Source organism: Gluconobacter albidus (genome assembly GCF_002723915.1).
GTDB lineage: Bacteria > Pseudomonadota > Alphaproteobacteria > Acetobacterales > Acetobacteraceae > Gluconobacter > Gluconobacter albidus.
The window spans coordinates 1-55,687 of the sequence record NZ_BEWL01000014.1 but is presented as its reverse complement, the minus strand read 5'-3'; the positions used below and the strand labels follow the sequence as shown (position 1 = coordinate 55,687).

Here is a 55,687-nt window from a genome sequence, read left to right as displayed (position 1 = left end):
CGGCAGCGCCCAGCAGTTTCATGGCCTGCCAGCCTGCAAAATTGGAAATCCCGGCATAACGGATCTTGCCCTGATCGCGCAGGGTCTGAAGCGCCTCAAGCGTTTCCTCAACCGGCGTAAGGCCGTCCCATTCATGCAGATAATAAAGATCAATGTGATCCCGCCCCAACCGGCGCAGGCTGTCTTCGCAGGCATTGAGAATGTGATGGCGTGACAGGCCCTGTTCGTTCGGCCCCTTCCCCGTCGGGAAACGGACCTTTGTGGTGACGAGCAGTTCGCGGCTGCGTCCCTGAAGAACGCGGCCAAGGATTTCTTCTGCTTCACCGCCGGAATAGGCATCGGCCGTATCAAACATGTTCACGCCATGCTCGACGCAGAGATCCACCATCCGCGTGGCTTCGGCGACATCCACCTTGCCCGTGGCGGCAAAATTGCCTTGCCCCCCGAACGTGACCGATCCGAAATTGAGTGCTGAAATCTTGAGGCCCGAGCGACCAAGCTGACGATACTGCATATCCGTCAGGCTCCTTCTTGCTGAGACATACCGTGATGCAGAACACCTGAGCCCCGGATCGGTCCCGCTAAAAACGCCCCCGCTCCCGAAAACGTGAGACGGCTGCGTCATCCTTCGCGGAAACCCTGTTCACAAACGGCGCCCCGGTCCATGATCGACGTCAAAATCCTGCCCGTTGTTATCCTTGCGGAGATGCCATGCTGTCCCCTTCCCTGCCGCTTTCCCTGCGCCGAACCCTTCTGGCCTGTGCCGTCCTGTTTCCGATGGTGTCAGCCAGTGCCCTTCAGGCCGCCGATCCCGCGGCCTGCATGCTCGATCTCGCCAAGACCCGGAACGGAACGCTTGGCCTGCCGAACCATGCGGAAGTCACGCCGGACGGTCACTCCGTCCTGTTCCTGCGCTCGGGACCGTTCGACACACATCTGCATCTCTACCGCTACGACCTGCCGGACCACGCGATTCATGAACTGGCCGCACCGGCATCGGGGCCGGAACATCTGTCGGTCGAGGAGAAGGCCCGGCGCGAACGGGCGCGCCAGAGCATGTCCGGCATCACCGACTACCAGATGAGCGAGGACGGCGGCACGGTTCTCGCCTCACAGGGTGGGCAGCTCGAACGCATTGCCACGGATGACGGTCGCGTCACGCCGGTCGAGGGTCAGTGGATCGCCCCGCGCCTCTCGCCAGATGGGCTCAGCCTCGCCGCCGTGCGGGATAATGACCTTTATAGTGTCGATCTGGTCAGCGGACGTGAAACACGCCTGACGACCGGGGGCAGCGACACTCTGAGCCATGGCCTCGCCGAATTTGCCGCCGCCGAAGAACTGGAACGCGCGGACGGTGCCTGGTGGTCTCCCGACAGCAAGACCATCCTGTTCGAGGAAGCCGATAACAGCGACGTCGAAAAGCACTACATCACCAACCCCGAAGCCCCCCAGGCCGAACCGGTCACTTTCCGCTATCCCCGCGCCGGGACGAACAACGCCAAAACGCGCTTTGGCCTCGTAGACGCAAAAGGTGGTCCGGTCCGCTGGATTTCCTGGGACCACGACGCATGGCCCTATCTCGGTCGCGTGGTCTGGCGAAAAAACGGTCCGCTCGCCATCGTGCTGCTCAATCGTGCCCAGACGCAGGAACAGCTTCTCACGATCGACCCCACAACCGGCACCACCCATCTCCTTCTGGAACAGTCCGACCCGGCCTGGATCGAGTTGGACCCGCGTGCCGCGTCCGGCGGCCACAACCTTCCCGTCTTTCTTGACAATAATGCGGGATTTCTCTGGGCCGCAGACCGCGGCAAAGACTGGCAGCTCGAACTCCATACCCCGGACGGAAAGCTCGAGCGCGTCCTGACGCCGCCCGGCCTGTCCTATATCGCCCTCAACGATTACGACGCCGAACACAACACACTCACGGCCACCGTCCGCGCCAACCGGCTGGACAACGAAATCGTGCATATCGACCTGAAAACCGGAGCCGTCACACCGTTCGTGACGGAACGCGGCATTCACAACATCCACGTCACGAATGGTACGCACACGGCCATGGTGGACATGTTCGCCAGTGCCACCGGCACGCGCCAGACGATGGTGCGGGATACGGCAGGCCATGTCGTGGCAACACTTCCGGGTGTGGCACAGGCCCCGAAACTCCCGGTCCATGCCGAGTTCACGACTGCAGGCCCGCGTGATCTGGACGCAGCGATCATCCGGCCGGAGAATTTCAGCGCCTCAAAACGCTACCCGGTCGTGCTGTCCGTCTATGCCGGGCCGGGCTCCAAGATGGTGCACGACACGCCGACATCCTATCTTGATGACCAGTGCCTCGCCAATCAGGGCTATATCGTCGTCACGCTCGACGGGCGTGGAACGCCGGGACGCGATCATGATTTCGAGCGCGCCATCAAGGGCAACCTGATCGATCTGCCGCTTCAGGATCAGGTGGACGGGCTTCAGGCGCTCGGCAAACGTCATCATGAAATGGATCTCACCCGCGTTGGCGTGCATGGCTGGTCCTTTGGCGGCTATTTCACCGCCATGGCGACCATTCGCCGACCGGATGTGTTCAAGGTCGGCGTGGCTGGCGCACCGCCGGTTGATTTCGCGGATTACGATACGGCCTATACCGAGCGTTATCTCGGCACCCCGCAGGACGACCCGGAAGGCTATCGCAAGAGCAACGTCCTGACCTATGCCGACACCCTGAAACAGCCCCTGCTGCTCATGCACGGCATCACGGACGACAACGTCTATTTCGAAAATACCATGAAGCTGACGCAGGCCCTGCTCCATGCGGGCAAGCCTTACGACCTGCTTCTGCTGCCGGGCACGCATATGCTGCCCGATCCTGTCATCCGCGCCAGGGTGGCCCAGAGACGGGTGCAGTTCCTGAGCACGGTTCTTCAGCCCGGAAAATAATGCCGAAACAAAAAAGGGGGTCGGATCGCGTGATCCACCCCCTTTTTTCAGGTTATTTTTTAGTGGGACAGATCCGTCACCATCACCATCATCGCATCAATGGCAGGGCGAATGGAGGCCAGGGGTGTACGTTCGTTCAGGCCATGCATGAAGGATTCGGACGGTTTGATGAACAGCGGTGACATGCCGTAACTCGGCACGTGGTTGTAGCGGTACCACATGCTGTCGCTCGCACCGGAAGACATGCTGGGGAAGACCGGCATTCCGGGATAGACGCTGTGGATGCCATGTTCGACCGCCTTGACGAAATCCGCCCGCATCGGAGAGGCAGCGGTCTCTACGGAGCCCGCCGTCACGTCCTCGACTGTCAAAGCCGGATCGGCAGCGGCGGCCTGAAGTTCCTTCGCAATCTCCGGGCGGGGATGTCCGGGGAAAATCCGGCAGTTGATATTGGCCGTCGCACGCTGAGGCAGCGCATTGAGGGCATGGCCGCCGTTAATCATGGTCACGACGCAGGTCGTCCCGATCCGTCCGATCAGGGCAGGATCGGCCGAGAGGGTCGCAATGGCCTTTTCATCGGTCGGGTCAGCCGCAAAGGCGCGCATGGCAGCCCCCGTCGCCGGAGCCTCCCACTGTGCAGCACTGACGAAATAGGCGCGTGTCAGATCGTTCAGCTCCGGCTTGAAACGATGCTGCTTGATCCGCAGCAGAGCAGCCGCCAGTTCATCAATCGCATTCACGGCGCGCGGTTCGGAGGAGTGGCCGCCGGGGTTGGTGATGGTCAGACGGTAATCCGCATAGGATTTCTCCGCACCTTCCCAGCTGAAATAGATCGGCTTTCCCGTCCGCTCATCCAGAACGCCGTTGGCTCCATCGAGATTCAGAACCAGATCCGCACGATCGAGGAGTTTGGCGATTGCCTGACCGGTATTCATCTCGGTCTCCTCATCCCCGGAGAACGCGATGATGATATCGCGCCGCGGTCGATACCCCTCACGTTTGAGCTCCAGAAGAGACGCAATTCCGAGCGTATCGTCGAGCTTCATATCTGTGGAACCACGTCCCAGCAGATAGCCATTCACGATCTGGGGCTTGAACGGATCATGGGTCCAGTCAGACGCTTTGGCTTCAACCACGTCCATATGACCGGAAATCACCAGCGGCTTGAGGGACGGGTCGGTCCCGTGCCAGCGGGCAATCAGATAGGCCGTGTCACGATAGGGGGTGATGGTGATGTCGGAAGGCGCAAAGCCGCCCTGGACCAGGGCATCCCGAAACAGCGCCGCAACCTGTGGTGTCTGGTTCGCAGGTCCCTCGACCGACCTCAGGGCAATCGCCTTTTCCGCCAGAGACAGGGCCTGTGTCTCTGCCTGCAGATGGCTGGCGGGAGCGGCGAGCGCGCTCCCGGCCATCAGGCATGAGACAACAAATCCACAAACAGTTCCGCGCATCCGAACCTCCAGAATTGAATGCGCGACCGTAACTGTCAGGACGGAGTTTGCCTAGCGATGCCGCTCAGACGGCAATATTGTCGAACAGTTCCACGCCGGAGCGCACCGCCATGGCCTCCCGGTAGGCCTCGACCTCAGCCGGGTAAGCCACGCCCCGGATCAGCGAGAGGCTGTGCAGATGCGCGAACAGATGGATATCGTCCGTGGAGAGCTCACCATTCACGGCCTCGGGCGAACGGATCAGTGGCGCCAGATCTTTCAGCAATGCATTGAGCTGCGTCAGTTCTTCGGTCTTCTCTTCCAGAAGCGCGCTGAAAGCCCCGACGGAGGGCTCCTTGCGGCGGATAAATCCGGCGCGTGCGGATGTTGTTCCAAACTCTGGCAGCGGTGCGGCAGCGGCGCGCGGAAGGAACAGGCGATAGAGCGGCGCGGCTGCCTTCTGGAGCCATGCCGTAATCTCGGGGCGCGTGTCTCCCGTCAGGACGGACGTTCCAATCGCGTCAATATGCGTGACGATATCCATGCTCTCGGGCATGAAATGTCCGTTTTCCTCAAGGATGGGAACAACCTTGCGCCCCACCATGCGGACCGGACCGTCCACATCGTCATTGAGCAGGATGCGCTGCTCATAGGGAATTTTTTTGAGCCCGAAGATCATCCGCGCCTTGGTGCAAAACGGGCAGTGTTCGTAAATGTGGAGAATATAGGGTACGCTCATGCTGCCTTCCTGTGTCTGACGGGTGCCCTCTCAGGCTTCTCCGACCGATGAAGAAAAAAGAAGCGGGTCGATCTCTATGGCGCCAAGAGCCTGTCGCCATTTCTTTGCATGGTCGGCGCCGAACACGATCTCATCACTTGCCGGCGCCACAAACCACGAACTGTCCCGCAGGATTTCCTGTTCAAGCTGCCCCGGTGCCCATGCGGCGTGTCCGAGGGCCAGCATTGCCTGTTTCGGTCCGTGTCCGTTGGCGATTTCGCGCAGGATATCCAGACTGGCGGTCAGGGTCGTATGCCCGTCAACGGCCAGACTGCCCTCCCCCGCCCAATCCGCCGAATGCAGGACAAAACCGCGTGAATGCTCGACCGGACCGCCCATGCACACGCCAATCCGGCGTTCGGGGGGGCTGGGCTCGATTCCGAGCTGCGTAAACAGATCGTCCAGTCCCGGCTGACCCAGACGCTTGTTGACGATCAGCCCCATCGCCCCGTCCTGCTCCGAATGGGCGCAGAGATAGATCACGGTCCGTTCAAAAAATGTCTCCGCCAGTGCAGGCGCTGCCACAAGCAGCTGGCCCGTAAGGCCCGCCTCCCTGCCCATCGCCACAAGGGCAGGGTCCGTCAGGTTGTCATTCCGTCCATCGAGTGTTTTCTTCATGCCTGCCAACATGGGTGCATCCCTTCCTGTATTGCAAGCGTTTGCCTTCAGGAGTGTTAATGACATCCAATGTTACTGACCTGAGCTCACCACCCGCCCCCCCTACCCGCCCCTGCCGGGTGCGGACTGCCCGTCTGGAGATTGCCATGCCTCTCACCGTCCTCGTCACCGGCGCCACAGCAGGCTTCGGCCACGCCATTGCAACGCGCCTCGTCCGCGAAGGTCACCGTGTCATCGCCACCGGGCGCCGCAAGGAGCGGCTCGAGGCCCTCAAGGACGAACTGGGCGAGAGCGTTCTGCCCTTCACGCTCGACATGACCAACCGAGATGCCCTGCGTGCCCTGCCCAGCGCACTGCCCGAGGACTGGCAGGATATCGACGTTCTGGTGAACAATGCCGGTCTCGCCCTCGGCATGGAACCCGCACAGGACGCCGAGCCCGACAACTGGGAATCCATGATCGCCACGAATGTTTCGGGCGTTGTCGAACTGACCCGTGCGCTTCTGCCGGGCATGGTCCAGCGCAATACGGGCTACATTATCGCTCTGGGCAGCACGGCCGGGACCTACCCCTATACCGGCGGCAACGTCTACGGTGCGACCAAGGCCTTCGTACACCAGTTCACCCAGAACCTGCGGACAGACCTGCTCGGCACCCGCATCCGCGTGACCAATATCGAGCCCGGACTGTGTGGGGGCAGCGAGTTCAGCAATGTGCGTCTGGGAGACGACACCAAGGCGGCTGCTGTCTACAAGGACACGACGCCGCTGACGCCCGAAGACATCGCCGGGACGGTCTCCTGGCTCATCGGTCTGCCGTGGCATGTGAATATCAATTATCTGGAAATGATGCCCGTCTGCCAGGCCTCGGGTGGTCTTGCGGTAAACCGTCATGTCGGTTGAAATCGGGCTTCCCCCCCAACTTCGCATAACGGACGGCAAAAAATTCCGCCTGTCGTCCATTCCCACAAACGACACGCTTGGTCGCCAGAAGAACGAGTCCCGCACCCGCATCCGCGACTGCGTGGACCGGATGTCCCTCCTGCAGCAGCGCCTTGCGGCCTATGCGACGCATGGCATCCTCGTCGTGCTTCAGGGCATGGACACCGCCGGGAAGGACGGCGCGATCCGGCACGCTTTCTCGGGCCTGAATCCACAGGGCGTGCATGTCACGTCCTTCAAGGCCCCTGCCGGAATCTCGACGCGCCATGACGATCTGTGGCGCATCCATCTCGCCGTCCCCTCGCGCGGCGAGATCGGCATCTTCAACCGCAGCCATTATGAAGACGTTCTGGTGGAACGCGTTCATCCGGACATGGTCCGGGCCCGCGGGCTCAATCCGGACCTTCCGGATTTCTGGGATCATCGTCTGGAGGATCTGCGGAACTTCGAAAGCTATCTGCACCGGCAGAACATCCTCGTGCTCAAGATTTTCCTGCATATTTCGCCAGAAGAACAGCGCCTGCGCCTGCTCAAGCGGCTGGACCATCCGGAAAAACGCTGGAAATTCAGCCCTTCCGATCTGAAGGAACGTGAGTACTGGCCGCAGTATACCGCCGCTTACGAAGAGGCCATCCGCGCGACTTCAACGCCCGAGTCCCCCTGGATCGTCATTCCCTCAGACCATAAGTGGCTCGCCCGCGTTCTGGTGGCCGAAACGCTGCTGGAGACGCTTGAAAGCCTGCATCTCAAGGAACCCGAACAGAAACTGTCCGACGCCCTCAGGGATGCCCAACAGGCCCTGCTCAAAGGTGCGGCCAAGACCGTCTGATCCGGATCATGCAGATTTTCTCCCGTCTCAGGCGCTTTCTGTCTCCCCCGGCCGGACCTTCCGGTCTGGCGGAGATTGCCCGAAGCGTGACTGTGCTTGAAAGCTGCCCTGTGCGGCCCGTCTCATCTCCGGGCCTTTCCGAACTGCCCTATCCGGAGCGCAATCCGTTCCGGGACTGGACGAGCATGCCTGTCACGGTCCAGCACCATGCCCTGCGCAACGTCGTGCTGGACCAGCCCCTGATGACCCTGCTGCATGCAGGCCAACCCGTCTCCGAAACAGCCTATGTCCAGCCCCCGGACGCCCTCCGCGCCCTGACGCTGCGCCCGGCCGACACGATCCGCTGCACGCCTTTCAAGGGCCTTACGGCAAGCTGCGTCGATCACTGGGCCTCGAACTATTATCACTGGGTCGCCCATACGATCCCGACCCTGCATGTCCTGTCCCTGCAGGACAAAGCGGTCCGTCTTGTGCTGCCCGAATACATGCATCCCTGGCAGTTCGAGACGCTGGAGCTTTTCGGCCTGACATCCGACAGTCATATCCGCCTGCAACAGGGGCGCCAGTACGCGTTCAGGACGCTGGATTACATCACCTTCGTCAATGGCAGCGCGGATTTTGCCATCTCGGATGTCTCCCGCGCCGCCTATGCGCGCCTGCATGAGGCCGTGGGAGCCTCGGCCAAACCCGCGGGTCGGCGGCTTTATATCGAACGCGGAGCCTCGGCCAACCGGCATGTTCCCAACGAATCCGAACTGGCGGAGGAGCTGGAAAAACTTGGTTTTGAGCGCGTCCGTCCTGAAACCCTGTCCCTGACCGAACAGATCCGTCTGTTCAGCGAAGCCGAAATAATTATGGGCATGCTCGGCGCCGGGATGGCCAATATCGCCTGGTGCCAGCCGGGAGCGCTCGTTTACGAACTCGTCCCATCCCATCACATCAATCCGTGCTTCGCCGCCATGGCGACACAGAACGGCCTCCGCTACTGGGCGGATGTCTTCCACACGGGTGCCGCGCAGGAAAACCATACGGACAATGCTTCGGTTCCACTCCCCGTTCCAGACATCCTCGACCGTGCCCGGGATCTGATCGCCCGACTGCCCCAGCCCTGAACAAACAAAACCCCGCCGAAGACCTGCTCCGACGGGGTTTCACATCATTCAGATCCCGAAAGACGGATCAGGAACGGCGCTTGCGGCTCGAACCATCGCCACGCGGGCCTTCACCACCGGCTGCGGGCTTCGGGCGACCATAACCCGAACCGCCACGGCCCTTGTAGCCACCACCGGCGCCACCACCAGCACCGCCGCGCGGACCACCCTTGAAGCCGCCGCCACCCGGACGGCCACCGCCGCCAAAGCGCTTGCCTTCACCGGGGTTGCGACCACGGGGACCCATGCCGCCCGCAGGCGCTTCGGACGGCTCGATCGTCACTTCATCGGCTTCTGCACCGGCGAGGCAGGACTTGAAGCGGGCCACGCTCTCATCGGCGATCTGGAAATAGGTCTGTTCCTGATCAATGCGGATGCTGCCGATTTCGCGCTTCTGCACGCCACCCAGACGGCAGATCAGCGGGATCAGCCACTTCGGATCGGCGCGCTCGGTCCGGCCGACGCTCATCTTGAACCACTCGCCCGCCATGACGTGTTCTTCACGCGGCGCACGTTCACCACGCTCCGTGTGACGCGGGGCTTCGACGGACATCGGACGGATCTGCTCGACCTTCGGCAGACGCGCGCGGTACAGGCCCACCAGCGCAGCTGCCAGCTTCGTGGCGTCGTATTTCTCGGCGAGTTGGTTGACCAGTTCGTCGGACATGTCGTCCACGGCATGCGTCAGGATCGGATCGTCCATCAGACGGGTCTTGTCCTGCTCGGCAATCGCCGCAGCCGTCGGAACAGCTTCCCATTCCGCCTGGATCTTTGCCATCTGAAGCAGACGTTCAGCCTTGCGACGCTGGCTCACCGGAACCATCAGCACGCTGGTGCCCTTGCGGCCCGCACGGCCTGTCCGGCCCGAACGGTGCAGCAAGGTCTCGGCTGCCGTCGGGATGCTGGCGTGGATCACGAGGTTCAGGGCCGGGACGTCAATACCACGGGCCGCAACGTCGGTCGCAACACAGACGCGGGCCTGACCGGAACGCAGGCTCTCGATCGCACGGCTGCGCTCATTCTGACCCATCTCGCCAGAAATGGCGACGGATGCAAAACCACGCTCAAGCAGCGTTGCCTGAACCTGATTGACCATCATGCGGGTGTTGCAGAACACCATGGCGGTCGGGCTCTCGTAGAAACGGAGCACATTCACAAGCGAGCGCTCGATTTCCTGCGGCGGCGTGACAACGCAGCGATAGGTAATGTCGGAATGCTGCTTCGCACCTGAAACCGTGTCGATCCGCTCGGCATTTTTCTGGTAGCGACGCGCAAGGGACGCGATCTCGCGGGCGATCGTCGCGGAGAACAGCAGGGTGCGACGCTCCGTCGGAGCGGCGTCAAGAAGCTGCTCCAGCTCGTCACGGAAGCCCATGTCCAGCATTTCGTCGGCTTCGTCGAGGATGACGCAGCGCAGGGCGGACAGGTCGAGGGAGCCGCGCGACAGATGATCGCACAGACGGCCCGGCGTACCGACAACGATATGAACGCCGCGGCTCAGTTCGCGGGCTTCGCTACGGGCATCCGTGCCACCAATGCAGCTCGCGATGCGGGCACCGGTTTCGGCATAGAGCCATTTGAGTTCGGACTGGACCTGAAGCGCCAGCTCACGCGTCGGCGCAATCACGAGCGCCATGGGCTGAGGGGACGGCGGAAGGCGATCGGCATCTCCGAGAAGAGTCGGAGCGATGGCCAGGCCGAAGGCGACGGTCTTGCCCGACCCCGTCTGCGCGGAAACCAGCAGGTCGCGCTCGTCCAGCCCCGGCTGCAGAACAGCTTCCTGAACAGGAGTCAGCTGTTCGTAGCCACGTGCCTCAAGGGCGCGCTTAAGGGCAGGATGGGTATCGGGAAAAGGCATATTTTATGAACACTCGGCAAACGTCACGCCGACGACAGGATGCGGCGGCTGGAATGCCGCTGCATAAAGACTTCCGCTTCAAAATACCAGAAAGAACGTATGCCGAGGTTTTTCTTGTGTTTGCGTTTCAGGTTCTGGGCTTGCGGCCAATCACCGCATGAACCGTATCGCGCCATGCCGTCAGGTCTTCAGGGGGCACGACTTCACCCGTATCCAGCTCGGCCAGACCGGTGCGGGACATGAGAACACTCACCAGACGCACACGGTCCGCAGGCTCCAGCGCCTGCCAGATCGCAACCGCCTTCGCCGCATGGAACTGGTCGGAGAATGTCAGGATCAGCGGCGCACCGGGCTTGAGGACACGCACGATTTCCATCAGCACAGCCAGAGGCTGCGTCAGATAGGCCAGCCCGTCGCACAGCGTCACGGCATCGAAACTGTCATCTTCAAAAGGCAGGGTGGGCTCGTCATTGAGATCCTGCACAACCCGTTCACTCAGAACCGGATTGGCCTCCAGAGCCGCTTTCGCAACCCCCAGCCCGACCACACGCTGGAACTGTGCCTCGTCCGGATAATGGCTCAGCGCTCCAGCCATCAGGTCCAGCACAGCGCCGCCGACCGGCAGGGCCGTCTGGTACAGGGCCGTCACAGCTGTCTGCGCGCCCATGTCCATCAGCGAATCCGGGATGCGCTGCGCATGAAAAATCGTGTCAGGCTCGTTGTTCGCACGCGTGAACGCCGCGACGTGCATTCCTTCAAGCTGTTCCGGGCCGCTCATATCCACTCCTTCTGATCCAGCAGCGGAGATGAGGGCATGTTCCCCGTGCGTCAACCCGCGGGATGCTTTATGAGAGGGGCCATCATGAGCCTCTCCTTCACGAAAATGCACGGTCTGGGCAACGATTTCGTTGTGATCGACGCCCGTCAGAACGATCCCGCGCTCGATACCCCCACCATCCGCCATCTGTGCGACCGGCGCTTCGGAATCGGCTGCGACCAGCTGGTTCTGCTCACACCGCCGACCCTGCACGGTGCGGACGTGCATGTCCGTTTCTTCAATCCCGACGGTTCTGAAGCCGGAGCATGCGGCAATGCGTCCCGCTGCGTGGTGAAGTTCGTTGGGGGTGCGCCCACGCTCCAGACAGCCGCCGGCCTTCTCCCCACCGCGCGCGACGGCGATCTCGTCACGGTCGATATGGGTCTGCCCCGCCTGGACTGGCAGGACGTGCCGCTGTCGCAGGCCTGCGACACGCTGCATCTGCCGCTGCCCACGCCCCTTGACGCCGCGGCCTGCTCGATGGGGAATCCCCACGCCACGATCTTCGGCGATGCCTCCCGCGCGGAAGCACTGGGAGCAGGGCTCGAACAGAACGCCCTGTTCCCCGAACGCGCCAATATCGGTTTCGCCCAGATCCTTTCCCCAACCCATATGCGCCTGCGCGTCTGGGAGCGCGGGGCCGGCCTAACGCTGGCCTGCGGGTCCGGCGCCTGCGCTGCTGTCGTGAATGCCGTGCGTCGCGGCCTGACGAAGCGCACCTGCACCGTGACCATGGATGGCGGCGACCTGCGCATCACCTGGCGCGCGGACGGCCATATCCTCATGACAGGGCCCGCTGTCACGGTTTTCCACGGAACAACCGCGTGACCGCCTCCCTCCTGACCTTCGGGTGCCGCCTCAATGCGCATGAAAGCGACGGCATGGCCCATCATGCGCGCGGCCAGACCGACACCATCATCGTCAATACCTGCGCCGTGACGACCACCGCTGAACGGCAGGCACGGCAGGCCATTCGACGGGCGCATCGCGAAAATCCTGATGCAAAAATCGTCGTGACGGGCTGCGCCTCCGACATCGCACCGGATCGCTGGGCCGAACTGCCGGGCGTGGTTCGCGTCGTCCCCAACGAAGACAAGCTCAAACCCGCCATCTGGGGGGATAACGGTGCCGGCCTGCCACCTTCACGTCATGCCCGCGCCCTTCTTCAGGTCCAGCAGGGCTGCGATCACCGCTGCACATTCTGCATAATCCCCTATGGCCGGGGCGATTCCCGCTCCACCCCAATGGAGGACGCCATCGCGCGCGCAGAGGCCCTTGTCGAAGCTGGTCATCAGGAAATCGTCCTCACCGGTGTGGACATTGCCTCCTGGCAAGGCACTGAAGGCAAGGGGCTGGGCACGTTGTGCCGTGAACTGCTGCGCCGTGTTGAAGGTGTCCGGCGACTGCGCCTGTCGTCCATCGACCCTGTTCTTCTGGATGTAGAGACGGGGGATGCGGATCTGTGGTGGCTGCTGGAAAACGAGCCCCGCCTGATGCCACATCTGCACCTGTCCCTTCAGGCCGGGTCGGATCTTATTCTCAAGCGCATGAAACGCCGTCACGATACCGCGGGCGTTGCAGCCACTCTGCGTCGCGTCCGCTCCATGCGTCCGGAAACAGGTGTGGGCGCCGACCTGATCGCGGGGTTCCCTACGGAAACAGAGGCTCTGTTTGAAGAGACGCGCGCCTTCATCGAAGAGCAGCAGATCCCTTTCCTGCATGTCTTTCCCTACAGCGAACGCCCCGGCACCCCTGCGGCACGGATGCCAGCCGTTCCCAACGCCGAACGCCAGCAGCGCGCTGCCCGACTCCGCGATGTCGGCGAGAGGAACCGTGACAGTTTTCTCAAACGCCTCATCGGCACGGAATTCGATATTCTCGCCGAAACGCCCGATCGCGGACATTCCCCCGAATTTGCTACCATTCGCCTCGTCGGCGACGCGCCCGCGCCAGTGCGGGGCAGTTTCGTTCCCGTCCGGGCCACCGGGTTGGAAAACGGGACACTTCTGGCGGAAATCCGCAGCTGAAACGCGTTCAGACCTTCCTGCACCCTTGACGTCCGGCCCGACCTGTCCGAACTCCCATTCATGGCTGGATTTTTCTCACGACTCAAACAGGGTCTTTCACGGTCGAGTTCGCGTCTCGGCTCCGTCTTCACCCATCGCAAGCTGGACGAAACGGCTCTTGAGGAACTCGAAGACGAACTGATCGCGGCAGACCTCGGCCCCGCCGTCGCCGAACGCGTGATCGAAAGCTTCCGGAGCACGCGCTTCGGCAAGGACGTGACCAGCGACGAAATCCGCGAAACCCTCGCGATCGAAATCGCCCGCGTTCTGGAACCAGTTGCAGTTCCTTTCGAACCCGATCCGACGAAAAAGCCCCACGTTGTTCTGGTGGTCGGGGTCAATGGCGTCGGCAAGACCACGACCATCGGCAAGATGGCCCGCCTGTACACCGAAGAAGGCAAGTCCGTGATGCTGGTAGCCGGAGATACCTTCCGCGCCGCGGCCGTCGAGCAGCTCGAAGTCTGGGGCAAACGCGCCAATGTTCCGGTCATTGCCGGAAAGCACGGCGCCGATGCAGCGGGACTGGCCTATGACGGCCTCAAGCGCGCAACAGAAGCCGGAACCGACCTGCTTCTGATCGACACAGCCGGGCGCCTGCACAACAAGGGCGCGCTGATGGAGGAGCTGGCCAAGGTCATCCGCGTCATGCGGAAATTTGACGAAACGGCACCGCACTCCGTGCTGCTGGTGCTGGATGCCACGACGGGTCAGAATGCCGTCGAACAGGTTCGCGTGTTCCGGGAACTGGTCAACGTGACCGGGCTGATCGTGACCAAGCTGGATGGCTCTGCCCGCGGTGGCATCGTCGTGGCCCTTGCGGAACAGTTCAAGCTGCCCGTCCATATGGTCGGCGTCGGGGAACAGGCCGAAGATCTTCGTCCCTTCTCGGCTCAGGACTATGCCAGAGGTCTGGTCGGTGGCGCGAACGACCTGGCCTCAAGACTGATGGAAACCCCGGGCGAAGACACGTCCACCGCCGAATAAGACGTCAGAACCCGCTGACCTGCGAAAGATCTCAGGTTGCGGGAGTATCATCGTCCGAGGACATCCATTCTTTCTGAAGATAGGCGATGCGCTTTTCAATGGATTTGCGCTCGCGCCGGGCGACCTCCGCATTCCAGAGTCGGCCGCCAATGGCCGAGGCCTCTGCCACAAGCCATGCCGCCCCGGCCGCCAGCCAGTCCAGCGCCAGCGTCACCGGCTGCGTAATCTGCGCGATGCAGGTCTCCCAGTCTCCATTGGCGGCCCAGGCTTCATGCAGCGGTCGCACCATGACCGCGCCGACATAAAACAGAACGATCATAAGACGCTGGCCATCAGCATTCGGATCAAACAGCTTCAGGGCCACCAGCGGGAGCAGCAGCACACCGGCGACAAGCAGGCTGCCCGGCACATAAGACAACATCAGGCCGATAATGATCCCGTGCCACCACCGAAATCCCGGAGCACGGAGCATTCCCGCTTCTGCCTGCCTAACGGACGCCATAGATCTTCCTCACTGGCAGAATTCCAGCCAGATACTTGCCATTGCAACTGCGATGCCCGTCAGGAGGGAAAAAAATTCGCCAGAATTTCGCGCCTCGCGATCATTGGCGGCTTTCCGCTCAGGCGCCTCGTCGAGCACGCGCATCAGATTGCTGATTTCGGCCTCGGCTTCCTGAGCCTGCCTCTGATCCAGCCGGAGGCCGGTCGGATCGTTGACTGTTGCCAGAAAGACGCCCAGATTTCCGTTTTCCGCCGCCTTTCCCAGCCGCACACGCCGCCGGGCGCGTGAGGTTCTGCTCCGCCACTGCCGCAGTTCCGCCTCAAGCAGAGGCAGAGCACGCTGCGCCAGAAAACTGAGCGGCGTGTTGTCGAATTTCCTCTGGACCGCGGCAAGCAGGGTCAGGTCTGCCAGCCAGCCCGGCAACCCGGCTTTCTGTGACTGCGACAGAGGAACAATGCCCTGTCGCGCGCAATGCGTCTCCAGAAACGAGCGCATCTGGTCGTCCAGAAAACCGCTCCGCGCCAGTATATCGTCTGGAAGGTCTTCGATGCCTACATGCCGGTTCAGCCACTGCAACAGACCTTCCGGCAGGGAAATCCGTGCATCCAGACATTTTTTCGAAAGACATGGAAGATAGCTGTTCGCTTCATAGGAGAACCGTCTGACCAGGTCCGCACCTTTGAGCGCCATGCGCCGCGCCGCCACCGACAACGCTGTGATCTGCCGTCCCTGTCTCTGTGGAAGATGGGCTGAAAGGAACGCATCCGGGTTACCCGCCATGAAGCTCAGGATATTGCGGACCGTTCGTTCATCGTCCGGACTGTCTGGCTTCACTGTTGCCTGGGCCATCATCTGGGGCAGCGCTTCAGGCCAGAACCAGATTCCCCCCCAGAACATGGGCGCGGCAGGATCCAGAACGGAAATCGCATGCGTAATGACCATCGTCGCGGGATCGACCGCCTTGCTGCCACCCGCAGGAAGAAACGTGGCGCTCGCCTGTTCGATCAGGCTCGACATCACGGAGAGCTCAAGCTCTCCATGAAGCCAGCTACTGACGACTTTCCGTTGCAGCAGCGCTGAAAACTCAGTGGGGTGACGTCCAGCATACCAGGCCAGAGCCTGCGGTGTGTACACGGCATTCCCGCCAATCATGAGCGGAATACGGGCAGGAATGACCGGACGGACCGTAAAAACCTTGCTGGGCGCAATCGTCACCAGATCGCGCGGGGAAGGACGGTTGCGCGGATCATCGGCCAGCATGGCAGTCAGAAGGGAACGCAGCCCGACAGGCACTTTCTGGTCCTGCATGTAGGCCGTAGGGGTACCGATCTCAAAACGACGCTTGAGGATATCAGCGTCGGACAGCCCCTCAAGCGGCAGCTTTCCAATCGCAAGCGCGAGAATGATTACGCCCAGCGAAAAGATGTCACAGTCCATCGTCCCTTCACCCCGTGCGGAAGGACGGCAGACAGCCGAGGACAGGGGTTCGAAAAGAACAGGCTGTTTTTCAGCAGGCGCGGTGACTCCCAGCGGCCCGAGAACGACCTTGTGCAGCCCCTGCCCTACGAACATGTTGTCGGGACGGATGCTGCGACATGTGAGGTTGGCCGCTTCCAGCTTCTGGAGAAGTCCGGCAAACGGACGGATAACGCCGTCAATCAGCTGGCTCTCGGTCCAGAGGCCGAGACTCTCCGCAAGGGAGGGGCCGGGAGGGTGCGGGCACAGCACCCACAGGGCGCCCTGACAGTATTCATGAGTCTGGATCGGAATCACGCTCTCATGACGAAAGAACATGAATTCGGAAAGACGGGCGGAGGGTGCGAAGGGGGCCAGAGCAAGATAGGACGCCCCGGAAGCCGTCATATCCTGCGCGCCATATGTCGCGCAGCCGCCAAAATCAGGCTGTTTGTGATCCAGGCTGATCAGATACCGCTCGGCAATGAGCAGTTCCTGGCTGTTATCTGCCTGCGTGTCGGCCATCGAAATCCCGCTGTTTCCCTGTCCGGTCTTTTGTGCCGGACAGGGATTGAGACTTCGTTAATGCCGGACGCGATTCCAGCAGTCAGAGATCAGTCTTCGAACGGATCGCGCATCAGAATGGTATCGTCGCGTTCCGGGCTGGTGGAGAGCAGCGTCACCGGAGCTTCGATCAGTTCCTCGATGCGGCGGACATATTTGATGGCCTGTGCGGGCAGTTCGGCCCAGGAGCGTGCGCCAGCGGTTGTTTCTTTCCAGCCCGGCATCGTTTCGTAAACCGGCTTCACGCGAGATTGTGCGCCCGGAGCGGACGGGAACGTTTCAGTTTTCTGTCCGTCCAGTTCGTAGCCCACGCAGATCGAAATCTCGTCCAGACCATCCAGAACGTCCAGCTTCGTCAGGGCGATGCCGCTGACGCCACCAACGCGGACGGCGCGACGGATCAGGACTGCATCGAACCAACCACAGCGACGGGGACGACCTGTGACGGTGCCGAATTCATGGCCGCGCTCACCGAGAGTCCGGCCCGTCTGATCGTGCAGTTCGGTCGGGAACGGTCCCTCGCCCACGCGGGTCGTGTAAGCCTTGGCAATTCCGAGCACGAATCCGACGGAAGACGGGCTCACACCACTACCTGATGCTGCAACAGCCGCAACCGTATTGGAGCTCGTGACATACGGATAAGTGCCGTGATCGACATCCAGCATGACAGCCTGCGCACCTTCGAACAGGATGCGGCGACCAGCGCGACGGGCTTCGTCCAGACGGTCCCAGACCTGGCAGGAGAACGGCAGAAGGCGCGGCGTGATCTCGGTCAGGAAGTCCTTGAGCTGCTCCTTCGTAAACGTCTCGGCACCCAGACCTGCGAGCAGCGTGTTGTGGTGCAGGAGCAGCTCGTCCAGCTTCCAGTCCAGCGTCTCGGGCTCGGCCAGATCGCAGATACGGATGGCGCGACGGGCGACCTTGTCCTCATAGGCCGGGCCGATGCCACGGCCGGTCGTGCCGATCTTGTGCTCGCCCCGGGCAGCTTCACGCGCACGATCGAGCGCGCCATGAACCGGCAGGATCAGCGGAGCGTTCTCGGCAATCCACAGCGTCTCGGGCGTCACGACGAGGCCCTGTGCGGTTACGCGGTCGATCTCGGTCATCAGGGCTTTCGGGTCCACGACGACGCCATTGCCGATCACGCCGATCTTGCCGCGCACCAGACCGGACGGCAGCAGGGACAGCTTGTAGACCTGATCGCCCACGACCAGCGTGTGACCGGCATTGTGACCGCCCTGAAAGCGGACAACGATATCGGCGCGGCTGGCGAGCCAGTCGACGATCTTGCCTTTACCCTCGTCTCCCCACTGGGTTCCGATCACGGTGACGTTGGACATGAGCTGACTTCCTAGAACTGACAATACGAGACGGGAGAAACGAAAGGGACCGGCAGGTCAGAGCGGCTGGGCCGCCTCGTCCTTCCAGACATGGGTGCAGCGCAGATGCTGCGCCTGAGCGAGCGCGTCCTCGTCATGAGACAGGGCGGACACGGTGGCATAACCGGCCTTGTGCAAGCCCGAAAGACGGGATGCGTCCAGATCGACCGGCACATAACAGCGCGGGCGCGACGCAGACACCGGGGCTGCACGCAAAAGGGCCTGCGGGCGAAGCGTCAGACCGCAGGCAGGCTCCTGCCCCGCCAGATAGCGTCCGCCACGGCCCAGCTCTTCGCGCGAACCGGTCGAAAACACCGTCACGCAAAGACCGGTATGATAGCGCCAGCCCCGGAAATCCACGGGATCAATCGTCAAGCGCAGATCGGGGCTGCGCTCGCGGATCGCTGCCACGGAGGCTGCAAGACGTTCGAAATGTCCGGAAATGTCCTTGGGATAATCCAGTTCAGCCAGCAGATCCAGCGCACGATCGGCAGGACCGGCGGCGCGGAGCATGACGGCCAGCATTCCGGCGATCGGTCCGCCCAGTTCCGCCACGGCACTGGCATCCTTGCGGTCCAGCGCATGGAGCAGGGGTTCGCGGTCGGCTTCGGGAATAACGCCTTCGATCAGGCCAAGCGCCAGAGCGGGCATGGACAGATCGAACGACACGCCCTCAATTCCCAGTTCCGCAAGCGCCTTTGCGCCGAGCGCAATGACTTCTGCATCGGCCTGCGCACTGTCGGGGCCGATCAGTTCGATGCCGGCCTGCGAGACCTGACGGTCAGCCTCGCGGCCCGGCGTGCCGACAACAATGCAGCTTCCCGAATAGGACAGGCGCAGAGGACGGGGCGCGTCCTGAAGACGGATGCTCGCGATCCGGGCAATCTGCGTCGTCATGTCCGGACGCAGCGCCATCATGCGGTGCGAATTCGGGTCCATCAGACGAAAGGTCTGGGGAGCGAGAGATTCCCCCGAACCACCCAGCAGAGAGCTTTCAAACTCCAGCAAGGGCGGGCGAACGCGCTGATAGCCGTGACGGGAAAACGCTTCCATCACGCTGGCAATGCCACGGGCTTCGGCTTCGGCCTCACCGGGCAGCAGGTCGGCAAAACCGGACGGCAGCAGGGCGGCGCTTGGGCTTTCGGAATACAGACTCATGCCGAAAACTCCAGACGCGTCTGTTCATGGGCCCAGTCAAGCCAAGGCAACAGCGCTTCAATATCAGCCGTCTCGACCGTAGCCCCACCCCAAATCCGCAGACCAGCGGGTGCATCACGATAGGCTGCCAGATCGTAACCGGCATCTTCCTTTGCAACGAGTCCGGTCAGATGCTTGACCGCCTTGCCCTTCGCCTCGTCAGACAGGCTCTCAAACCACGGCGCCGTGATTTTCAGACAGATGGACGTGCTGGACCGGGTCTCTTCCCGGACAGAGAGGAACGACACCCAGTCCGCCGTTTCGATCCATTGGGCAACAGCCGCCAGATTTTGCTGCGAGCGGGCTTTCAGGGCGGAAAGACCGCCGATCTGTTCGGCCCAGCGCAGACCGTCCAGCGCGTCCTCGACGCAGAGCATGGACGGCGTGTTGATCGTATCGCCTTCGAAAATGGCTTCGATCAGGCCCTTTTTATTGGCCAGCCGGAAAATCTTGGGCAGCGGACGCGAGGAGGGTTGCGACAGGCGGGCAGCAGCACGCGGACTGAGCGCCACCATGCCATGCGCGGCTTCGCCACCCAGTGCCTTCTGCCAGGACCATGTCACGATATCGAGCCGATCCCAGGGCAGATCCATCGCAAAGGCGGCGGAGGTCGCGTCACAAATGACCAGACCTTCGTGTTCGACCGGAATGGCGTCAGCATTAGGAATGCAGACACCCGATGTCGTGCCGTTCCATGTCAGGACGACATCGCGGTTCCAGTCCACGGTCGTCAGATCCGGCAGTTCGCCATAAGGTGCGTCCAGAACGCGCAGATCTTCGATTTTCAGAACGTCGCGCAGATCCTGCGCCCAGGTCCCGGAGAAGCTCTCGAAGGACAGGACGTCGATCCCGCGCTCACTAACGAGGGCCCACAGGATCATTTCCACGGCGCCCGTATCGGAGGCCGGAACGATTCCGACGCGCCAGTCCGCCGGAATACCGAGCATATCTTTAGAGCGGGTGATGACCTCTTTAAGGCGCGCACGGCCTTCGGGCGCACGGTGCGAGCGCCCCAGCAAGGCCTGATCCAGACCGGTCAAAGTCCATCCGGGACGCTTGGCGCAGGGACCTGAGGAGAAGAACGGGCGAGAGGGTTTGACAGTCGGCTTGGACATGCGCGTTCCGGGCTGATCGGTCCTGAGGTCATTCCGGCAGAAAATGACCATTCATGGTGCGAGAGAGGGGACTCGAACCCCTATGCCTTTCGGCGGTCGATTTTGAGCCGACTGCGTCTACCGTTCCGCCACTCTCGCGCGGGCAGCCCGGACCCTAATGCATTCCCCGCAAAAGGGCCAGAGTGCAAAATCCGGGCTGTGAAATAACGTATCCTTACAGGCCCAGCATCAGCAGCAGGTTCTGGATGGCCGCGCCAGAGGCCCCCTTGCCCAGATTGTCCAGCCGGGCGGTCAGAACGACCTGTTCGCCGTTATGATGCACCCGCAGTTCCATATCGTCGGTATTGGCCAGAGTGTCCGCCACAAGCTGCGTTTCGGCGGGCACAACGCGCACATGGGCGCATCCGGCATAGGCGTCCTGCAGTACGGCTTCGATCTCGGCCGCCGAGGGCTGGCCCGGAAGATCTTTCAGATGCAGCGGGATGGACACGATCATGCCCTGAGGGAAATGCCCGACCGAGGGGACAAACAGCGGCTGGCGTGTCAGGCCGGAATAGTGCCGGATTTCCGGCAGATGCTTGTGCTTGAGATTGAGCCCATACAGAAAGAACGCCGGACCGCCGTTCTTTTCATGCTCCTCGATCGCTACGCGCCCTGCGCCGCTATAACCCGAGACAGCGTTGATCGAGACGGGATGATCGGCCGGAAGCAGTCCTGCCCGGACCAGAGGTCGCATCAGGGCAATGGCGCCCGTCGGATAGCAGCCGGGATTGGCGACAAACCGCGCACCCTTGATGGCAGCCGCCTGTTCCGCATCCATTTCAGGAAAACCGTAAATCCAGCCATCCGCGATCCGGTGTGCGGTGCTGGCATCCAGAATCCGGACATCCAGCCCCTCGGCCAGCGCCACGGTTTCGCAGGCGGCTTCATCCGGCAGACACAGAATGGCGACATCAGCCTGTTCGAGCATGGAGCGACGGGCGGCCTTGTCCTTGCGCAGATCCGGCGCAATCGACAAAATTTCCAGGCCATGAGAGGCCGGAAGCGCCTCGATCCGCTGGCGGATTCCCAGACCCGTCGTGCCTGCTTCCCCGTCAATGAAAATGCGTGCCATGCGCCAGCAACCCCGTCTGCAAATCCGTTCCGGAAGACGTTTTACGTCGGGAATGTCAGGCTGTCACGCGCAGGGCGCATCCGGTGCTTTCATCCACCCGGCCGCACGGCTATGAACCTCTGAGCACGATAACAGCAGGATCTTCCCATGCCCCAGTCCAACCGGCCGTCCTCCCAGCCGTCCCCGCGGCAGATCGACCGCCTGCTGGACGTCATGAAGCGCCTGCGCGACCCGCAAGGCGGCTGCCCCTGGGACGTGGAACAGACGCCGGCCACCATCGCCCCTTTCGCGATCGAAGAAGCCTATGAAGTCATGGACGCCATCGCCCGTGACGACCGCGAGGCCATTCCCGACGAACTGGGGGACCTGCTGCTTCAAGTCGTCTTTCAGGCCCAGATGGCGCAGGAAGCTGGTCACTTCGATTTTGAGACCGTGGCAGGACTGATCGCCGACAAGCTGGTGCGCCGTCACCCGCATGTTTTCGGCGATGCGGCTCTGGATGACGATTCCTGGGAGCGGGAAAAAGATGCCGAGCGTCAGCGCAAGGCCGAATACGGCGCGCTGGCCGGTGTTGCCCTCCCCCTCCCCGCCCTGATGCGCGCCGCGAAACTGAGCCGCCGCGCCGCCCGCGTGGGGTTCGACTGGGACGCCCCCACTGGCATTCTCGACAAGGTTCATGAAGAGATCGACGAACTGAAAGCCGAACTCGGCGGAGACCGGGACCGCATCGAGGACGAACTGGGCGACGTCCTGTTCACCGTGGCAAGTCTGGCCCGCAAACTGGATATCGACCCCGAAGCGGCCCTGCGCCGGAGCAATGCCAAATTCACCCGTCGCTTTGAAGCGATGGAAGAAATGCTCGCGCGCAAGGGGCAAACCATGGCCGAGCAGGACCTGCCGACCATGGAAGCACTCTGGCAAGAGGCGAAGACACTTCCCGGCATGAAATGACGCCTTGATTACAGATCATACCTTCGTTGCGAATGAAACTGCCGCGAATACCGTAACCGAATACACTCCGTATCACTCGGTTACAGGAGTCCTTATCCTTTCTTAACCTTCTGATCCGAAACTGGTCTTCGTTTCTTCCCAACGGAGTCTTTTCATTATGACAGGCATTTCTTCCATCGGCTCTTCGGCCATGAGCAGCCTTTACAGCGCGAGCAGCGCATCGTCTTCCAGCGCGTCCTCATCGTCCAGCAGCAGTTCCTCCACGCAGGAAACCACGACAACCAAACTGAATGCCGACGGCTCCACGACGACCATCGTCGAGGACGCCCAGGGAAACATCATTTCCGAGACGACTTCCGGCGGATCTTCGAACTCCGGCTCCAGCAGCGATACGAGCCATCTGCTCAGCGTTTCGGCCTGAAACATACACCTGCTACACAAAAAGATACGTCAGGCCCGCGGGTCTGACGTTTTCATGCGGGCCGAACCTGCTAGAGAACGTTCCCATGACGGACGATCTCGCCCCATTCGATTTCGAACTCCCCCGCGATCACATCGCGACGGAGCCTGCACGCCCGCGTGACAGCGCAACGCTGCTGCATGTCCGGCCCGGCCTGGCACCTGATCCGCATGTGATTCGCGAATTACCGGATTTCCTGCGTGAAGGAGATCTGCTGATTGCCAACAATACGGCCGTTATCCGCGCCCAGCTTGCCGCCACGCGTGGCGAGGCAAAAATCGGCCTGACGCTCGACCGCATTCTGGCAGACGGAAGCTGGCATGCCCTGGCGCGCAATTCCCGCAAGCTGAAGCCGCAGGACATCCTGCATTTCGGCGCGGATCCGGTCACGGCCACCGTTGTCGAAAACGAAGGAGACGGCGCGGTCAGCATCCGCTTTTCGGTCGAGGGAGACGACTTCGATGCGTTTCTCGAACGGGTTGGCGCGCTGGCCCTGCCCCCTTATATCGAGCGCCCTTTCGGTCCGACGAAGCAGGACGATGCGGATTACCGCACGATTTTCTCACAGTATCGCGGTGCCGTGGCCGCGCCCACGGCCGGTCTACATTTCACGCCTGAAGTGCTCGCAGCCCTGGACGCAAAAGGCATCCAGCGCCGGACGCTGACGCTTCATGTCGGCGCAGGCACATTCCTGCCCGTCCGCTCCACCATCGCCGAGCACAAAATGCATGCAGAGTGGGGCGAGATCGACGCCGACACCGCAGCCGCCATCAACGAAACCCGTGCGCGTGGCGGCCGGGTTGTTGCCGTCGGCACCACGTCCCTGCGCCTGCTGGAAAGCGCGGCCCGCGATGACGGCACCGTGGCTCCCTGGCGCGGCGAGACCTCCATTTTCATCAAGCCCGGATACCGCTTCAAGACGGTGGACGTCCTGATGACGAACTTTCATCTGCCGCGTTCGACGCTGTTCATGCTTGTCTGCGCGTTCAGCGGCACCGAGACCATGCGTGAGGCCTATGCCTACGCCATCGCCAACGGATTGCGGTTCTATTCGTATGGCGATGCCTGCCTGCTGGAGCGCGCGCCATGAGCAATCATAAAACCGATCATGCCATCAAAATGACCTGGGTGCCTGAAGCGAGCTGCGGCATGGCGCGCGCGGGCCATCTGCACACCCGCCACGGTACGGTCCCAACCCCAACCTTCATGCCGGTCGGCACGGTGGGCACGGTCAAGGGCATGACGATGGACGCCGTGCGCTCCACAGGGGCGGGCATCGTTCTGGGTAATACCTATCATCTCATGCTACGCCCCACGGCGGACCGTGTGCAGAAGCTGGGCGGCCTGCACAGAATGATGGACTGGCCCGGCCCGATCCTGACCGATTCCGGCGGATTTCAGGTCATGTCGCTCGGCGCGCTGCGCAAGCTTGACGAAGACGGCGTGACGTTCCGCTCGCATATCGACGGCAGCAAGCACCGCCTGACACCGGAGATCTCGACCGACATCCAGTTCAAGCTCGATGCGACCATCACCATGGCGTTCGATGAGTGCCCGGCCCTGCCTGCCACGCCGGAAGTGCTACGGAAATCCATGGAAATGTCCATGCGCTGGGCCGCCCGTTCCCGCGAGGCGTTTGTCGCGCGTGAAGGATATGGCCAGTTCGGCATCGTACAGGGCGGAACCGAGCGGGACTTACGCGAATATTCCATCAAGGCCCTGACCGAGATCGGCTTTGAAGGCTATGCGATCGGTGGTCTGGCCGTGGGCGAAGGCCAGGAACTGATGTTCTCGACGCTGGACTTCACCACGCCGATGCTGCCGCAGGACAAGGCGCGGTATCTGATGGGCGTCGGCACGCCGGACGACCTGCTGGGCGCGGTCATGCGCGGCGTGGACATGTTCGACTGCGTGATGCCCTCGCGTGCGGGTCGCACGGCCCGCGCCTATACGGAGCGCGGCCCCATCAATCTGCGCAACGCCCGCTTCGCCGAAGACACCCGCACGCTGACGCCCCATGACGATACACCCGTCGCCGGACGTTACAGCCGCGCCTATCTGCATCATCTGTTCCGCGCCAACGAAATGCTCGGCCCGATGCTCCTGACCTGGCATAATCTGGCCTATTACCAACGCCTGATGCGCCAGATCCGCGCCGCGATCGTGGACGGCACGCTCGACGTTTTGGCTGTGAAGCTGCGGGAAGACTGGGCCAAGGGCGACTGGACTGAAGATGAATGGCCGATGCCGGATCTGGCCCTGTAAGCTGGGGCTTTGCCCCAGACCCCACAAAGGGCCTCAGTCCCTTTGATCCCGATTCATAAAGCGGGGTGAAGGAGTCTCGACCCCTTCCGGGTGCAGGGCAGAGCCCTGCATCACTCCAGAAAGACCCTTCCATGCGCCATGTCGTCTCCGCTCTGGTTCTGAGCACCGCTCTCGCAACGGGAACGGCCTGCGCCGCACCGGAAGAAATCCGCGTTCTGGTCGTGGCCAATTTCGAAGTCGGGCACGATACCGGGGACGCGCCCGGCGAGTATCAGGACTGGGTGGAACGTCTGCATCTGGACGAAACCGTCCCCATCCGCGGCGTCCCGGACCAGCTCCGCCGTAATATGGATGGCGTGTACAGCATCGTCCTGCGACATGGCGATATGGATCTGCACGCATTGGCGCTCGATCCACGCTTTGACCTGCACCATACCTACTGGCTGTTCACCGGCATTTCCGGCGTCAATCCGAACATGGCGTCGGTCGGCAGCGTCGCCTGGGCGCAATGGGTTGTGGACGCGGACGCCCTGCGGGAAATCGACGACCGGACCATTCCGAAAGGCTGGCCTTACGGACTCTACGCGATCGGCGCGAGCCGCCCGGACACCCTGCCCGATAATCCGAACCATTATGGTTCGGTGACGGATGTGGCGCAGCTGACCAAGGCCTATCCGCTCAACCGGGGTCTGGCGCGCTGGGCGTTTACCCTAAGCCAGAACGTAAAACTCGCCGACGATGCGGTAATTGCCGAACGCCGCAAGGCGTGGACCGGCTATCCGCAGGCCCGGAAGCCACCGATGGTTCTGATGGGCGAGACGCTGGGCACGGAACGCTACTGGCACGGCGCGGAACGCAACCGCTGGGCCGAGAACTGGGTCTCGATGTGGACGAAGAACCAAGGCCATTTCGTCATGACCAATGAGGAAAGCCAGCATTACCAGTACGACATGCGGATGCTGGCGCGGCTGGGCTATGTTGATCCGGAGCGGATCATGGTCCTGCGTTCAGGCAGCAATTTCGATATGCCCCCGCCCGGCGTTTCGGTCACGGCGTCCATGGGAGACGAAGGACCGGGACAGGCCGTCGCCTATGACAACAACGAACGCGCGGGAGAGCCGGTCGTGCGCGAACTGGTCACGCATTGGGACCGCTACCGCGACCATATTCCGACACGCTGACCTGAGGTCGCAGACCGGCCTTTTGCCGTCGGATAAAACCTGTCCCGATCCAGCAGCGTGACGGTCATGAAGGCGACGTAAAGCAGCAGGTACCACGATCCCATTTTGCTGAAACTGACCATCTGGTGCCCGTGCTGCCCCGCATAGCGCCAGATGCCGCTCGTCGTGCAGACATTTTCGGCAATCCAGAGCGCCACACTCGACAGAAATGCAGCCAGAGGCAGCGGCATCCACCAGTCGCGCTGCGTGATCCGGAAATGGATCATGGTGCGGCCATAAACCGCGAGCGTGCCCATAAAGAGCGCATATCGAAGGTCGGGGATGAAATGATGCGAGAAGAAGTTGACGTAAATCAGCAGCGCCAGGCCGAATGTCTGCCAGAACGGCGGATAGGGGATGAAGCGCATGTCGAAAATACGGATGGCGCGCGCCATGTAGCTGCCGACGCTGGCATACATGAAGCCTGAAAACAGCGGCACATCCATCACGCGGAAAAAACAGGGTTCGGGATAGCCCCACGCCCCTACGCGGACCTTGAACCACTCCATGGCCGTTCCCGTCAGATGGAACAGCACGATGACGCGCGCTTCTGTCCAGGTTTCCAGCTTCAGGGCAAGGAAAAGAAGCTGGACCACGATGGCGAATACGAACAGCGCATCATAGCGATGCACCGGCCATCCGGGCTGCCAGAGAACGCGCGTGAGCAGGGCGACCCCTAGCAGCAGACCGCCAAACAGCGCGGCCCAGCCCTGCTTGAGCACAAACAGGATGGCGTCCCGCAGGACAGGCGGCAGCCAGTGCCGCGCCCAGTCCCCCATCCGTCGTTCAAGAAGACCGGTCTGGAGAGGGGTCTGGTCAGACATGGTTCATTGCGCCGACGGCAGGGCCTTGCCGTACCGGTCCCAGTGTGTCGCCAGTTCCTTCACGACGACGCTCCCGACCGTATAGGCCGCATCGACCGAAGCCTGAAAACCCGAAAAACCCGTCTCATGCGCTTCGTCCGACAGAAGCTGCGCCGCACTCTGCCCCGGCGGCGGCATGTCGAAATTGCTGGCCGTCCGCAGGATCAGCGCGCGCCTCGGATCAACGCGCCCGGCCTTCCCCTGAAGCGCCAGAGCCTGACAGAACGCGACGTCTTCTTCCGCCGTCGTGGCCATCACGCCCTGTCCATCCGTCCAGTATTTCACCCAGCGTTCGGCCCACTGGTTCATTTTCGCGCCGACCCAGAACGTCTCGCCTGAAATCGTGTCGCCAAGCTGCACGGAGGGCGGCTTCTGGGCGGGAGCAAAGCCAGTGTAACGCAGGCGCGAGGCCTTCAAACCGTCATTGTCGGGAAGCGTGATGTCTTTCGTCAGCCCATAGGCCCACTGCACGAGGGCCGGATCGAGCGTGTATTCCATGTCTCCCATGCCGGAATGCAGCGCGGGGCGTGGCTTTTCATCCGGGGTGCTGCCCTGCACAGGCGTAAACCCGTCCGGCCAGGAGGCGGGAATTTCGCGTGGGTCCACTAGATGGGACAGACCGCCATTGATAACGCGCGGTGCCCAGACGGCCGAGCCGATCGTACCGAAATTCGGATCAATCCCGCCAATCCCGGCCAGCACAAAATAGGCATGGCGCAGATCGAACCGCGGATCGAGCACGAGGGCCGTAATGGCCGAGGCCATATGCTCTGGCCCCTCGCCGCTTGCGATGCCCAGAACATGCAGCTCCGGATTGTAGTGCATTACATCATGATCGGTACCGGGGGCCGGGATCGTCTGCTGCAGTGGCAGTTTCTCGATCCAGTTCTGGTACTCGCCCGCCGTATCCCCTGTGTCCTTGCCGATCTCGAAAGTCGTGACGACGACGACGCGAACAGGGATCGGAGCATGAGCCGACGCCAGACCAGACGCACAGAGGGACAGGAGCGCGGCGCCGAAAACGGTTGAGACAGATTTCACTGGTAGAGACCCTCATGTGTGGCAGCGGCTTCGAACGTGCCGAACCGCTCTTCAAGCGCCCATTGCAGGCGGGCTTTCTCGCTGGATTTCAAAAACGCCGTGCAGGACGCGGATGGGACGGGAAACGTCCGGCAGGCCGGAACAAACTGTCCCGGCTGATGATCGGACCACAGGCTTTCGCCCGGCACGAATGCATAGTCCAGCCCGGCGCGGGACAGCGTTTTCAGATCGGCATAGGACAGACCATAGGTCTGGGCCGCGCGGACATATTCCTGCGTCAGGTCCCCGCGTGAGACGCCCTCATCATCCGTGGACAACGCCATCGGCACCCCGGCCCGGCGATAGAGCGAAAACGGATGGGCCGCGCCTTTGACGCCCAGGATCTCGTCATTGCTGGTCAGGTTGATTTCCACCATCACATGACGCTTTGCCATTTCGGCCAGAAGGGATGCAGGATCATCTTCAAGGGCTACATCCACGCCATGTCCGATGCGACTGGCACCTGCCACATCGACGGCTGCACGAATGTGATGGCGCAAACCCTCCGTGGGGACGAGGCCCGTCGTGAGTTCCCCCGCATGCAGGCTGAGTTTCACACCCGGATACACGCCGTTCAGAAAATGGAACATCCGCATGTGCAGGTCGTAGTCGCGCATCGCGGTTGGGTCGTCTTCGGGCGCCACGATATTCAGCCCGACGAAGCGCGGGTCGGCTTTCACGGTCGCATATCCGGCATCAAGCTGTGCATAAACGGCCTGGGACGGGAAAGTCCGCAGGGTCTGGAACAGATAGCGCACCGTGACCGCGCAGCCCGGATGGGCCTGCGGTGTTCCACATTTCAGCACGTCCCGCGCCTGCGCTTCCATCCGGTCCGTTTCGGTGCGCGCTTTCTGCACCAGCGCCGGAATTTCCGGCAGGAGCGCCTGATGCGCGGAAGCGAGGTCGTCACCCTGCAACGGATGATGAAAACCCGCCCCGATCATGGCGCCGACACCGGGAGAGACCATCAGTTCCAGATACGTTACATGATCGCGCGCAGCACGGTCGCGGGCTTCGGCCAGCATGTCACCCGAATGGGCCTCGTCGATGGCGCCGAAGCGGGCGAAAGTTGCGAAGAAATGGTCGTGCCCGGACGCATCGCCCGGCGACGGGACGAAATCGCGCATGGATAGCGCATCAATCAGCGCGTTTTCCGATCCCGCATGGTGCGACAGATCGGCAGCCGGGAACTCGCTGTCTCCCGGATGGCTGCAGGCATGATCGAGAATGCGCTTTTCCGTCAGGGACACGCACAGATGATCGCGTGCCGCCCAGTCCAGCATGCTTTCGGCATAGATCGCGCCGGCCAGATGGTTGTGCAGATCCGCGCCTTTGGGAAAGGCGCGAAGGAACATGTTCAGCCGGACCGGATCATTCCGGACATGGTCATAAACCTGTGCTGCGGAAGACGGGGTGGCGTGTGCGATCTGGATCATCGCCAAAGCGGAAGTCATGCCCAGACAAACGGCAGGCAGAACGGATAGGAAGGGGTGTCGCATGGCCCAACGATGCCGCCCCGCCCCCGGCGTGGCAAGCCATTTTCAGATCGTGACAAACCCTGTCTGAAACGGGCCTTCCGAACATCGGAAAAGCTGGTCCGCTTGCGCGCCTGATGACATAATGGAGGTCCGTTCACCGGTGAGACCAATCCCTTTTCATGCCTGATTTTCCAACACCTAACACAGGGCTTGAAACCCGGATTGCGGACCATGCGCGCCATCTCGGGTTTGATGCGGTCGGGTTCTGCAAGGCTGAACTTGGACCGGAAGTGGCTGAGGGGCTGCGGGAATTCGTCGCACAAGGCCATCATGGCACGATGGAGTGGATGGAGACGCGCATCGAAGAACGCGCCCATCCCCAGGCGCTGTGGCCCGAAGTGCGGAGCGTGATTTCGCTGGGCCTGTCCTATGCTCCGGCACAAGGCCCGACGACCGATCCCGAATGCGGCAATATTTCCGTCTATGCCCGTAACCGCGACTATCACGACGTCATCAAGGGCATGCTCAAGCATCTGGCGCAGTATGTCGTGAAGCTGGGCGGTCCGGAGACGCAGGTGAAGGTGTTCGTCGATACCGCACCGATTTCAGAGCGCGCACTGGCGGAGAAGGCGCAACTCGGCTGGACGGGAAAGCACACCTGCCTCGTTTCGCGGGAGCATGGGTCCTGGCTGCTTCTGGGCGAGATCTACACCACGCTGGAACTCGCGCCCTCCGCACCCAAAGGTGGAAGCTGCGGCTCCTGCACGCGCTGCCTGACCGCCTGTCCGACCGATGCGTTTACGGCGCCCTACCGGATGGATGCGCGCCGCTGCATCTCGTATCTGACGATCGAGCACAAAGGCCCGATCCCGCACGCACTGCGCGCGAAGATCGGCAACCACATCTATGGGTGCGACGACTGCCTGTCCGTCTGTCCGTGGAACCGCTTTGCCGAGAGCGCGCGGCATATCAAACTTCAGGCGCGTCCTGAACTTGTCGCCCCAAAGCTCGACGAACTGGTCCGGCTGGATGATGCGACCTTCCGGACATTCTTTTCCGGCTCGCCCATCAAGCGGATCGGGCGCAACAGATTTGTACGCAACGTGCTGATCGCCATTGGAAACTCCGCCGATCCGTCGCTCCTCCCCGCGGCGCGGGACCTGCTGGCAGACCCGGACCCGGATGTTGCCGAGACGGCGCACTGGGCCATCACCCGTCTTGAGGACCATCCGGCATGAGCGATCTCGTCAAACGCAGTCTGTCCCTGTCCGGACATCGGACGTCCGTGGCGCTCGAGCCAGAATTCTGGACGGTTCTGGACATGATCGCCACAACCCGACAGCAGAGTTTTGCCTCACTCGTCGCCGCGCTGGATGCAACGCGACCGCCCGAACGTCCGCTGGCTTCCGCGCTTCGGGTTGCTGCACTTATGCATCTGCAAAAGCGCCTCGACGGCGCCGGCTAGGCTTTATCGGCTTGCAGCCCCAGCCAGTCCGGATGGCTGCGCTCGATCCAGCGCAGGACGCGGCCCTGCAAGCGGCGGAACAGCGCAATATCCTGTGACAGCAGCATCACGCCGATCGGCAGCATCCACAATCCGAGAACCGGCAGAATCGACAGGACGCCGCCCAGCATAAAGAGTACGCCCGCCGGAATCCGCACCCATTTATGCGAGGGCTCCCGCAGCCAGTTCAGCACGGTCTGCAACTTCTCGGGCAGCCGGCGGATCAAAAGCTCCATCAACTCATCATCAGTACGAGGGGGCAGCGAAGAAGTCATGAAAATATCCGTCAAACAGTCTGAAATCCTGATACCACAAAGCATGAAGAGCGGCCGGGTTCGTCATCCGGCTTTCATAGCACGCCTCACGCCAAAGCTTTCAGCTTCTGGCAAGCCCGGCTGTACGATCTGTCATTTGCCGCCACGAACGGGCGTGCTAGGCTGAAGTCATGGCTATCTGGGGCAAAATGTTCGGTGGTGTCGCGGGCTTCGCGGTTGGTGGTCCTTTTGGAGCGCTGATGGGCGCAGCACTGGGTCATGCCGCCGATAGCGGCTCCCTGCTCAAACCCTCAACAGGGGGATGGAGCGAGCGTTTTCCTGCAAATGGCCGTCCCGACCCCAACAGCGCGGCCTTCTTCGGAGCGGCCAAGATCGCGGCGGCGCTGGGCAAGCGGGATCAGCTCTATGCCATCGGACTTGTCGCGCTGTGTGCGAAACTTGCCAAGATCGACGGCCCGGTCAACCGGCACGAGATCAACGCGTTCAAGACCTGCTTCCAGTTCCCGTCCGACAACGTCAAGGAAGTCGGCATGCTGTTCGACCGCGCACGCGACCGGACGGACGACTTCGAGATGTATGCCCGCGAAATGGGCGCGGCCTATGCCGACAACACAGCGCCGCTTGAAAATCTCATGACGGCCCTGTTCCGCATCGCCCGCGCCGATGCCGGGCCGGACCGCAAGCTGCATCCCAGGGAAATCGACTTTCTCCAGCGTGTACACCGGGCCTTCGGCCTCCCCGCGGGGGCGTGGGAGCGGGCGGAAAACGGGAACAGCCGCGCTGCCGGTTCAAACGAGCCGGATGCCTATCGCATTCTCGGCATCACGCGCACTGCCACCGATACCGAAGTGCGCGTCCGCTGGCGGACCCTGATCCGCGAACATCATCCGGACGTTCTGGCACAGAAACCCATGTCCGAAGCCGAGCGCCGCCGCGCGCAGGACAAGGTAGCCCGCATCAACGCCGCCTGGGACCGCATCAAGCGCGACCGACAGCTTTGATCTTTCGCAATATTGCGGAAACTTTCGTTCACCAACGCGCGTAAAGCAGTCTTAACCGGCAAGAGAGATGTGCCATGGGACTGATCCTTCTTGTAATCCTGATCCTCCTGCTGATCGGTGCGCTGCCGTCATGGCCGTACAGCTCAAAATGGGGCTACTACCCGTCCAGCGGACTTGGCCTGATCGTGGTCATCGTCGTGATTCTGGTCCTGCTGGGACAGATCTGAGCATAAAAAAACCCGCGCTCCTACTGAGCGCGGGTTTTTAACTCCGAAAAGCGTTTTCAGGCCGGAATGGCAGCCTTCACACCCTTTTCGCGAATGATCTTCCGCAGCGCGATAACCTTCTGATCCAGTTCAGACGTGTCCAGATCGCGCCATCCGTCGAACGCCGGAAGCTTCAGAGAACTCTCGAAATCGTCGGGCCTTGGCTAGAGCCCACTCAGCTTCGCCATAAGTCGGCTCGGACGATTCATACGTCCCGCCCTTCTCGTCTCGTCCACGCAGCATTTCGAGATAGGACGCAATTCCGAACGCAATGCGCGACAGATCGCGCTTGCCTTCGATCGCCCGGCGCACGGTTTCCGTCCAGAACACCTGAACCTTGGAACAGCCATCGCTGGCAATCCGGAGCGTCTGGTCCGACATCGCCTTGTTGGAAAAGCGGCTGATGACGCTATCCCGGTAGCCTTCAAGCGTCATGCCTGAAGGTGCCTTCAGGGTCGGAATGACATCCTTGTTGAGGTAGTTTTTCAGATTACCAAGGAGTTCGCCGTCTTCAATGGCGTCATCCACATTCTCATAGCCGACCAGAATGCCCGGGAAACAGAGCGTGACGTGCCCGGCATTGAGCATACGGATTTTGACGTGCTCCCAGTCCGTCACGTCCCCGACCATCTGCACACCGGCTTTTTCAAGCGGCGGACGGCCATCTGCGAACTGGTCTTCCAGAACCCACTGATGGAAATCTTCAGCCACCAGCGGCAGGTCGTCATCCAGTCCGCTGGCCGTATTCAGCTTCTTCGCAATGGCCGTTGAAACGGTCGGGGTGATGCGATCAACCATTCCGTTCGGGAAAGTCGCGTTCTCCTCGATCCATTTTGCCAGTTCCGGATCGCGCACTTTCGCGTAGCCGAGGAAAGCCTTGCGGGCGACATTGCCGTTATGGCGCAGGTTATCGCAAGACATGACCGTAAACGCCTTGTGTCCGGCATCCCGGCGGCGGCGCAGGGCCTCGACGACATAACCGAAGACCGTGGACGGCTTTTCCGGGTTCTGCAGATCGGCTTTCACCGCCGCATTTTCCAGATCAAACGCGCCGGTCGTCTCGTTGATGTTGTAGCCACCTTCCGTGATCGTCATGGACACGATGCGGATGGCAGGGTCGGCCAGATGCTTCAGCACGGCTTCAGGATCTGCCGGGGCAAGAAGATAATCGCGCAGCGCCCCCATGACGCGCACCGTGCTTTTGCCGGAAGGTGCCGTCTCGGTCAGGGAATACAGGCAGTCCTGTTTTTTGAATTCCTCGGCCTTTTTCTTCGAGCGGTCACTGCCCGTCAGACCAACGCCAATGATCGCCCAGTCAGGCGCGTGTTCAAGGATCTGCTCCACATAGAACGCTTCATGAGCCCGGAAAAAATTGCCGACACCGAAATGCACGATCCCCGGTTTCACGCCATCAATGTCGTAAGGGGGCGCCTGGACACTGGCGGGAAGAGATTTAAGGGTTTCGCGCGTAATCATGGACTTCTCCGTGGTTTCGGGCCGGTCTCTGACGGGGACCGACAAGGCCGGGCATGTGCCATCATAGCCCCCGGACAACGCAAAAGCCGAATAACGGTTTCAACAGCCCCCGGAACCGTCCGCCGCAAAGACCCCGGGAAAGAGGCGTCAGAGCCCTTTCATGCCACTCACATCTTCGCGCATGACCACACCCACGGCCCTTTCCAGATCTTCCCGGAAAAGGGCCATCACAAAGCGCATTTCCGGTCGGGTCTGTTCTTCCAGGCGTGGCAGAAGATGAAGAATTTCTTCATCCTGCGCCTGTCGCGGATGACGGCTGTTCTTCGCGAGCAGCTGTTCTTCACAACTATGTGCCAGCGCCCGGAGCGCATGGCTCAGCCCCTTGTACAACGGCATCAGGCCGGTATTTCCTGCCGCGCGCCCCGTCGCAATGGCCCGCGCGACCAGCATCGTGTCATTCAGCAGGCGCCGCATGAGCCGTGGCAGCGCTGCCAGAACCGGATCACGTTTTTCCAGTTCCTTCAGCCGCTCGCGCCGCGCTTCGGTGACGGCGTCCTCAAGCTCTATCAACAGGGCCACACAGTCATCGTTCTGCTGCTCGATTGCCGTCCATCCCGTATTCTGGTCGAGCGCGCTTTTGAGAAGCTGGTCCATGCGCCGTAACAGACGCCCGGCCGTATGGAACGCCTGCTTGCGCGCACTGCTGTGCAGAATGAGGAACGATACGACGATCGACACCGCAACGCCCATGACAATGGCCAGAAGCCGCGTGACCAGCGGCAGAAACGGGCTGCCCTGACTGGGAAACAGATACACGATCATCAGCGTGATGCAGGCGAAACGCAGCGTCGGCTGAATGGCCGTCAGGAACACGAGCGGCGTTAGCATGATCCAGAACGGAACCCAGCGCAGACCCGTCGTGATTTCCAGCACGACCGCACACCCACCCGCCAGCGCCCCGATCACCGTTCCGCTGATCTGGTCGCGGGCCGTGGCCATGGTCTGGCTGATGCTGGACTGCGTCACGATCAGGGCCGTGACCAGCGCCCAGATCGTTTCCTGCAGATGCATGAGCGACCCGACGATCCACGCCACGACCACCGACACCAGAACCCGGATGGTCTGGCGTATTGCGGGACGCATGACTTCGCGCCAGCTGCTGTTCCGGGGCGGCGCAGGCAGCCAGGCCCGGCCCAGACGTATCAGAACATTCATGCTCACATTTCAGTACAGGTGAAAATCAGTTCCCCAGAAAGGGCACCGGAACCCAGCGCAGCCCGTCGTCGTCCTGCACCAGCAGCAGGGCTTCCGTCTTCTTGCGCTCGTGCAGACCCTGCACGGCCTTGGCGAAATCGTCCGGGGTGTTGATCTGGTCCTGCCCGACCTGCGTAATCACGTTGCCTTCCACAATCCCGCGCGAGGCGGCGGGGCTGCCTGCCTCGACCCGCGAGACGAGAACGCCGCGCTGGTCGTCAGACAGCGCATATTGCGTGCGTGCGTCCGCGTCGATCGCACTGACCGTTACCCCCAGTTCACCCAGAGCCGCATGGCGGTGTTCAGGCTGGTGCGTGTCTGATGGCGGCATATCCGGCGGCGTGGGGGACTGCGCGAGCGTGATCGGCAGCGTTTTGAGTGCACCCTTGTGCCAGACCGTCAACTGCGCCTGCGTCCCCGGCAGAATGGCGGCAATGATGCGCGGCATGGTCTGGCCGGTCACGTCCTGATCGTTGACGCGGGTGATGATGTCGCCAACCTCAAGACCCGCTTTTGCAGCCGGGCCTTTCGGATCGATTTCAGAAATCAGCGTTCCCTTGCCGTTGGAGCCGTCCGGCTTGCGGAAATCGAGCGTCTCGGCGATGTCGTTCGTCACATCCTGGAATTTCAGCCCCATCCAGCCGCGCGAGACATGGCCGGTGCGCCGAAGCTGGTCGATGATCCCCCGCGCATCATCAGCCGGAATGGCAAAACCGATCCCGATGGAATCACCCCCCGAGCCGCCGTAGATCAGCGTGTTGATGCCAATGACTTCACCGGACAGGTTGAACAGCGGACCGCCGGAATTGCCACGATTGATGGCGGCATCTGTCTGGATATAGTCGTCATACAGGCCATGTTCGACGTTTCGTCCGCGCGAGGAAATGATGCCTGCCGTCACGGTTCCGTTCAGCCCGAACGGGTTGCCGATCGCCAGAACCCAGTCCCCAATCCGCGCTTTGTCGCTCCGGCCCAGCGGGACGGTCGGAAGCGGACGCTTGGGCTTGACCTCCAGCACGGCCAGATCGACCTGACTGTCCCGTCCCACGATCCGCGCCGGCATTTCGGTCCCGTCCTGAAGCGTGACGCTGACCTGATCCGCCCCTTCGATCACGTGGTTGTTCGTCACAATGATTCCGGACGCATCAATGATGAAGCCCGAACCCAGAGCCTGCTGACGGCGGGGCGGATGGTTCGGGGCGGGCTTATGCTTCAGATAATCATGGAAGAATTTTTCCAGCGGTGAGCCCTGCTGGAACGGGGGCACCTGCGGGCCGTCCGGATCGCTGGAATCGGGCCCCTTGTCATCCGTCTTCACAGGCTTGAGCACAGCGGATGTCGAGACGTTCACGACCGACGGCAGGAGCCTGTTTGCCAGATCCGCAAAGCTCGACGGCACCGAACGTGGCGCAGGAGTCGGTACGGAAGACGGCTGGCCTGCAACCGGCGCAGCATCCTGAGCCAGCGCCGGAGCCGCGCTCAGCGCCCAGCCTGCGGAAAGGGACAGCGCCAGAGCAGAAACAGAAAGACGGACAGACGGGTTTTTCATGCCCCCACGCTAACGCAGAACATGGCCCTTCGTCACCATCCTGCCGTTCAGGATGCGTTTGCAGCCCATTCATGATAGCGTCAAAGTCTTTCCCGATATGATATTTCCCCTGATGAGAGCCCGGCATGACTGACACCACGCCCCCCAACGACATGCCGCCCGCTTCCCCCGGGACGGACGCCTCCAGCGCCGAAACCCGCATCACCGATATCCTGAAATCCGAGCAGGACGGTCAGGGCTCGAACGTCCTGTCTTTCGCAGCCCTTGAGAGTGTCTCGGTTCAGAACGGCCATGCGCATGTTTCTCTGGCGACGTCACGGGACAACGCATCGCGCGTAGAGCCCCTGCGGCCGCGTGTCGAAGCAGCGATCGCGAGCCTGCCGGGCATCACGGGCGCCACCCTGTCCTTCACGTCCCACCGCCCCGCAACGCCGGCCGCCGCCAACGCGCCCGCGCAGGGCGGAGGGCACCGCCCCTTCAATCTGGGCGACAAACGCCGCAACGCCGCGAGCCGACATGCTCCCGAGACGCTGCTGCCGGGCGTGAAGGCCGTTATTGCCGTCGCATCGGGCAAAGGAGGCGTCGGCAAATCCACCACGGCCGTCAACCTTGCGGTCGGTCTTGCACGCGAGGGCCTGAAGACCGGACTTCTGGATGCAGATATCTATGGCCCCTCTCTCCCCCGGATGCTGGGGCGCAACACCCGTCCGGACGTCGTGGACGGAACGATCCTGCCGATCGAAGCCTGGGGCCTGAAGAGCATGTCCATCGGCTATCTGGTGGACGAAAATCAGGCCATGATCTGGCGCGGTCCGATGGTCATGGGCGCGCTGACGCAGTTTCTGGGCGAAGTCGAATGGGGCGAACTCGACGTTCTCGTGATCGACATGCCCCCGGGCACCGGCGACGCGCAGCTGACGCTGGCCCAGAAACTCGGCCCCAAGCTTGCCACTGGCGGCGCGGTCATCGTCTCCACGCCGCAGGATATCGCGCTGCTGGACGCAAGACGCGGCGTGGCCATGTTCGAGCGGATGGAAACCCCGATCCTCGGCGTCGTCGAGAACATGTCCTATTTCTGCTGCCCGAACTGCAACCACCGAACGGAGCTGTTCGGGCACGGAGGGGCCAAGGCCGAAGCCGAAAAAATGGGCGTTCCATTCCTCGCGGAGATCCCGCTGCTCGCCGATATCCGCGCAAGTGGCGATGACGGGACTCCGATCATCCTTTCCGCACCCGACAGCGAAGCGGCTCAGGCCTATAAAAGGCTTGCGCAGGCTGTGGCCCGTTCCCTGTCTTCCGAACACAGCACGAAAGAGCCGTCATGATCCGTATTCTTCTCCTCGGCGCCTGCCTGACAGGAGCAGGCCTGACACTGGCTGGCTGCTCCCATACGGTCACGCATCAGGGGCTTTCTTCCGACGGCTATGGCTTTACGAAAGACTCACAGCATCTGCCACCGCCCGCAGACCTGACCACCCCCATCCCGCACTGAAATCCAAACGAAAATCCGGTACGCGAACAGAGAATCGTTCTCGGGCGCTTGACCTGACAGGCCCGGACATGGAAAAAGCCGCACTGCCGATGCCGGGTTAGCACAGTGGTAGTGCAGCGGTTTTGTAAACCGAAGGTCGGGGGTTCAAATCCCTCACCCGGCACCAGCTTTTTCCAAAAGCATGGCGACAGCGACGGGCGGACGGTCAATGCCGTTCAGGGCGTAGTTTAGCTGCGCATTTTTGCCACAAAATCAGAATTCTCACCCCGCACCAGTAATGCACAAGTATCGCACCCACAGAGGGTGAAATGTGGGTATTCCAATAATCTTCTTGACAGACTTGGCGCCAAATCCTGATCGGCCTTGCGACCTGATTCTAAAATTATCGCATTAAATCAGTATCTTAAAAAATTTTACGCTCCCAAAAATACGAATCGGAGCGCTCCAGGCAGATGGCAATACCCTGTGGATAAGTCTGTTTGTAAAAAGCCCTGAGATAAATGTGATAAAATTCACACGAATCCGCGCTGAATCTCTCATGACAGCCCATGAAGTAAAAAATCAGAGAATATCTGCTTTTACTTACCGTTTATTGGGCTAAATATTTTATGAAGCGGGCCAGAAAAAATGAATAGCAACAGATATCAGGACAAGCGAGCCCGCTATCCCGGCCCAGACAAGAAGATTAGGTGGCTTTACAGGAGCGTCTTCCACAGGGCTTTCAACCTGTGCCTCCCGCGCCTCGCTCATCAGCCGTTCAAGATCGCTTTTGGCGGAATCGTTTCCGGCAGATGCGAAGCCAGGGCTGGGTTCAGGATTGGCCATCCAGAACCGCCGTCATTTCAGACCATTCCCGCTTGGTCAGGCCGGAATTCTCCTGCGTGACGGTTTCACGCGCCAGGCGGCGGCGCACAACCTTCAGCATCCCGGCCGAAAGCGTAAAGGCGCCAAGGCGATATTCCTCGAATGCCGCAGACGTCGCGGGCACCCAGGCCTTAAGAATTTCGATCATCTTTTCCGCATAGACGCGGATCTCGTACTGCGCATGCGGATCGGCGCGCAGGGCAAGGAAATGCATCAGATTGTGCAGATCAATCTTCCAGTACCACTGCGTGTAGGTGTTCAGGGTCAGATTGATCCGTGCAAGCTCACGCGCCAGCCCCGTACCTTCAGGGTTCAGCAGGCTCTCATAATCGTCGTAGCACTGGCTGGCATCCCGACGCAGGATTTCCAGAACCTCGTGCGCCGTCTCGGCATCCAGTGCATCACTGCGTCCCTGCCGGTTTGAACTGCTCTGCGCAGCGACCTGATCCGTCGCCGGAAGGTAGAATTCCCGATCCAGAATGGAATAGCGCGCCGAATACTCGTTCACGCTCGCCATACGGTGACGAATCCACTGCCGCGCGACGAACACTGGCAGCTTCACATGGAATTTGATCTCGCACATCTCGAACGGCGTCGAATGACGGTGACGCATCAGGTAGCGGATCAGACCCGCATCTTCGGACACCTTCTTCGTCCCGCGACCATAGGACACACGCGCAGCCTGAACGACCGCGCCATCGTCGCCCATATAATCGACCACGCGCAGGAAACCATGATCCAGCACCTCGAAAGGCGTGAAAAGCAGGTTTTCCATCGCCGCCACGGTCGGACGGGACGTAAGCTGGGGTTCGCTGCGCTGCGCTTCGATTTCAGCGCGCTGTTCGGATGTCAGTGCCATGGCGGCGGCTTTAGCATGCGCTTTCGTCCCGCGTCATCCGAATGAATCGGATTGACACGATTCCGGACGTCTAATTTTTTTCGTGGCCGCTTTTCCCTTGCGGGCAAACATCCGGCCTCCTATGTTCATCAATGCAAGGGGTTCGTCCCCGGCTATGGCGATAAACGGTAAGTGGAATAAGTGTTGTGGACCCGGGGGCAGTGCCCGGCGTCTCCACCATGAAAAACCCCTCGCAAAAGGGGTCTGTGGGGACGAAACAGGCTCGACGCGCACGGTAAAGACTTATCTTTTGCCCGGCATTGTACCACCGTCATCGGGCTAAACTTACAAGTGCCAACGATAACTCAGAGGTGCTCGCTGTCGCTGCATAAGCGATAAGCGCGGTTCGGGAGGGCACCGGGCAACAGAAGCCCTCCCACCTCATCATGTCTCCGACATTCCTCTCAAAGACGGCTTGCCATCCGTGCCGGTCTGTCGCATCCCTTGATGAAAGTTGACCGAAACATCAGGCTTGCGACCATGAGCGACGACGATCACAACGGCCAGGACGGCTTCGAGCACGAGCTTCCCGAAAGCCTCCTCCCCTATGATGACTGGGTGGAAGACGCCTATCGTGAGGTCATGCTGCGTGCGATCGAGCATGTTGCGGCCGAGGGGCTGCCGGGGGCCCATCACTTCTATCTGACGTTCCGGACGAACCGGCCGGATGTGATCATCCCTGCCCGTCTGCGGGCACAGTATCCCGAAGAAATGACCATCGTCCTTCAGCACCAGTTCTGGGATCTGGCGCTGGACCGCGACAAGAACGTGATTTCGGTTGGTCTGTCCTTCGGCGGCGTTGGGAGCATCCTGTGCATTCCCGTCAATGCCATCACGGCCTTTGCCGACCCCCACATCCGGATGGCCCTGCGCTTCAACCACTCCCCGCTTGAAGACGATGAGGACATCGAAATTCCCGAGGGCGCGGTAGAGCCCGACGATATTGATCCGGCCCATCATCCGGACGTCCAGCCCGAGCCCTCCTCTTCGGAAGATGGCAAAAAAGACGCGGAAGTGGTCAGCCTCGCGGCCTTCCGCAAGCGTCCGCCCAGCTAGGCGTTAGCCAGAGTGTGTGGTTCCGGCCTATACTGACCGGAACCAATGGCCTGAATGTCGCTTTCATGAGGGATCCCCATGCGCTTTACCGTCGATCGCCTTGACCATATCGTGCTGACCGTCCGGAACCGGGACCTGTCTGCGTCCTGGTATCAGCGGGTTCTGGGCATGGATATCGACGAGTATGGCCGCAACAATCGTGTGGCCCTGAGCTTCGGCGGCCAGAAGATCAATCTTCGCCCCGAAGGCTCGGAAGGTTGGGATACCGCCGGAGCCGCTGCTCCGGGCACATCGGATCTGTGTTTCACAACGGCCATCGCCAGTGAACAGATCGTCAAGCATCTGGAAAAATGCGGCGTGGAAATCGTTGAAGGCCCGGTCGCACGCCTTGGCGCACTGGGGCCGATCACATCCGTTTATTGCCGCGACCCGGATGGTAATCTGATCGAACTGGCTTCCTATAACGGCTGAAGGCAGCGGAGCCTGGCGCCGCTGCCTTCAGATCGCGTTACCAGTTCTTGGAAATCAGCCAGAATTCCTCGGAGGTGAGGGTAATGGCATTACAGTCCTTCGTCTCCGCTGCGGCCTTGGCGAGCGCATGAATCCGTTCGATCATGATCGTCTTGCGCTGATGGGCCTCGGACGTTTCCTTCACGGTAGACAGGGTCTGAAGCGCGGATTCGGAAGCTTTGGCGACGCGTGCGGCGTCAATGGCGGCATAAGACATGAAATGTCTCCCTGAATGTAAAAACCCCTCGGAGCCTACCCCACGGCCGCTGGGATACCAACTGCGTTGCCCGCAAGGCGTCGTGAGGGGGCGTTTATACCGGCGTCACTGCCAGCGCCGCTTCATAAGCGTCCAGCACCTCTTGTGCCGGGCCATCCATGCGGATTTCCCCGCCTTCCATCCAGATGATGCGCGTACACCACTGCCGGAGAATTGACAGCGCGTGGGACGTCACCACCAGGATCTCCGCCGCGTCGACCATGCTCTCCAGTCGTGCCCTGGCCTTATCCTGAAATTTCTGATCCCCGGCCATGAACCATTCGTCCATCAGCAGGATCCGGGAACGCGGCACCGTCGCCAGCGCAAAACCCAGCCGGACAGACATGCCGGAGGAATAGAGCCGCACCGGAAGGTCGAAAAACGCTCCCAGATCCGAGAACGCCTCCACATCCTGTTCCAGTTCCTGTGTCGCAACCCGTCCCATTCCCATGCGACAGGCGAAGAGCTGGATGTTCTCACGTCCCGTCAGCTCACCGTTCATACCTGCATTGGGATCAATGAGGGCATGGGTGTCGCCTTCGATGTCCAGCGTGCCGTCACCCGTTTCATAAATCCCGGCGAGCACGCGCAGGAGCGTCGATTTTCCCGCACCATTATGCCCGACCAGCCCGACCCGTTCCCCTTCGGCAATCGTGAGACTGACATTGAAAAGGGCCTGAACTTCCACGACTTCGGCGGAGTTGCCACTGACGCGCATTCTGCCACCCACTGCGCCCGATTTTGCGGCCACGGTACTTTTCGCACGGGCCAGCAGGGTCTTCTTCAGCGAACGCGAACCGCCATGCAGAACGGGGAATGACAGGGAGAGATCTTCGAGACGGATATGGGCCATGATGTCAGATCCAGAAGACAATGCGCGCCCGCGTCCGGATGAACGCACGTACGGCAATCAGCCAGAACACCGCACTGATGGCCAGCGCAATGCTCCAGATCTGCAGGGATGGCACACGCCCGAGCAGAGGCTCGCGCACGATTTCCAGCAGCGGATAGAACGGATTGTACAATAGATAGGACGCCTTTGCGCCAAGCTGCTGCGGCATCCAGATGACCGGCGTCACGTAGAACACGATCTGCAACAGCGCCCCGACGATGGGCGCAACATCCCTGAAGCGGGCGCAAAGCGATCCGAACACCATGCAGGCGGCAAACCCGTCCAGAGCCCAGAGCAGAAGAGCCGGCACCGCCAGAACGGCATTCAGTCCCGGCCAGACATGATAGAGAGCGAATACGGCAAGCGGCACCACGATATTGTGGGCAAACACAATCGCATTCCGCACCACGACACGCAGCGCATACAGCAGGAGCGGAAGCTGGACGGACCGCACCATGGCCTCCGCTTCAAGAAAGCAGGTGCAGGATTCCTGGATCAGGCTTGAAAGCCCCACACTCCACAAGGTGAGCGACAGCGACAGGAACGGCAGATAGGTCGCAAGCTGCATATGAAACAGCCGGCTGTAAAGAACGCCCATCGAGGCGACCATCAGCGCGGAGGTGATCGTAAGCCAGAACGGCCCCAGCGCGGACCCCCGATACCGGAGCCGGATATCGAGCCAGCCGAGCCGCACACCCAGTCTCCACAGGCGTCGTGTCTCCTTCCAGTCCGCCCAAGCCCTCGCGGCAGGACTGCTGCGGGGAGTGTCACGACGGGTCTGTCTGCGCGGCACTTCGTCCCGTGCAGCACTGGAAGCTGGAGAAGGTACACTCATACAGTCCGCCTACCCGATCCCCCATGTCCCGGCAAGAAGACGCTACAGTGATCGTCATATTCCGGGAAGTTCATATTCGGGAAATGAATTTCCGCTACACCCGGATCAACGGACAGTCCTGCATCAGAAAATCTGCCCGTCAGAACCCTTTTTCCTAGTTTCGCCGCAATCCCCGTGTATGCTTGACACAATGAGACCCGTTTTCCTCAGGTGCCCCGACCCGATGCCCAGACCCGTCTTTCCTCTCCGGACTTCTGTCCGCACCCTGTCTCTCATTCGTGCGGGCGCGGCGTTCGGTCTGGTCGGGCTTCTGGCGGCCTGTGCCGGCAACAATGCCGACATGGGATCCTCCTCGGAACTGCCGGTCTCGCAGGAAGCGGCCAATTACCGCGCTCATGCAAAATCCTATTACGCCCCTCCGGGCCCCCCCGAAGATCCATGGGGACCTTATATCCGCGAGGCGTCCGAGCGCTTTGACGTACCCGATGCCTGGATCCGGGCCGTGATGCAGCAGGAATCCGGCGGTCACCTTTTCGACCATAACGGCAACTTCATCACATCGGTTCCTGGCGCGATGGGTCTTCTGCAGCTCATGCCCCCGACCTATGACGACATGCGCCAGCAATACGGGCTTGGCGAAGATCCCTTCGATCCGCATGACAATATTCTCGCAGGTACGGCCTATCTGCGCCAGATGTATGACATCTATGGCTCTCCCGGCTTCCTTGCGGCCTATAATGATGGGCCGGGCAGCCTTGACCGTTATCTGCGTCGTGGCCGCGCGCTGCCACGCGAGACACGCCGGTATGTCGCCGCGATCGGACCGCATATCGCCGGGATCACGCCCCGTAACCGCTCCGCCGCCGATCTTCTGGTCGCACAGCATGACCCGAACGCGCAGGTCATGCTGGCCCAGAATACCCAGCCTGCCGATATGACACCAGCGGCCTCCCCCTCCGAACGACAGGCCGTGAGTGCAGCCTGGAGCCATCGGGAAACAGCTGAAACGGCGTCTGACGATACAGACTCCGACACGTCGTCCACCACGTCCCAGAGTGCGACACAGCCGAGCGCAGCGTCGCCTGCAGAGGCTCCGGTTCAGGTCGCCTCCACTGCGGGGTCGGACGCTCCGACAAGCATCAGCGCCGCCTGGGCCGCCCGGGGTTATGCGCCAGCACCCGCTCATCCTCTTGTGCGTCAGGCCTCTGTGCCCGCAGACGATGTGGCAGACAACCGCGTGACGGCACAGGAAATCCCGATCGGGCATCATCTCCAGCCCCAGCCGATCATGGCCGTCATGCCCGCCACCCGTCCCCAGTACCGCATGGCGCTTCCTGCTGCGTCCGCTCCGGCCAAAAGCACAGCGACACCGGGAAATGCGACCGGAAACTGGGCCATTCAGGTCGGCGCCTTTGCCAATGCCAAGCAGGCAAGCCTTGCGACCGCCACGGCTCACAGCAAAGGCGGTGTTGTGGTGGCCTCCGCCAGATCGCAGGTGGAAGGCGTCAAAAATGGCCGGTCCCATCTCTATCGTGCACGCCTGACGGGGCTGACACATGAAAATGCGGTTGCAGCCTGCCGCCGTCTGTCGCACGGTTCTCCCTGCGTCGTGGTTCCGCCCGGCGCCTATTGATCCGTTTGCCGGGCTGCGTGCTGGCCCGCTTTTCTGACAGGAATACAAAACCCCGATGCGCCGCTTTCTTGCAACGACCGCTTTCTGTGCTGTCGCCCTCTCCGGCGCCCTGACGATCACTCCGGCGCATGCCGCCCTCGAAACCGGCAGCCATGCTCCGGATTTCTCGGCCCCTGCAAGCCTCGGCGGGCACGAGTTCACCTATCATCTGGCCGACGCCCTCAAGACGGGCCCGGTGGTCCTGTATTTCTATCCGGCGGCTTTCACCAAGGGCTGCACGATTGAAGCCCATGAATTCGCGGACGCCATTCCCGACTTCAAGGCGCAGGGCGCAACCGTCATCGGCGTTTCCATGGACCCGATCGACAAGCTCGACCGGTTCTCCGTCAGCGAATGTCGCAGTACCTTTGCCGTGGCTGCCGACCCGACGGGCAAGATCACCCGCAGCTATGCCGCCAAAATGCCCCTGCTGCACATGGCGAGCCGCACGTCCTACGTCATCGCGCAGGATGGTCATATCGTCATGAGCTATGCCTCGATGTCTCCTGACGAGCACGTTTCGCGCGCGCTTGCCGCGGTAAAGGCCCTGAAGCAGACCCCGTGAGCGTACGTTCCCCGTCAGCGGCTCCCGATCTGTTTGACCACCATCATGTCGGCGATTCAGGCCCTCTGAAACTGTCCGCGGATGTCAGCAGCACCGCGATCTATGGTGGCCCGAAAGACTGCTACCGTTACACGCTGCGCCGCGTCTGGGACGACACACGCGCCATGGTCATGTGGCTGATGATGAACCCGTCTGTGGCGACCGAGTTCGGCGATGACCGTACGGTCGCCAAATGCCAGCGTTACGCGCGGGCATGGGGCTACGGGGGCATGTTCGTCGGCAACAGCTTCGCCTATCGCTGCACGGATCAGAAGCGCCTGCTGGAAGTGGACGATCCGGTCGGGCCGGACAACGATGCCCACCTGCTGGAAATGGCCCGCCAGGCTGATCTGGTCGTGCTGGCTTATGGATCGCCACAGGCCAAGGGCCTGCGCGCGCGCGGCACCGAAGTTGCCCGCCTGATGGGGCAGAACGGCATCCGGGTTACGGCCCTGCGCCTGAGCAAGAGCGGGCGTCCTGAACATCCGCTCTATCTGCCCTCGATTCTGACCCCGGAGCCGCTCGACCCCGATACGCTGGGCTGAGCGGTGTTTTCCGGGTCAGGCTGCGTCAGTTCGCAGCTTTGTCCTGTTCCTTGATGACCCAGACCAGAACGACATGCTGGTCGTGGTTCGGATAGGTCGCCTGGGGCTGGAAAGATCCCCCGACGTTCTTGTTCTTATAGAGGGCCTGGATGGCCTGCTGGTCTGCAGACAGCAGTTCGTTCGAAACGGGTCCGCCCGCGCGAAGCTTGGTCGCGGCTTCCAGATCGGCGGTCGAAACCTTTTTGTTTCCCTGGAACTCGACCTTGTCCAGAACGAGCGAAGCAGGCTGGGCAGGAGCGCTCGCGGCCTGTTCCTCAAGAATGATCTTGACGGCCACGCCATTGCCGGAGATCCGCAGACGCTCTTCCAGGCTGGTCCCGACATTGCGCGATGAATAGAGCTCGCCGACCCGTTTCTGACCTGCATCCAGATCGTTGCGCGTAACCTTGTCACCTGCGTGATAGCCGAACGCCTGCAGGATGTCCGCCGTCGGAACGCGGCTGTTGCCCTGAACAGCAACACTCATCAGCTTGAGCGGCACATTTGGAGCCGGAACCGCCGCAAAAGCATATTCCGTGGCAGCCGTTCCCGCGAAGGACGCAACAGCCAGCAAAACACCCAGAAAACTCCGGGCAAGCAGGGAACGAAAGGACATCTGGAAATTTCCTGTCATGAAAAAACTCTGACTTTCACGCTACAGGAGTTCCCGGCTTTGGCAAATCGCCGTTGCGCCGATCCAGAATTCATATTTTAGTTGCGAATAAATCTCATTATCGCAATAACGCGCCCAACTGCTTCTTGCTTCGAGGTCTCCGTGCGCGCATCGCTTTCCATTCCGTTCTCAAACCCGCTCCGGGTTGCGCGCCTGTCCTGTCTGCTGCTGGCAGGGACAGCTTTTCCCGTTTTCGCCGCCCCTTCCGCCGTCTCCGACACGACATCCACCGCTTCGGCAAAGCCTTCAACAGAAGCGCAACAGGTCAGTCAGGATGAGGAAATCGTTGTCCGCGCCAGACGCCGGGATCAGATGCAGGTCAGCAGCGGCGGACAGCTCGGGGCTCTGGGCAACAAAAAGGGGCTGGATGTTCCGTTCAACATCCGCAGCTACAATTCCAGCCTGATCCTCAACCAGCAGTCCCAGACGCTCGGTGAGGTTCTGGAAAACGATCCGTCCGTCCGCACGACCTATGGCTACGGCAATTTCTCGGAAATGTTCGTCATCCGCGGCTTTGCCGTGAATGGTGACGACGTTTCGATCAACGGGCTCTACGGCATTACGCCCCGGCAGCTTGTCTCGCCCGAACTCTACGATCAGGTGCAGGTTCTCAACGGCGCCAGTGCGTTCCTCAACGGGGCAGCACCCAGCGGGTCAGCCATCGGCGGCAACATCAACCTGCTGTTCAAACACGCAACGAATGCCCCCCTCACCCGCATCACCGGCGATTACACCAGCGGCGCCATGGGCGGTGGCAGCATCGACGTTGGCCGTCGGTTCGGACAGGACAAGGATTTCGGCGTGCGGCTGAACGTCGCGGGCAAAAGCGGCGAAGATGCCGTGACGGACGAATACCGCCATTCCACCACGTTGGGCGCGGATTTCGACTGGCATGACCGCGACAACCGCACCCGCGTTACAATGGATATCGACTATGAAAACCAGGGCGTGGACGGGGGTCGGCCGGCGATCTTCCTTGGCAGCGCCGTCACGTCCGTTCCCCGCCCTGTCGCGCCCTCGCATAATTTCGGGCAGCGCTGGGCGTATAATGACCTGAATTATGTTTTCGGCATGCTGAACGTCGAGCATGACCTCACGAAAAACATCACGCTGTATGGCGCATTCGGCGCCCTTACCAGCAATGAAAAGGGCAATTATTCCAACCCTACCGTCACAGATCCTGCCACTGGCGCGGGGACGGCGGGGGCGATGTATGTGCCCTATGATCAAACGAATGAAAGCACCCGCGCAGGCGTTCGCGCCCATTTCCGCACAGGCTTCATCCGCCATGAAATCAACGCTGGCGGTTCCGGCCTGTGGGAAGACAGCGCCGCCGCCTATGCGATGGCCCTGACGCCCGGTGCGACCAACATCTACAACACGCCGCAGTTTTCAGCCCCGGCGGAGACGTTTGTTGGGGGTGTGCTTAATGACCCGCAGTCCACCAACCGCACGCGCCTGTACAGCCTGTTCTTCTCGGACACGATGTCCTTCTTCCACGACCGTGTCGCCCTGACAGGCGGTTTCCGGTACCAGAACATGCTCATCAAAGGCTACGCCTACAGCAAGACCGGCCGGGGCGCGATGAACAACCATTATGATCAGGACGCCATCACCCCGGTCGTGGGGCTGGTCATTCATCCGACGCGCCGGACGTCTCTGTATTTCAACCGGATCGAAGGCCTGTCGCAGGGGCCGACCGCTTCGGGAAATGTCGTGAATCTGGGCGAGATTTTCCCGCCATACAAATCCACGCAGTATGAAGTAGGCGCGAAATACGACACGGGCCGCTTCAGTGCCGCGCTCGCCGTCTATGAGATTTCACAGCCCAACGCCTATTCCGTCGCACTTGGCAATACGGGCACGTTCGCCTTTCGTGAAGACGGATTGCAGCGGAACCGGGGCATCGAACTGACGCTGAATGGCGAGATCCTGCCCGGCCTGCGCTTCAATGGTGGCGGCACCGTCATTCAGGCGGATCTGCGTCATACGGCAAACGGCCTTCAGGACGGCAACACGGCCATCGGCGTGCCGAACTATACCATCAACGCCAATCTCGAATACGATCTGCCGTTTCTTAAAGGCGCCACGGTCGTCGGGCGGGTGGTCAATACCGGCAAGCAGTGGGTCAACACAGCCAACACCCTGCATATCCCGGTCTGGACACGCTTTGATCTGGCAGGGCGCTATACGTTCGTGACGCATCACACGCCGGTCACGCTGCGCTTTGGCGTCGATAACCTGGCCAACACGCGTTACTGGTCCTCGGCCTTCAACGGTTATCTGATGCAGGGCATGCCCCGCACGTTCAAGTTCTCATTCACGACGGATCTGTAATCCGCCCCGAAATACTGAAAACGAAAAACGCGCCCTCCCATCCAGGAGCGGCGCGTTTTTCATGTCAGACGTTCCGATCGGGAGCGATCAGAATGTGATGCCCGTTTCGAAATCCAGAAGCAGCGGATTCTTGTATCGGTTCGTGCCGCCCGTGCTCCAGATATACTGTGCACCCGGCCGGATCACGAGCCAGGGCGTCGGACGCCAGCCGTAGTTCAGTTCGATCGCATGCTCGCCGGAGGGTTTGTTGATGCCCTGTGCGCCCGAGGCCTGCATCTGGCGTGCCCAGATCGTCAGCTTCGGATTCACCCAGAGCATCTTCATGCCCAGACTGATCGTATCGTTCGGGCGGTTGCGGAACGTACCCTTGCGGGTCACGCCCCAGGTGATGAAATACGGTGCGACGGCTGTGCGCGGATCGCCCCAGGTGAAGGACGTGAACAGCGTCGTGCCACGGTTCGGATCGGCTGCATCACGCTCCAGCATCCGGTCGAACTGGAACCAGCCACCGAACCGTCCACGGACCTTCTGCGTCGGGGCCGACAGCAGATACTCCGCCGGAACGGAGAACATGCTGAGCTTGGAATAGACATCGCTGACTTCGGACGTATCCCAGTATCCGCCAATCTTGACGTTGGTCTGGAGCGGGCCGCTGTAGTCGTCCTTGCCGCCCTGATGCCAGCCGAGCTGGAACGGAATATAAGTCCCAATCGCGTCATGCAGGTTCAGTTTCCAGCCGTTATGCGTGTTCGAGATCGTGGGGTCGATCGAGTACGCGCCGAACTGCACGAGATAATGGTCGTTCCCGGCCGGGTAGAACTTCACCCATGCCCCCGGATGGGCCGTCGGATACCAGCCATAGCCCGAGTTCATCGCAATGGACTGCGGCATGCCACAGATCGCGTTGGATTCGAACTGGCAGTACTGGCTCATGCCCCAGTAGATGGACGACTGCTCGAAATCGTTCTCGGTGTTGATTTCACCAACTTCGGTCGACACATACCGGTTCCAGGGCATTTCCCAGGACAGACGCGTCAGACGCACCGTCTCGCCCGAACCGAAGATCTGCTGCGGGCTGTCCAGCGCCGGAAGCGTCGCGCCAATGCCCAGTCCCTGACGCGCTGTAATCAGCGTGTGGAACATGCCCAGATTCAGGCCCGTCAGCTTCTTGAGGTTGAAATCGACATTGATGCCGAACTCATCCGCATAACGCACGGCCTTGGTCTTGCCGCCCATCGGATTGCCGGCACTGTCCTCAAGATAGTGCCCCCCGATATTGATGCCCTTGTCGGTCAGCCATGTCCGCCAGCCGCCCCAGTCACCCGTCATGGTGCTCTGGGTCAGCCAGTCGTGGAAAGACGCCGGGAAGAAACGGTTCTCGGTCGTGTCAGACGTGCTGGCTGCGGGTTCAACACCTTTGGGGGTCGGCTTCACGAGCTGCGGCACGGGAGAAATGGATTTCGTGCGGATCTGCGGCGTGCCCATGGTCGCCGTGCTGGTTCTGGCCGCTGCTTTCTGATGACCGTCCACGACACCAGCCGGTGTCGTCTGCGCATATGCGGCGGCCGTAAAGCCAGGAAGCAGCGCTGTCATGGCGCAGGCCGTCCACAGCGTTTTCGTCCAATCCTGTCCGAGCTTCCCCATCTTCCAAACCGTCTCCCTGTGACACCATGACAGCCGCCAGAACCCGATCACGCGGCTGGGAGATGTCATACAGTCCGAAAACGGTCCAGAATAGAGCGTGGAAGACGTCAGTTTTCATAATATGTCTTTCAGGACACGAGCCCGACACCTGACGCCATTTTTTTATCTGGAGATTTCTCCGATATTACAAAAAGTTTAACGCTCCAGTTTCCCGGAGTTACTCCGCGATCACAGTTGCGTGTTCGCGGTCCCAACGTCGCGTCACAGGCTCCAGAAGCGCCAGAATGACCACAACTCCGGCCGCAACTTCGCAAAGCGTCCGGAACAGTCCCGCATAAAGCGACGCTCCGCCGTTGCCAGCCACCACTTCAGGCGGCAGGGCAGCCTGATTGGCGATGATGCTGCCCACATACATGGCAATGCCCCACAGCAGATACAGCGCCCCCATCATGAATCCGCTCAGCCGGGCGGGTGAATAGCGCGCGATGATCGCAAGCCCCAGCCCGTTCGTGAGCAGTTCCGCCAGCGACAGGAAGCCATACCCAACCACCATAATCCAGGGAGATACCAGCCCGTCCGTATGAGCTGCCGCAGCCCACCAGACCCCGAACCCGACCGAGACCATCGCATAGCCAACCAGCATCTTGCGCGCATGGGATGTCGGCTTCTGCTGCTGTCCCATGCGGTTGTACAGAACCGCCAGAACCGGACTGAGAACCATGATCCAGACGGAATTGAGAACCTGAAACTGGCCCGCCGACATGTGAAAGAGCGTGATGCCGCCAATGCGGTAATCCCCGGACACGCCACGCAGGGCGAACAGGGTCAGGGAGGTCATCATCTGCTGGTAGAAGACCATATAGATCGTCCCCTGCAGACACAGCAGATAGGTCAGCCGCAGGCCCGGACGTTCGATCCGGGGCGCACGGACGTAAAGCGCAGCCCAAACAGCCGCCAGTCCGGCTCCGGCCGCAATCACACACAGGCGCGCCAAGGTATCGCTTCCCAGAACCCAGGCGTTGAAAACCGTCAGTACGGCAAGCCCCCCCAGGACGAGCCCGAAGCGGGACAGGGGGACGGGCGACTTTTCAGCCGCGGGTGTTGTCGGCTCAAGCCAGTTGGCGCGTAGCACATAATAGAGCAGACCAATGCCCAATCCGACCGCACAGGTCGCGAACGCCACCGGCGCTCCGTAATTGATCTGAAGCCACGGGGTAAGCAGCATGGAAACGGTCGAGCCGACATTGACGGACATGTAATAGAGCGTGAAGGCGGCATCGAGCGCCGCATCGTCGCCTTTATAGATCCGACGCACCAGATTTCCGGCATTGGGCTTGAACAGGCCGTTTCCCGTTGAAATCAGCGCCATCGCCACCAGCAGCAGCATATGGGACTGAAGCGCCGCTGCCAGAAAAGCATAGCCGCAGGTCAGGGACAGCGCGCCCATGACCATCGTCCGCCGCGCGCCCAGCACCCTGTCGCCAATGACACCCCCGATAACGGGCGTGATATAGGTCAGCGCGCCGAAAGCGCCCATCATGAGGTTGGCAGCGGCATCCCCCATCCGGAGGTGCACGACCATGAAGAGCGTGAGAACGGCCTGCATGCCGTAATATCCGAACCGTTCCCACAGTTCGATGGCCAGAACGACGGCAAACGCCTTGCGGCGCATTCCGGGAGCGGAAGGAAGAGAAGAAGCGGTCATGCACAACCCGTCAGAAACCAGAAGACGGGGGCACCTTAGGGCAAATGCCACTCCCCGGCGAGGATCAGTGCGTGCGTACTGATGACACCCAGACACACCACGAAGATCAGTGCCACGATCCCGCCGATGATGTCACTCCACGGCCATTCCGGCAGTCTCGACCGGACGCGACGCACCATCCCCATCTCTTCAGCTCTCCTGCTGGCTGAAGAAGGCCTCCAGCTCGGGGGAGACAGTACCGATATGAACCTGCAACGTCACCAGCAGATCACCGGCCGGATGCTTTTTATCGCCCCCGATTCCACGCCCTGCCAGACGCAGCACCTTGCCGCTGTCGGAGTGCTTCGGGATCTTGACCGAAACGTCACCCTTCGGGGTTGGAACGGCGATTTTTCCGCCCAGAACAGCCGTTTTCAGATCCAGATTCTGCGTCATCCGCAGGTTGCGTCCCTCACGGACATAACGGCTGTCGGGCGTGACTGAGATCGTCAGCAACGCATCCCCGGCCACGCCCGGCTGGCCGTCCATCCCCGGACGCCCCGGCGCACCCTTGCCGCGCACGCGCAGGGTCTGCCCATCCTCCACACCTGGCGGGATGCGGACTTCCGTGTGACCTCCCTCGCCCAGTGTCAGATCGAGCGATGTTCCCAGAACAGCCTGCTGAAACGAGATCGTCACTGCGAAACGGCGGTCGGATCCCTTGGAGGCACGGCGTCCACCGGAACCGCCCGGCTGGAAATCGCCGCTGAAGCCTCCGCTGAACATGTCCGAAAAGAAGGCGCCGAGGTCTTCCTGACTGAAACCACCCTGGGGGCCCTGCCCGCCCGAACGCGGGCCACCCGGACCATACCCGCCACCGCCAAAGCCGCCGCCGAAAGGCCCGCGCTCCTGCCCGTCGGCATCAATCTCCCCACGATCAAAGCGCGCGCGTTTTTCCTTGTCGCCAACGATGTTGTACGCCTGCCCGACCGATTTGAAGCGCTCTTCGGCCTTCTTGTCGTCCGGGTTGTGGTCCGGATGGTACTGCTTGGCCAGCTTCCGATACGCGCTGCGAATTTCCTTGTCCGTCGCCGTTTTCGAAACGCCCAGTACCGAATATGGGTCGCTCATCTCATTTCCCCGTCTTCTTCAGGTCCCTCATCCAGCAGGGAAATCAGGACCGCAATGACTTCATCCTGCGGGAAGCCAGCCCGCACACCGTCTGAGATCAGGTCCTGCAGCTTCGGTCGCAGATAATCCTCTGCCGGATGTCCGTCGTCTGCCATCTCTGATCCTCCGTTATCCCCAGATGTGTGACCACTGCGGCTTCGGGTCAATGTTTCTGAATAAACTCTGCAATATCGGGCACGACAGCACCATCCAGTAAAAGCGACCCATCGGCAGCTGGAACCGTGCCCAGATCCGCCAGCGGATGGATCGCCGACGGCAACAGAACGACTGTCGCCCCGGGATCCGCAGCCTTCAGCAGCGACAGGTCATCGGCTGCACTGACCTTGCGGTCCTCGCCGCCCTGAACGATCAGGACCGGCCCGTGATACGCCTTGAGCAGCGCCGCCGGATCATGATGGAACAGATCAATCATGAAATCCTGCACCAGAGGATGAAACATGCCCCGCAACCCCGGATGCAGCGTCTGGACATCCACATGCTGTCCGGCTTCAAGAGCATCAATCGTCGCGTCAATCTGCGGCAGAACCGTTTTGGCCGAAGGAATGGCGTGAAGCTGCGCCCGCAGAACTTCACCCAGCCGCCGTCCGGGCGTGGACAGAAGTATCAGCCCGCAGATGTCGGCCTGTCCCTGAACGCTTGCCAGCGCGACGAGCCCACCCTCGCTGTGACCCGCCAGCCAGACACACCGCGCGCCGGTTCTGGCCCGGATAACCGCAATCCAGTTCCGCACATCCGCAGCATAATCCGCAATCGTGACGTGATTGCCGTCAGCCACCGCCTGTTTGCTGCCGAACATGCCACGTTTGTCGATCCGGACGGACGAAATTCCATGGGCAGCAAGACCATCCGCAATCTGTCGCAGCGTCGCAGGTTTCTGCCCCAGAGCCGAATTTCCGTCGCGGTCCGTTGGGCCGGAGCCGGGGATCATCAGCACAACAGGGGTACCAGCACCCGCATTCACAAACGTCCCTGCCAGCGCCCCCAGAGGGCCGGGCGCCGTGATGGCGCTGCTCTCAGCCGCAAATGCATGCGACGCCAGACCGCAGACGCCTGAGAGGAGAAAGAGGAAACGAAATATTTTCGGCTTCATTCTGCGTCTCCTGTTCAGGCGCCTTTGCCGCTTT

At 61.3% G+C, this 55,687-nt stretch carries 53 protein-coding genes, 2 tRNA genes, 1 other RNA gene and 1 pseudogene (1 of these 57 cut by a window edge); 26 read left to right on the top strand and 31 right to left on the bottom strand.

Features of this window, described 5'->3' with window-relative positions:
* Positions 1-514, bottom strand: partial view of an aldo/keto reductase gene (locus GAL01_RS13710; protein WP_062027956.1) — the 5' portion only. It extends 566 nt beyond the left edge of the window; the window shows 514 of its 1,080 coding nt (coding positions 1-514); the start codon lies at positions 512-514; its stop codon lies beyond the left edge, outside the window.
* Between the two features lie 197 nt (positions 515-711).
* Between GAL01_RS13710 and GAL01_RS13705 the strand changes: the two genes are divergently transcribed.
* A complete protein-coding gene (locus GAL01_RS13705) occupies positions 712-2,931 on the top strand; it encodes a S9 family peptidase (RefSeq protein WP_062027958.1) in 2,220 nt (739 codons plus the stop codon).
* A gap of 59 nt (positions 2,932-2,990) precedes the next feature.
* Here GAL01_RS13705 and GAL01_RS13700 read toward each other — a convergent pair whose 3' ends face one another.
* From GAL01_RS13700 to GAL01_RS13690, 3 genes are all read right to left on the bottom strand, one after another.
* Complete coding sequence (locus GAL01_RS13700; RefSeq protein ID WP_062027960.1) at positions 2,991-4,382, bottom strand: M20/M25/M40 family metallo-hydrolase; 1,392 nt, start codon at positions 4,380-4,382, stop codon at positions 2,991-2,993.
* Between the two features lie 64 nt (positions 4,383-4,446).
* Positions 4,447-5,100 carry a glutaredoxin 2 gene (grxB, locus tag GAL01_RS13695; protein ID WP_062027962.1) on the bottom strand — a complete coding sequence of 218 codons (654 nt, stop codon included), beginning with the start codon at positions 5,098-5,100 and terminating at the stop codon, positions 4,447-4,449.
* 30 nt (positions 5,101-5,130) lie between these two features.
* Complete coding sequence (locus GAL01_RS13690) at positions 5,131-5,757, bottom strand: YqgE/AlgH family protein (RefSeq protein WP_062027980.1); 627 nt, start codon at positions 5,755-5,757, stop codon at positions 5,131-5,133.
* A gap of 146 nt (positions 5,758-5,903) precedes the next feature.
* Between GAL01_RS13690 and GAL01_RS13685 the strand changes: the two genes are divergently transcribed.
* The 3 genes from GAL01_RS13685 to GAL01_RS13675 are packed head-to-tail and all read left to right on the top strand — an operon-like array spanning position 5,904 to position 8,639.
* Positions 5,904-6,659 carry an SDR family NAD(P)-dependent oxidoreductase gene (locus GAL01_RS13685; protein WP_062027964.1) on the top strand — a complete coding sequence of 252 codons (756 nt, stop codon included), beginning with the start codon at positions 5,904-5,906 and terminating at the stop codon, positions 6,657-6,659.
* Entirely contained in the window at positions 6,649-7,527 is an 879-nt protein-coding gene (locus GAL01_RS13680; protein WP_062027966.1) for a polyphosphate kinase 2 family protein, read from the top strand. The genes GAL01_RS13685 and GAL01_RS13680 overlap by 11 nt, the downstream gene beginning before the upstream one ends.
* An 8-nt stretch (positions 7,528-7,535) precedes the next feature.
* Positions 7,536-8,639 carry a glycosyltransferase family 61 protein gene (locus GAL01_RS13675; RefSeq protein WP_062027968.1) on the top strand — a complete coding sequence of 368 codons (1,104 nt, stop codon included), beginning with the start codon at positions 7,536-7,538 and terminating at the stop codon, positions 8,637-8,639.
* A gap of 67 nt (positions 8,640-8,706) precedes the next feature.
* Here GAL01_RS13675 and GAL01_RS13670 read toward each other — a convergent pair whose 3' ends face one another.
* Both GAL01_RS13670 and GAL01_RS13665 read right to left on the bottom strand, forming a co-directional pair.
* Positions 8,707-10,536, bottom strand: a complete 1,830-nt coding sequence (locus GAL01_RS13670) for a DEAD/DEAH box helicase (RefSeq protein WP_062027969.1) — start codon at positions 10,534-10,536, stop codon at positions 8,707-8,709.
* 127 nt (positions 10,537-10,663) lie between these two features.
* Positions 10,664-11,314: a class I SAM-dependent methyltransferase gene (locus GAL01_RS13665; RefSeq protein ID WP_174694490.1), complete on the bottom strand. Its 651-nt coding sequence runs from the start codon at positions 11,312-11,314 to the stop codon at positions 10,664-10,666.
* A gap of 84 nt (positions 11,315-11,398) precedes the next feature.
* On the opposite strand from GAL01_RS13665, the gene dapF reads away from it, so the two are divergent.
* Genes dapF through ftsY form a run of 3 tightly spaced genes read left to right on the top strand, consistent with a single transcriptional unit; the run spans position 11,399 to position 14,403 of the window.
* Entirely contained in the window at positions 11,399-12,181 is a 783-nt protein-coding gene (gene dapF / locus GAL01_RS13660) for a diaminopimelate epimerase (protein WP_062027984.1), read from the top strand.
* Positions 12,178-13,380: a MiaB/RimO family radical SAM methylthiotransferase gene (locus GAL01_RS13655; protein ID WP_082790628.1), complete on the top strand. Its 1,203-nt coding sequence runs from the start codon at positions 12,178-12,180 to the stop codon at positions 13,378-13,380. The genes dapF and GAL01_RS13655 overlap by 4 nt, the downstream gene beginning before the upstream one ends.
* A 60-nt stretch (positions 13,381-13,440) precedes the next feature.
* Positions 13,441-14,403, top strand: coding sequence for a signal recognition particle-docking protein FtsY (ftsY, locus tag GAL01_RS13650; protein ID WP_062027970.1), 963 nt, complete (start codon positions 13,441-13,443; stop codon positions 14,401-14,403).
* A gap of 31 nt (positions 14,404-14,434) precedes the next feature.
* Here the strand turns inward: ftsY and GAL01_RS13645 are convergent, their stop codons facing one another.
* The 7 genes from GAL01_RS13645 to argC all read right to left on the bottom strand — a co-directional run bounded on the left by GAL01_RS13645 (position 14,435) and on the right by argC (position 21,729).
* The gene (locus GAL01_RS13645; protein ID WP_062027971.1) at positions 14,435-14,905 is read right to left on the bottom strand and encodes a hypothetical protein; all 471 of its coding nucleotides are present in this window, start codon (positions 14,903-14,905) and stop codon (positions 14,435-14,437) included.
* A gap of 9 nt (positions 14,906-14,914) precedes the next feature.
* Positions 14,915-16,885, bottom strand: a complete 1,971-nt coding sequence (locus tag GAL01_RS13640; RefSeq protein ID WP_062027972.1) for a serine/threonine-protein kinase — start codon at positions 16,883-16,885, stop codon at positions 14,915-14,917.
* A gap of 89 nt (positions 16,886-16,974) precedes the next feature.
* Positions 16,975-18,264: an adenylosuccinate synthase gene (locus GAL01_RS13635; protein WP_062027974.1), complete on the bottom strand. Its 1,290-nt coding sequence runs from the start codon at positions 18,262-18,264 to the stop codon at positions 16,975-16,977.
* A 57-nt stretch (positions 18,265-18,321) separates the two neighbouring features.
* Entirely contained in the window at positions 18,322-19,461 is a 1,140-nt protein-coding gene (locus GAL01_RS13630; protein WP_062027976.1) for an ATP phosphoribosyltransferase regulatory subunit, read from the bottom strand.
* Positions 19,458-20,615 (bottom strand): phosphoserine transaminase, encoded by a 1,158-nt coding sequence (locus tag GAL01_RS13625; protein WP_099253339.1) that lies wholly within the window; start codon positions 20,613-20,615, stop codon positions 19,458-19,460. Before GAL01_RS13625 ends, GAL01_RS13630 begins: the two co-directional genes overlap by 4 nt.
* Before the next feature lie 54 nt (positions 20,616-20,669).
* Positions 20,670-20,753: transfer RNA gene (locus GAL01_RS13620), tRNA-Leu, on the bottom strand.
* Between the two features lie 76 nt (positions 20,754-20,829).
* Positions 20,830-21,729 carry an N-acetyl-gamma-glutamyl-phosphate reductase gene (gene argC / locus GAL01_RS13615; RefSeq protein ID WP_062028399.1) on the bottom strand — a complete coding sequence of 300 codons (900 nt, stop codon included), beginning with the start codon at positions 21,727-21,729 and terminating at the stop codon, positions 20,830-20,832.
* Between the two features lie 147 nt (positions 21,730-21,876).
* Here argC and mazG point away from each other — a divergent pair, with 147 nt between their 5' ends.
* The 5 genes from mazG (at position 21,877) to GAL01_RS13590 (ending at position 26,586) form a co-directional block, all read left to right on the top strand.
* Complete coding sequence (gene mazG / locus GAL01_RS13610; protein ID WP_062028401.1) at positions 21,877-22,680, top strand: nucleoside triphosphate pyrophosphohydrolase; 804 nt, start codon at positions 21,877-21,879, stop codon at positions 22,678-22,680.
* A gap of 157 nt (positions 22,681-22,837) precedes the next feature.
* Positions 22,838-23,101 carry a hypothetical protein gene (locus GAL01_RS13605; protein WP_174694489.1) on the top strand — a complete coding sequence of 88 codons (264 nt, stop codon included), beginning with the start codon at positions 22,838-22,840 and terminating at the stop codon, positions 23,099-23,101.
* Between the two features lie 85 nt (positions 23,102-23,186).
* Positions 23,187-24,230, top strand: coding sequence for a tRNA preQ1(34) S-adenosylmethionine ribosyltransferase-isomerase QueA (queA, locus tag GAL01_RS13600; RefSeq protein WP_062028405.1), 1,044 nt, complete (start codon positions 23,187-23,189; stop codon positions 24,228-24,230).
* A gap of 29 nt (positions 24,231-24,259) precedes the next feature.
* The gene (gene tgt / locus GAL01_RS13595) at positions 24,260-25,405 is read left to right on the top strand and encodes a tRNA guanosine(34) transglycosylase Tgt (protein WP_062028464.1); all 1,146 of its coding nucleotides are present in this window, start codon (positions 24,260-24,262) and stop codon (positions 25,403-25,405) included.
* Positions 25,406-25,536: 131 nt separating this feature from the next.
* Positions 25,537-26,586 carry a purine-nucleoside phosphorylase gene (locus GAL01_RS13590; RefSeq protein WP_062028407.1) on the top strand — a complete coding sequence of 350 codons (1,050 nt, stop codon included), beginning with the start codon at positions 25,537-25,539 and terminating at the stop codon, positions 26,584-26,586.
* Here GAL01_RS13590 and GAL01_RS13585 read toward each other — a convergent pair.
* From GAL01_RS13585 to GAL01_RS13575, 3 genes are read right to left on the bottom strand one after another with little or no spacing between them, the layout of a single operon-like run.
* Positions 26,559-27,449 carry a DUF817 domain-containing protein gene (locus tag GAL01_RS13585; RefSeq protein WP_082790650.1) on the bottom strand — a complete coding sequence of 297 codons (891 nt, stop codon included), beginning with the start codon at positions 27,447-27,449 and terminating at the stop codon, positions 26,559-26,561. The two genes, GAL01_RS13590 and GAL01_RS13585, sit on opposite strands and share 28 nt — an antisense overlap.
* 3 nt (positions 27,450-27,452) lie before the next feature.
* Positions 27,453-28,529, bottom strand: a complete 1,077-nt coding sequence (locus GAL01_RS13580; protein WP_062028412.1) for a purine nucleoside permease — start codon at positions 28,527-28,529, stop codon at positions 27,453-27,455.
* Complete coding sequence (locus GAL01_RS13575) at positions 28,526-30,067, bottom strand: adenosine deaminase family protein (RefSeq protein WP_062028414.1); 1,542 nt, start codon at positions 30,065-30,067, stop codon at positions 28,526-28,528. Before GAL01_RS13575 ends, GAL01_RS13580 begins: the two co-directional genes overlap by 4 nt.
* A gap of 158 nt (positions 30,068-30,225) precedes the next feature.
* Between GAL01_RS13575 and queG the strand changes: the two genes are divergently transcribed.
* Positions 30,226-31,284 carry a tRNA epoxyqueuosine(34) reductase QueG gene (queG, locus tag GAL01_RS13570; protein ID WP_062028416.1) on the top strand — a complete coding sequence of 353 codons (1,059 nt, stop codon included), beginning with the start codon at positions 30,226-30,228 and terminating at the stop codon, positions 31,282-31,284.
* Complete coding sequence (locus GAL01_RS13565; protein ID WP_062028418.1) at positions 31,281-31,511, top strand: ribbon-helix-helix domain-containing protein; 231 nt, start codon at positions 31,281-31,283, stop codon at positions 31,509-31,511. Before queG ends, GAL01_RS13565 begins: the two co-directional genes overlap by 4 nt.
* On the opposite strand, the gene GAL01_RS13560 is transcribed toward GAL01_RS13565, so the two are convergent.
* Positions 31,508-31,825 (bottom strand): hypothetical protein, encoded by a 318-nt coding sequence (locus tag GAL01_RS13560; RefSeq protein ID WP_231865250.1) that lies wholly within the window; start codon positions 31,823-31,825, stop codon positions 31,508-31,510. The two genes, GAL01_RS13565 and GAL01_RS13560, sit on opposite strands and share 4 nt — an antisense overlap.
* A 170-nt stretch (positions 31,826-31,995) precedes the next feature.
* On the opposite strand from GAL01_RS13560, the gene GAL01_RS13555 reads away from it, so the two are divergent.
* Both GAL01_RS13555 and GAL01_RS13550 read left to right on the top strand, forming a co-directional pair.
* Positions 31,996-32,826: a TerB family tellurite resistance protein gene (locus GAL01_RS13555; RefSeq protein WP_062028422.1), complete on the top strand. Its 831-nt coding sequence runs from the start codon at positions 31,996-31,998 to the stop codon at positions 32,824-32,826.
* 74 nt (positions 32,827-32,900) lie between these two features.
* Positions 32,901-33,053, top strand: a complete 153-nt coding sequence (locus GAL01_RS13550) for a DUF3309 family protein (protein ID WP_082790651.1) — start codon at positions 32,901-32,903, stop codon at positions 33,051-33,053.
* Between the two features lie 56 nt (positions 33,054-33,109).
* On the opposite strand, the pseudogene GAL01_RS13545 reads toward GAL01_RS13550, so the two are convergent.
* From GAL01_RS13545 to GAL01_RS13535, 3 genes and pseudogenes are all read right to left on the bottom strand, one after another.
* A pseudogene (locus tag GAL01_RS13545) lies at positions 33,110-34,568 on the bottom strand (mannitol dehydrogenase family protein).
* 147 nt (positions 34,569-34,715) lie between these two features.
* Positions 34,716-35,783 (bottom strand): FUSC family protein, encoded by a 1,068-nt coding sequence (locus GAL01_RS13540; RefSeq protein ID WP_062028424.1) that lies wholly within the window; start codon positions 35,781-35,783, stop codon positions 34,716-34,718.
* Positions 35,784-35,808: 25 nt separating this feature from the next.
* Complete coding sequence (locus GAL01_RS13535) at positions 35,809-37,371, bottom strand: Do family serine endopeptidase (protein ID WP_062028427.1); 1,563 nt, start codon at positions 37,369-37,371, stop codon at positions 35,809-35,811.
* Between the two features lie 125 nt (positions 37,372-37,496).
* Between GAL01_RS13535 and GAL01_RS13530 the strand changes: the two genes are divergently transcribed.
* From GAL01_RS13530 to GAL01_RS13525, 3 genes are all read left to right on the top strand, one after another.
* Complete coding sequence (locus GAL01_RS13530; RefSeq protein ID WP_062028429.1) at positions 37,497-38,696, top strand: Mrp/NBP35 family ATP-binding protein; 1,200 nt, start codon at positions 37,497-37,499, stop codon at positions 38,694-38,696.
* Positions 38,693-38,863, top strand: a complete 171-nt coding sequence (locus GAL01_RS15775) for a hypothetical protein (RefSeq protein ID WP_167369379.1) — start codon at positions 38,693-38,695, stop codon at positions 38,861-38,863. The genes GAL01_RS13530 and GAL01_RS15775 overlap by 4 nt, the downstream gene beginning before the upstream one ends.
* 91 nt (positions 38,864-38,954) lie before the next feature.
* Positions 38,955-39,029, top strand: a tRNA-Thr gene (locus GAL01_RS13525).
* 645 nt (positions 39,030-39,674) lie between these two features.
* Here the strand turns inward: GAL01_RS13525 and thyX are convergent.
* Positions 39,675-40,586 carry an FAD-dependent thymidylate synthase gene (thyX, locus tag GAL01_RS13515; protein WP_062028433.1) on the bottom strand — a complete coding sequence of 304 codons (912 nt, stop codon included), beginning with the start codon at positions 40,584-40,586 and terminating at the stop codon, positions 39,675-39,677.
* 93 nt (positions 40,587-40,679) lie between these two features.
* Between thyX and ssrA the strand changes: the two genes are divergently transcribed.
* The 3 genes from ssrA to GAL01_RS13500 all read left to right on the top strand — a co-directional run bounded on the left by ssrA (position 40,680) and on the right by GAL01_RS13500 (position 42,152).
* Positions 40,680-41,004: a transfer-messenger RNA gene (ssrA, locus tag GAL01_RS13510) on the top strand.
* A 101-nt stretch (positions 41,005-41,105) separates the two neighbouring features.
* Entirely contained in the window at positions 41,106-41,681 is a 576-nt protein-coding gene (locus GAL01_RS13505) for an SspB family protein (protein ID WP_062028435.1), read from the top strand.
* A gap of 78 nt (positions 41,682-41,759) precedes the next feature.
* A complete protein-coding gene (locus GAL01_RS13500) occupies positions 41,760-42,152 on the top strand; it encodes a VOC family protein (protein ID WP_062028437.1) in 393 nt (130 codons plus the stop codon).
* Positions 42,153-42,189: 37 nt separating this feature from the next.
* Here the strand turns inward: GAL01_RS13500 and GAL01_RS13495 are convergent, their stop codons facing one another.
* From GAL01_RS13495 to GAL01_RS13485, 3 genes are all read right to left on the bottom strand, one after another.
* Positions 42,190-42,408, bottom strand: coding sequence for a hypothetical protein (locus GAL01_RS13495; protein WP_011252962.1), 219 nt, complete (start codon positions 42,406-42,408; stop codon positions 42,190-42,192).
* A 94-nt stretch (positions 42,409-42,502) separates the two neighbouring features.
* Positions 42,503-43,300 carry an ABC transporter ATP-binding protein gene (locus tag GAL01_RS13490; RefSeq protein ID WP_062028440.1) on the bottom strand — a complete coding sequence of 266 codons (798 nt, stop codon included), beginning with the start codon at positions 43,298-43,300 and terminating at the stop codon, positions 42,503-42,505.
* A 4-nt stretch (positions 43,301-43,304) separates the two neighbouring features.
* Positions 43,305-44,174 carry an ABC transporter permease gene (locus GAL01_RS13485; protein ID WP_062028446.1) on the bottom strand — a complete coding sequence of 290 codons (870 nt, stop codon included), beginning with the start codon at positions 44,172-44,174 and terminating at the stop codon, positions 43,305-43,307.
* A gap of 223 nt (positions 44,175-44,397) precedes the next feature.
* Between GAL01_RS13485 and GAL01_RS13480 the strand changes: the two genes are divergently transcribed.
* Genes GAL01_RS13480 through GAL01_RS13470 form a run of 3 tightly spaced genes read left to right on the top strand, consistent with a single transcriptional unit; the run spans position 44,398 to position 46,995 of the window.
* Positions 44,398-45,807 (top strand): transglycosylase SLT domain-containing protein, encoded by a 1,410-nt coding sequence (locus GAL01_RS13480; protein ID WP_062028448.1) that lies wholly within the window; start codon positions 44,398-44,400, stop codon positions 45,805-45,807.
* A 55-nt stretch (positions 45,808-45,862) separates the two neighbouring features.
* Positions 45,863-46,411 (top strand): peroxiredoxin, encoded by a 549-nt coding sequence (locus tag GAL01_RS13475; protein ID WP_062028450.1) that lies wholly within the window; start codon positions 45,863-45,865, stop codon positions 46,409-46,411.
* On the top strand, positions 46,408-46,995 hold the full coding sequence (locus tag GAL01_RS13470; protein WP_062028452.1) for a DUF1643 domain-containing protein: 588 nt from the start codon (positions 46,408-46,410) through the stop codon (positions 46,993-46,995). The genes GAL01_RS13475 and GAL01_RS13470 overlap by 4 nt, the downstream gene beginning before the upstream one ends.
* A 25-nt stretch (positions 46,996-47,020) precedes the next feature.
* On the opposite strand, the gene GAL01_RS13465 is transcribed toward GAL01_RS13470, so the two are convergent.
* The gene (locus GAL01_RS13465; RefSeq protein WP_062028454.1) at positions 47,021-47,650 is read right to left on the bottom strand and encodes a POTRA domain-containing protein; all 630 of its coding nucleotides are present in this window, start codon (positions 47,648-47,650) and stop codon (positions 47,021-47,023) included.
* 159 nt (positions 47,651-47,809) lie between these two features.
* On the opposite strand from GAL01_RS13465, the gene GAL01_RS13460 reads away from it, so the two are divergent.
* Positions 47,810-50,044, top strand: a complete 2,235-nt coding sequence (locus GAL01_RS13460; RefSeq protein WP_062028456.1) for a TonB-dependent receptor — start codon at positions 47,810-47,812, stop codon at positions 50,042-50,044.
* An 87-nt stretch (positions 50,045-50,131) separates the two neighbouring features.
* Here the strand turns inward: GAL01_RS13460 and GAL01_RS13455 are convergent, their stop codons facing one another.
* The 6 genes from GAL01_RS13455 to GAL01_RS13440 all read right to left on the bottom strand — a co-directional run bounded on the left by GAL01_RS13455 (position 50,132) and on the right by GAL01_RS13440 (position 55,653).
* Positions 50,132-51,688, bottom strand: coding sequence for a carbohydrate porin (locus tag GAL01_RS13455; protein ID WP_062028467.1), 1,557 nt, complete (start codon positions 51,686-51,688; stop codon positions 50,132-50,134).
* 217 nt (positions 51,689-51,905) lie between these two features.
* On the bottom strand, positions 51,906-53,393 hold the full coding sequence (locus GAL01_RS13450; protein ID WP_062028458.1) for a peptide MFS transporter: 1,488 nt from the start codon (positions 53,391-53,393) through the stop codon (positions 51,906-51,908).
* 35 nt (positions 53,394-53,428) lie between these two features.
* Positions 53,429-53,572: a hypothetical protein gene (locus GAL01_RS15770; protein WP_167369321.1), complete on the bottom strand. Its 144-nt coding sequence runs from the start codon at positions 53,570-53,572 to the stop codon at positions 53,429-53,431.
* A 10-nt stretch (positions 53,573-53,582) separates the two neighbouring features.
* Positions 53,583-54,503 (bottom strand): DnaJ C-terminal domain-containing protein, encoded by a 921-nt coding sequence (locus GAL01_RS13445; protein WP_062028460.1) that lies wholly within the window; start codon positions 54,501-54,503, stop codon positions 53,583-53,585.
* Positions 54,500-54,658, bottom strand: coding sequence for a hypothetical protein (locus tag GAL01_RS15765; RefSeq protein WP_167369380.1), 159 nt, complete (start codon positions 54,656-54,658; stop codon positions 54,500-54,502). Before GAL01_RS15765 ends, GAL01_RS13445 begins: the two co-directional genes overlap by 4 nt.
* 47 nt (positions 54,659-54,705) lie before the next feature.
* On the bottom strand, positions 54,706-55,653 hold the full coding sequence (locus tag GAL01_RS13440) for an alpha/beta hydrolase (RefSeq protein ID WP_062028462.1): 948 nt from the start codon (positions 55,651-55,653) through the stop codon (positions 54,706-54,708).
* Positions 55,654-55,687 lie beyond the last annotated feature (34 nt).

Bases quoted from the DNA above. Each gene is read 5' to 3' on its own strand.
- grxB (WP_062027962.1), bottom strand. From the start codon at position 5,100: ATGAGCGTACCCTATATTCTCCACATTTACGAACACTGCCCGTTTTGC.
- GAL01_RS13445 (WP_062028460.1), bottom strand. From the start codon at position 54,503: ATGAGCGACCCATATTCGGTACTGGGCGTTTCGAAAACGGCGACGGAC.
- GAL01_RS13635 (WP_062027974.1), bottom strand. From the start codon at position 18,264: ATGTCCAACGTCACCGTGATCGGAACCCAGTGGGGAGACGAGGGTAAA.
- GAL01_RS13560 (WP_231865250.1), bottom strand. From the start codon at position 31,825: ATGACTTCTTCGCTGCCCCCTCGTACTGATGATGAGTTGATGGAGCTT.
- ftsY (WP_062027970.1), top strand. From the start codon at position 13,441: ATGGCTGGATTTTTCTCACGACTCAAACAGGGTCTTTCACGGTCGAGT.
- GAL01_RS13475 (WP_062028450.1), top strand. From the start codon at position 45,863: ATGCGCCGCTTTCTTGCAACGACCGCTTTCTGTGCTGTCGCCCTCTCC.
- GAL01_RS13530 (WP_062028429.1), top strand. From the start codon at position 37,497: ATGACTGACACCACGCCCCCCAACGACATGCCGCCCGCTTCCCCCGGG.
- GAL01_RS13625 (WP_099253339.1), bottom strand. From the start codon at position 20,615: ATGTCCAAGCCGACTGTCAAACCCTCTCGCCCGTTCTTCTCCTCAGGT.
- queG (WP_062028416.1), top strand. From the start codon at position 30,226: ATGCCTGATTTTCCAACACCTAACACAGGGCTTGAAACCCGGATTGCG.
- tgt (WP_062028464.1), top strand. From the start codon at position 24,260: ATGACCTGGGTGCCTGAAGCGAGCTGCGGCATGGCGCGCGCGGGCCAT.
- GAL01_RS13455 (WP_062028467.1), bottom strand. From the start codon at position 51,688: ATGGGGAAGCTCGGACAGGATTGGACGAAAACGCTGTGGACGGCCTGC.
- GAL01_RS13585 (WP_082790650.1), bottom strand. From the start codon at position 27,449: ATGTCTGACCAGACCCCTCTCCAGACCGGTCTTCTTGAACGACGGATG.
- GAL01_RS13540 (WP_062028424.1), bottom strand. From the start codon at position 35,783: ATGAATGTTCTGATACGTCTGGGCCGGGCCTGGCTGCCTGCGCCGCCC.
- GAL01_RS13665 (WP_174694490.1), bottom strand. From the start codon at position 11,314: ATGAGCGGCCCGGAACAGCTTGAAGGAATGCACGTCGCGGCGTTCACG.
- GAL01_RS13680 (WP_062027966.1), top strand. From the start codon at position 6,649: ATGTCGGTTGAAATCGGGCTTCCCCCCCAACTTCGCATAACGGACGGC.
- GAL01_RS13535 (WP_062028427.1), bottom strand. From the start codon at position 37,371: ATGAAAAACCCGTCTGTCCGTCTTTCTGTTTCTGCTCTGGCGCTGTCC.
- dapF (WP_062027984.1), top strand. From the start codon at position 11,399: ATGAGCCTCTCCTTCACGAAAATGCACGGTCTGGGCAACGATTTCGTT.
- mazG (WP_062028401.1), top strand. From the start codon at position 21,877: ATGCCCCAGTCCAACCGGCCGTCCTCCCAGCCGTCCCCGCGGCAGATC.
- GAL01_RS15775 (WP_167369379.1), top strand. From the start codon at position 38,693: ATGATCCGTATTCTTCTCCTCGGCGCCTGCCTGACAGGAGCAGGCCTG.
- GAL01_RS13550 (WP_082790651.1), top strand. From the start codon at position 32,901: ATGGGACTGATCCTTCTTGTAATCCTGATCCTCCTGCTGATCGGTGCG.
- GAL01_RS13705 (WP_062027958.1), top strand. From the start codon at position 712: ATGCTGTCCCCTTCCCTGCCGCTTTCCCTGCGCCGAACCCTTCTGGCC.
- GAL01_RS13675 (WP_062027968.1), top strand. From the start codon at position 7,536: ATGCAGATTTTCTCCCGTCTCAGGCGCTTTCTGTCTCCCCCGGCCGGA.
- GAL01_RS13685 (WP_062027964.1), top strand. From the start codon at position 5,904: ATGCCTCTCACCGTCCTCGTCACCGGCGCCACAGCAGGCTTCGGCCAC.
- GAL01_RS13505 (WP_062028435.1), top strand. From the start codon at position 41,106: ATGAGCGACGACGATCACAACGGCCAGGACGGCTTCGAGCACGAGCTT.
- queA (WP_062028405.1), top strand. From the start codon at position 23,187: ATGACGGACGATCTCGCCCCATTCGATTTCGAACTCCCCCGCGATCAC.
- GAL01_RS13605 (WP_174694489.1), top strand. From the start codon at position 22,838: ATGACAGGCATTTCTTCCATCGGCTCTTCGGCCATGAGCAGCCTTTAC.
- argC (WP_062028399.1), bottom strand. From the start codon at position 21,729: ATGGCACGCATTTTCATTGACGGGGAAGCAGGCACGACGGGTCTGGGA.
- GAL01_RS13690 (WP_062027980.1), bottom strand. From the start codon at position 5,757: ATGAAGAAAACACTCGATGGACGGAATGACAACCTGACGGACCCTGCC.
- GAL01_RS13465 (WP_062028454.1), bottom strand. From the start codon at position 47,650: ATGTCCTTTCGTTCCCTGCTTGCCCGGAGTTTTCTGGGTGTTTTGCTG.
- GAL01_RS13485 (WP_062028446.1), bottom strand. From the start codon at position 44,174: ATGAGTGTACCTTCTCCAGCTTCCAGTGCTGCACGGGACGAAGTGCCG.
- GAL01_RS15765 (WP_167369380.1), bottom strand. From the start codon at position 54,658: ATGGCAGACGACGGACATCCGGCAGAGGATTATCTGCGACCGAAGCTG.
- GAL01_RS15770 (WP_167369321.1), bottom strand. From the start codon at position 53,572: ATGGTGCGTCGCGTCCGGTCGAGACTGCCGGAATGGCCGTGGAGTGAC.
- GAL01_RS13575 (WP_062028414.1), bottom strand. From the start codon at position 30,067: ATGCGACACCCCTTCCTATCCGTTCTGCCTGCCGTTTGTCTGGGCATG.
- GAL01_RS13480 (WP_062028448.1), top strand. From the start codon at position 44,398: ATGCCCAGACCCGTCTTTCCTCTCCGGACTTCTGTCCGCACCCTGTCT.
- GAL01_RS13500 (WP_062028437.1), top strand. From the start codon at position 41,760: ATGCGCTTTACCGTCGATCGCCTTGACCATATCGTGCTGACCGTCCGG.
- GAL01_RS13640 (WP_062027972.1), bottom strand. From the start codon at position 16,885: ATGGCCGACACGCAGGCAGATAACAGCCAGGAACTGCTCATTGCCGAG.
- GAL01_RS13670 (WP_062027969.1), bottom strand. From the start codon at position 10,536: ATGCCTTTTCCCGATACCCATCCTGCCCTTAAGCGCGCCCTTGAGGCA.
- GAL01_RS13590 (WP_062028407.1), top strand. From the start codon at position 25,537: ATGCGCCATGTCGTCTCCGCTCTGGTTCTGAGCACCGCTCTCGCAACG.
- GAL01_RS13645 (WP_062027971.1), bottom strand. From the start codon at position 14,905: ATGGCGTCCGTTAGGCAGGCAGAAGCGGGAATGCTCCGTGCTCCGGGA.
- GAL01_RS13490 (WP_062028440.1), bottom strand. From the start codon at position 43,300: ATGGCCCATATCCGTCTCGAAGATCTCTCCCTGTCATTCCCCGTTCTG.
- GAL01_RS13565 (WP_062028418.1), top strand. From the start codon at position 31,281: ATGAGCGATCTCGTCAAACGCAGTCTGTCCCTGTCCGGACATCGGACG.
- GAL01_RS13700 (WP_062027960.1), bottom strand. From the start codon at position 4,382: ATGCGCGGAACTGTTTGTGGATTTGTTGTCTCATGCCTGATGGCCGGG.
- GAL01_RS13450 (WP_062028458.1), bottom strand. From the start codon at position 53,393: ATGACCGCTTCTTCTCTTCCTTCCGCTCCCGGAATGCGCCGCAAGGCG.
- GAL01_RS13555 (WP_062028422.1), top strand. From the start codon at position 31,996: ATGGCTATCTGGGGCAAAATGTTCGGTGGTGTCGCGGGCTTCGCGGTT.
- GAL01_RS13630 (WP_062027976.1), bottom strand. From the start codon at position 19,461: ATGAGTCTGTATTCCGAAAGCCCAAGCGCCGCCCTGCTGCCGTCCGGT.
- GAL01_RS13495 (WP_011252962.1), bottom strand. From the start codon at position 42,408: ATGTCTTATGCCGCCATTGACGCCGCACGCGTCGCCAAAGCTTCCGAA.
- thyX (WP_062028433.1), bottom strand. From the start codon at position 40,586: ATGGCACTGACATCCGAACAGCGCGCTGAAATCGAAGCGCAGCGCAGC.
- GAL01_RS13440 (WP_062028462.1), bottom strand. From the start codon at position 55,653: ATGAAGCCGAAAATATTTCGTTTCCTCTTTCTCCTCTCAGGCGTCTGC.